The organism is Spirochaetae bacterium HGW-Spirochaetae-1, from assembly GCA_002839375.1.
In the GTDB taxonomy this organism is placed as follows: domain Bacteria; phylum Spirochaetota; class UBA4802; order UBA4802; family UBA5550; genus PGXY01.
The window spans coordinates 533,151-575,017 of the sequence record PGXY01000002.1 but is presented as its reverse complement, the minus strand read 5'-3'; the positions used below and the strand labels follow the sequence as shown (position 1 = coordinate 575,017).

Sequence of the window (41,867 nt, the reverse complement as noted above, 5' to 3'; positions counted from 1 at the left end):
AAAACGTTATCGTCTGCAACAGAGACACGAAGCCGGGATATTCCGGCGTGGAAAACTCCCTGTATTCACAAACCAATGTCACCATGCTTCTGGGTGATGCAAAAGATACGCTCGATACAATTATCAACGCTATTTAAAATTATCGATTACCAATCATCTCTTACGTGACAGGCCGTTTTTTTTACAAAGAACGGCCTTTTTTTATCTTGACGTCTGCATTTAAAAAGCCTGAAATATATTAAGGATAGAATGCAGATTATCACTATCACTTTGTTTCTTTCATCGATTATAATACCATGTTTATACAAAACCTCATAGACCACCTGAAAGCAAAAGACCATATATACATTCAGACACACAATTTCCCTGATCATGATGCCGTGGCATCAGCATATGGACTTCAGAAACTCCTTTCGGAGTTCGCCATAAGGACATCGATAATTTTTGAGGGAGAATTGCAGCGTGACTCCCTTAAAAAAATGATAAACGATTTCGGCATTGATATCCGCAATGCATCGGAATACGAACTCAGAGAGGATGACTGGATAGTAATCGTCGACGGGTGCAAGGGAAACAAAAACGTTACGGACCTCATAGGCGATGAAATTGCCGTTATTGACCACCACAACGTTATTTCGCCGGAAGACGTGCCGCTTATCGACATCAGGCCGGGATACGGTGCATGTTCAACAATTATTTATTCATATTTTCGTGATTGTAATGTTGTGATAAATCGCGACACGGCAACGGTGCTGCTTATAGGTATCAACATGGACACTGCGCTTCTCACCCGCGGTGTGAGTGAGGATGATATCGACGCTTACGCCAACCTCTACAGCGCAGCTAACGTGTCGCAGGTGAACTCCCTTCTGCGCAACTACATACAGACAAAGGATCTGAACTTTTACCGATACGCAATAGACAATCTTAAAATTGAACAAAGTGTTGCCTTTTGTTATTTTCCCCAGGGGTGCAATCAGAACCTGCTGGGAATATTGGGGGATTTCATCCTGGCTCTCGAAGAGGTTGATTTCGTTATTCTTTGTGCAGACAATGAAGACAAGATCAACATCTCTGTACGGAGCGAGCGACAGGATTGGAATGCGTCTAAAATTATCCAGGACGTACTCAGGGGGATCGGTTTTGGCGGAGGTCATGCCGACATGGCCGGGGGCATTATCAAAGAAAAATCGGATTTCAACAGTGAAGGTTTTTTAAAATCATTCATGACTCATATGCCTGGTCTGGAATAATTTTTTTCTTGACTTTATCTTACTGTCTTACTATAAGATATTATATATTTGCATTTCACTTTTAAAATGCGCCGATCTTTCATTCAGAAAACTTCTTTATCGAGAAATTCTGGATTACCAACCACACTTCAGCCCGTTATACACAAATATCAACAGCGGCTTTTCCCCTTAAAGAAGTTACAAAATCATATTTTTATGAGGTACTTGTATGTCAGTAAATCTCTATGCGGGAAACCTGTCCTATGACATGAAAGAGGATTCGCTGAAAAATCTCTTCGAATCACATGGAGAGGTAAAATCTGCCAAGATCATCATAGACAAGTATACCGGCAGATCCAAGGGGTTCGGCTTTATTGAGATGGCCAGTGAAAATGATGCAAACACAGCCATTGCACAGCTTGACGGCAATGAAATCATGGGAAGGAATATCCGTGTAAATTTTGCGAAACCCCGTTTTCCCAAAAAAGATCAGCAGCCATCGGCACAAGCATGATGTAATTTTAATGCCATCAGCAGATCAAAATGCATAGGATGGCATTATTTGTTCTTTTTTTTATGTCCGGGCATACTACTCAGATGTCAGATATCCGAATAGCGCTCTCTCTCCCCCGCAATTTTCATCGCAGATTCTTCTGCCCCTCAAATAATTCAGGTATGACATGACCGTCAACGATGTGGTCTTTATCATCGTCTGACAAAATAATTGATCATTACAGTCTATAAATATCTTGATGTGGAACCCATAATACGCAAGCATGACTTGTCATGAACCAGATAATACTTTTCGAAAATGATTTTATCTCCGAAACCAGGGTGCGGCTCAAAGACCGGCGGTTTCGTCATCTCGTTGATATTCATGGCGCCGGGCTTTATGATACATTGAAAGTGGGAAAACTAAACGGCCTCCGTGGAACAGGGCACATCATTGAACTGCAAGACAAGTACGCGCTCATGGAAGTAACGCTTGATACTCCGCCTCCCGAAGCCCTTCCCGTTACGTTGGTTCTGGCCCTTCCCAGGCCCAAGACGCTGAAGAAAGTACTTCACTGCGCCTCCACCATGGGCATAAAAAATATATACCTAATCAGGTCATGGCGCGTTGAAAAAAGCTATTGGCAGAGCCCCCTTCTCTCTCCCGATACCATCGCAGAAGAGCTTATACTGGGACTGGAGCAGGCCAGGGACACCATTCTTCCAATGGTCAATCTTCGACCTCTCTTCAAGCCCTTCGTGGAAGATGAACTTCCCTCAATAGCAGCAGGAACTCTTGCGCTGGTTGCCCATCCCTATGAGAGCCATTCCTGTCCCCGTAATGTCACAACGCCTGTTACGCTGGCTATCGGACCCGAAGGCGGATTCATCCCCTATGAGATAGACCTCCTGAAGCAGACAGGATTTGTGCCCGTTGAACTGGGAGAGAGAATAATGCGTGTTGAATATGCCCTGCCCGTGATTCTTGGACGTCTCTTTTAGCCCCGGCCTAAAATACATTGACAAAACCGGCCCCGGGGATTATCAATAACTGCATTGCCAGGATGTTATTACCCGGAGGCATATATGAGCGTGGAAACAAGATTAATTTATCATTCCCGTTATGCGACCCATTATTCAACGGCGTCCTGTGAAAAACCCGACAGGGTAACCTCGATATTCCAGACTCTCATGGATCATTTTCCCGTTATCGAACCAGGTCCCTGCAGTGAAGACGATATCCTGCTCTGCCATTCCCGCGGCCTTTTGGAATCGGAAAAACAGGATTCCGGCAGATATGAAGTGGCCTGTCTTTCTGCCGGGGGTGCCATACTCTGCAGCGAACTTGCCATGGAAGGTATCAACGCCTTCGGCATCATTCGTCCGCCGGGCCATCATGCCAGTCCTGATCAGAACTGGGGATTCTGCTTTTTTAACAATATGGCAATCGCCATATCCAGGCTTATCAATACGGGAAAAATCGGCAAAGCGGTAATACTCGATATAGACCTGCATTTCGGCGACGGCACGGATAATATTTTTAAATACGACAACAATGTATCGGTCATCAATATTCAGTCATCCACTCCCCGGGAATTCATTGATGAGACCAGAAATGAACTGAAAAAAATAGCCGAAGCTGACATCATCGGCATCAGCGCAGGTTTCGACCAGTACGAAAAGGACTGGGGCAGCAATCTTTCTACGGAAGATTACAGGACGATCGGTATTATCGCGGGAGAATTCGCCGGAAGGATCTGCCGGGGACGGGTTTTCAGCATTCTCGAGGGAGGATATTTTGTGCCGGACCTGGGACTAAATGCACTGGCCCTCATTGAAGGCATAAACGGCGGTCTTGCGATGTAATTATGGGAATCAACTTAATTTTTAGAAGTCCCCTCAGATTTTTCGCCCCACTCCGATATACAATTTCACATCATAGGCATAATCGGGAATGACGCGGACAGCTGCCCCATCGCTCTCGCGTTTTCCCGTGGACCACTGACTGAAGGTGATGACCGTATCATAATTGAATTCTGCGTTTACCACAATCCCCTTTATGAGCTCATATGAATATCCCAGGATAAACCTGCCCCATAGATCGGTGTGCCGGTCATAATTTATGGGCCCCAGTTGCACCTTGTTTACCGGAACCCTGGCTGCCAGTCCTGCGCCGAAATAGAAGTCAATGTTCTTGATCAGGAACAGTTTCACGGAAACATCGGGAATGAAATAGTGTATCCGGATGCCGCTGTTTTCATTAAGCCCCAGAAGAACATCCCACTCGAGACCGGTGCTGAGACAGAATCTTCCGTACCTCCGGTTGTATTCCACCTTGAAACCGAAACCATTGAAATCGAAGGATTTTTCCGGGAGAGTATCGGTACTGCCGGCAACCCGGTACTCACGGTTGAGTTCCAGGTGGCTGAGGGGGATATATGCGGTCCTGCCCATGATAATCTGCTCCATGGCCATACCGCTCCGCTGCAGAGGCACCAGAATAAATAATACTGCAATGCTGCAGTGGAGTAAATATGCTGACGGTTTTTTCATTGTCATTCCGGCATTCATAAGGTATAATGATATATTAAACAGTCCTCAGCGGCTTTTATGTCAAGTATATTCAGGAACGACTTTTCTTCAGTAAAGAAATATATGCATGTATTCGATGATAAATACATACATGAGCGGGAGAAATAAATACATGAAACTAAAACAGGTCCTTTCCATAATTCTTTTACTGGCCATGCCTCTTATGCTTCATTCCGAAACAATTTTTGAAGCTCAGCGGAAAAAACAAAAAGATATGGTGAATAAACAATATACACAGGATATGAAAAGAAAACAGGATCTGTTGAAAAAAATGAAAGCATTCATGAATGATATTAACGGACGTCTGGGCGAGGACAGTCATACCCAGATTGATAATCCCGTGGATCTCGACAAGATTACCGATATCACGGATACGGATCATATCCACTCGAAAAAAAAGGTCCCTGAGCCGGTCTATGCCTATGTGAATACCGATTCCGTACGCCTGCGATCATGGCAGACCACGTCCAGTGAAGTTGTGGGTAATCTGACATTCAGAGAAAAAGTTCAACTATTGGCTCAATCCGAAGAGAATGAAACGATAAACGGTGTGGCAGCACGATGGTTCCTGGTAAAAAGAGAGAACAATGACGAGGGTTGGGCATTCGGCGCCTTTATCCAGAAGGATATACCAGCTGATAAAAAAGACCTCGCAAAGCCCGACGATTCGGAAAAAAAAGAATCAACAGGAAAACAAAGTACCCTCCTGTTGCCCATTGAAGGAAAAAGAAGCAGCAATTTCGGATATCGAGTTCATCCCGTCACAAAGAAACGGCAATCCTTTCACAAGGGTATTGATATTGCCGCCCCTATCGGCACACCGGTAAAGGCCGCGGCCGACGGCATCATCCGTAAGGCTGAGTTCAACCGCAATGGCTACGGCAATCTTATCGTAGTAGAGCACGAAAAAGACCTTACCACGTATTATGGCCATCTCTCGGAAATTCTCATAAAACCCGGCATCAGGGTGAGAAAAGGGGATCTCATCGGTAAGGTGGGAACAACGGGACTCTCGTCGGGGGCCCATCTTCATTTCGAGGTACGCCGCAGCAACAAGGCCCTTAACCCCGATGAATTTATTGTCATGATGGAATTACAGTCCCCGCATGGATTCATCTCTCAGTATGGCCCGATCACCCTCTCTGAGCACCTTGTCGACAGTCTCAATCATTTTTTTCTTATCCCGCTGAAGAGTGCCGTTTACGGGAAGGTAGTTCGACGCATGGACTCCAACGAATTTAAGATTATCGATGGTTATATTTTCAAACATCATTTTCATTTCCTTCAATGTTTCCAGAGGTTCCAGAACATGGAAAGTGCCGTTTCTGACCCGGTTGTATAGAATTGTTCCGGGAACGGGAGTCACGGTGAGAGCCGCAAGATAGTTTGGCCTCATGGCATTGCAGATTTCCGCCGTATCAATTGCATGATCCACGCTTGCTTTGTCCTCACCTGAAATCCCCAGCAGCACCATGGCCGAAAGATTGATTCCCGCCTCCACAAGGTTCTGACCCGCTTTTAACATATCGGCACGATTTACACCCTTATGAATCTCTTCCAGAAGTTTATCATTACCCGTTTCAACGCCCAGGTACGCCTTGGTAAGTCCCTGCTCTCTCAGGGCTTTTAATTCGGGTAGTGACTTTTTAAGCGTGCTCAGGGGACCTACATAAGTCCCCACGTGCCGGAGCAGCGGAAATACAGCCTTTAATTCATGGAGAATGGCCATCAAGGCATCAGTTTCCATTTCAATGGCATCCCCGTCTATGAGGAAGACCTTCTCGGTATCGGGATAATGTCTGCCTGCAGCATGAATATCATCAATTATTTCATCCAGGGCTCTGACCCTGTATTTTTTATCTTTATACATGCCGCAAAATGTACATTTATTATGCGAACATCCTATCGTGCACTGTAAAAGGTAGCTGCTTGCTTCGCTAAACGGCCGAAAAATAGCTCCTTCATATCTCATAAAAAAACCTCATCTTGTCTGATCCTGCAAATATACATTAGTCCCATGGTCAGGTAATTGATACACTATTTTTTTAAGACATAAAAACGCAACCTTTTTTAAACATACGGGAACCTTCATAAATCATTATTTGGCAGGGCCCTTATGGCTTATCCTGAACGATTTCGACAGAGGTGCCCATAGAAGAATGATCGAAAAAAAATGACTCCATATTATTCCCCCTCCCTCTTGACAAATCATCAAAATTGACGCATACTTACATAAATAGAGAAAAGCCTATTTTACATCTTTAATAATCATTATAGCAAAGTTAAAAATTTTGTACATGGAAACCACAGAGACCAAGCAACGAAAGCTGCAAATCCTTCTTGTTGAAGATGAAGAGGATCACGCCATTCTGGTGAAGAGAGCCTTCAGAGCCAAGTCTCGGGATATTGAGGTTTTGATTGCAGGAACCCTGGCCAAGGCCAGAGAAATAATTGCCGATGTAAAGCCCGATCTGGTCATTTCAGATTATTTGCTGCCCGACGGAATAGCCATGGACATCCTTCCCATGGATACCGAGGATATTTCTTTTCCCTTCATAGTTATTACTAGCCACGGAGATGAGCATATCGCCGTGGAAGCCATGAAGGCAGGAGCACTGGATTATGTGGTAAAATCTGAAAACTCCATGCTCGATATGCCCCATATCGCCGAACGGGCCCTCCGCGAATGGAATCATATAACAGAACGCAAATCTGCTGAGAAAAAAAGCAGTGAGAGCCTGATAAAGCTTCATAAGACCATGGATGGGATAATAAATGCCATGATGCTCACCATCGAGGCACGTGACCCTTATACAGCCGGGCATCAGAAAAAGGTTGCCATTATCGCCGAAGCCATCGCTGTTGAGATGGGACTCACGCAGGATCATCTCGATGCGATACGAATGGCCGGCCTCATCCATGACCTTGGGAAAATATATGTACCCTCGGAAATACTCAGCAAACCAGGCCGCATCAGCGAGGCCGAATTTGACATTATAAAAACCCATCCTACCGTTGGATATGATATACTGAAGACCATTGAATTCCCCTGGCCCATAGCCGATATTGTTTTACAGCATCATGAGAGAATAAACGGATCAGGCTATCCCGGCGGAATTACCGGTGACCGGATTCTCATAGAAGCTAAGATAATCAGCGTTGCCGATGTAGTGGAAGCCATGGCCACACATCGGCCTTACCGGGCAGCCCTGGGCATCGATATCGCCCTCGAAGAGATAAAACGCAATCGTAATAAACTGTATGACCCCGATGTAGCCGATGCCTGCATCAAACTCTTTGAAGAGCGCAATTTTACCTTCGAATTATAGAAAATACCTCCCAACTCCAGGCTGTATAATTCACTTTTTAATTGACAACAGGGAAAAATTATCTACATTCCTCTTTATACCGCCATGGAAAAGAATGCAGCATTTCACTGTTTTCAGGAAAATGCTGTGATAAAAGGACCCTTTAATTTATAAACATGAATAAACCCGGTTTCATTTCAAACAAACGAGCAATCCTTCTATCTGCTTCTGCCGTATTAATATTCTCCATGGCTGCCTCCTTTCTCGCTTATTACAGTGGGATTACGGCAACAGTTCGGGGACTTCATGAGTATGGCACGATCATATACGGGATTGAGCGCCTTTTCATAGAAAAGTATCCCATCTATTCCGATCATGTGACACCGGGAATGGAAATGGAGCTTCGCAAACATCTTCTCCCTGATCACCTTTGTGCAGTCAGGTCCGGGGATATTCAGCCTCTCTCTCAGGATAGTGATATCAACGAATTTGTAAAAAAAGGCCTTCTTGTCCCCCTTGATCCCGGTGTTGATGATTTTTATTTTTTTTATAATGTTCCGCAAAAATATCGTTATGCAACGGACGCCACCAAAAAAGGCCTGGAAACGGTGATGAACCGGTTCCAGGAGAAGCTCAGATTAAGGGCACCTGTTCCGCCGGTCAAAATAGCCGTATCCTCGGTTTTACGCCCGGGAGCCTATCAGAAAAACCTGAAAGGGAGTAATAAAAACGCCTCCGATGAATCAACACATTCATACGGCAGGAGCTTCGATGTTTTCTATGACGATTTTTATGTCATACTGCCTGTTTATGACAAAATACCCTGGCTCGCAGAACCCTTATTCGAACAGTTCCGGAAAAAATGCGGATTTATGCTGGGGGATTCATTGAGACGACAATTTCGCGCAGTATTGTCAGATACACTTATTGAGCTCCAGAATGAAGGGATTATCTATGCTATATTTGAAAAACGACAAAGCTGTTACCATATAACAATATTATAAAGCTGCCCTTGAAGGATGATGACAAGTCTTTTAAAACATACCAGAGGTCTATTATGAGCCAGACGCTTCGTCCCGACACCTATGCCCGGAATACTCTTGAACGCTATACTGGTTCAGGCATAAATGAATTCTGTTCCTCCATCCTCCTGGTAAACTTCCCCCGATACGTGGAGGATTTTGCCGCCATGACAGGAGCAGTACTGCATAAAGGATACTGGTCCGTTGCCCATGACAAAAAGTCCGATATTTCAATCATCAATTACGGGGTGGGATCACCCTCGGCGGGAATTATTGCCCACTGCCTTGCCTACCTTGATCAACTTCAGTGCGCAATAATGCTGGGCATGTGCGGCGGTATCGATGACGAACTGGAAATAGGAGAACTTCTTATCCCCACGGCCAGCGTCAGGGATGAAGGTACGAGTAAACACTATCTCCATCCTAATGTACCGGCTCAACCCACTTTCTGGATTAATCGTATTTGCGAAGAAACCATTAAAAAAGAATTGAATATAAACCCCAAGTCGGGAATTATGATGACAACCGATTACCGCATGTGGGAATTTGACCAAGAATTCATTGACTATATCATGCAGCATAGGATACTTGCCATTGATATGGAGATCGCCACGCTTTTCTCGGTCGCCTATGCCATGAACATTCCTATTGGAGCAATCATGCTCATTTCTGATATGCCACTTCAAAAAGGCGGTATCAAAAGCAAGGAAAGCGCGGAAAAGGTCTTTCAAAAGTATGCAGAACAGCATCTCCATATCGGATTAAAGGTTCTTGAAGAAATTAAGAAAAATTCCTTTAGCAAGAGCAAATTCGAATGGTAACGAGTTTTACAGATGCTGTAAAATTATGGGGGCTTTATGAGAATTATTTCCATTTCCAATAACAAGGGCGGAGTGGGCAAAACCACGAGCACTGTAAACATTGCCGCTGCCTTAAGCCTGTTACAAAAAAAAGTTATGATTATCGATATCGATCATCAGGCGCAGGCCACGTATCACCTGGGCATCAATCCCAAGGACCTTGAGCGAAGTATTTTTGAGGTTCTCAAAGGTGAACTTTCCTATACCGATATCCTGGTGAATCGCGACGGCATTGACGTTCTCCCGGCAAAGCATGACCTTAAGGATTTGGATTTTCTTCCTTTCCCCGCTAAGGAATTTCTTCTCAAAGAAGCCCTGGACGGGATCAAAGGTTATGATTTCATTCTCATAGACTGCCCCCCTTCTCTGGGCATTCTGACACTCAATGCTCTCTGTTTCTCAACGGAAATCTTTATTCCACTCCAGCTCCAGTTTCTCCCCTTTCACGGAATGTACAATCTTTTCGAGGGAGTCCAGATGGTAAAAAAAAGATTGAATAAGGACCTGGAGATAACGGGAATTATCGGCACCATGTACAATGCCAGCAAGGCTATCAACAGGGAGGTCCTTGAGGAGACGGAATTGCGTCTTCCCGGAAAGCTCTTTAAAACGATAATACGGGAAAATGTTTCTCTCCAGGAGGCTCCAAGCTGGGGCAAGACCATCTTTGAATATAAGCCTGACAGTAAAGGAGCAAAGGATTACATGGATCTTACAAAGGAAATTATTAAGCAGTTTGAGCCCTGATAGTCAAGGTTTCACCCTTCCATGGAACAGTTCTACCCCGGGAAAATAATGAAATTCTGTCCGCGTTGCGGATCGGACCGATTTACCCTCGAAGAGGATATGTCCTTCCTCTGCGGACAATGTGCGCTGCATTATTATATCAACGCCAGTGCGGCAGTCACTGCCATTATCGAAAATGAGAAAGATGAAATTCTTTTCACACGTCGTTCCCAAGAGCCGGCCAGGGGCATGCTTGATCTCCCCGGCGGATTTGTCGATGTTCTGGAAAGCGCGGAAGATGCGCTGAAACGGGAGATCAATGAGGAGCTTAATCTTGAAATCTCGGAATTAAGGTATATTAAATCCTTTCCCAACCGGTATCTTTTCAACGACCTTGTCTATTTTACTCTTGACCTGGTATACCGCTGTTCCATAAAAGACATGTCTGGGATCAGGGCTGCCGATGATGTCTCGGGTTTTTCTTTTATCCATCCCGGCTATATTAATATTGATGAAATTGGACTGGAATCCGTTAAGAATATTATCAATTATTTCAATGAACTGAAAAACGCGAATACATAACATGAAAGAAAGATTAAGAATACTCATAGCCGCCGATTCCATGGCCATGCCCAGATCGGTGACTTCGTACGAAGAAACATGGATACACATGCTGAAGACAAAGTTTCCCCTGTATGATATTATTGACAAATCGGAACGCGGCTTCAGCACGGAAAGACTGGTTACTGCCGGCGGCGGCGGCGTGGACCTTCTGGAAATGTACACACCGGACATAGTCATCCTGCAGGCCGGTATGATTGATGCCGCACCGCGGCTTTTCCGGAGGCAGGGTTTTGAATACTGGTTTCTCCAGAATGTCATTCCCCTGCGCTTTAAAAAGACTTATATTGATTATATTAAAAGACACAGGGGCCGCAGACCTGAAACGACCTATATCAGTCCTGAAAAATTCAGATCGAATATTATAAATTATTTTGACAGGGCCGTTAAAATAGATTGTCGTATAATTGCGATTCTTCTGGCCAAGCCCAATAGAAATCTCCTGGCCAAAAGTCCCTATGCGTATATCAACATAGAAAAATATAACGCCATTTACAGGGAAGTGGCTTCCTCGTATTCCAATGTTATGCTTATTCAGCCCTTCGATGATGATTATGACTATGACCGCATAGTGGTAGACGAGTATCATCATAATGGAGAAGGAGCGGAAATCATTTGCGCGAAACTCTCCAATGCCATCAAGCAGCTGACTAACCGGAATCCCCGCCTTCGCAGCAGCAAAGCCAGGGGGAAGACCTCTATTCCTTCTGTACTAAAGTAGCTGCTGCGATAATAAGTGCTCCACCCATAACCATTTCCATGGTCAGCTTCTCATTAAAAAAGATAATTCCCAGTGTAATGGCGCTGACCACTTCTATATAATTGAGAAAAGATACGGTGGAAGCCTTCAGGTCCTGCAACGATGAAAAAAATAGTCCAAAACCGGCAAGCCCGATAAGCATGCCGTATGCGGTAACAGCCAGGGCCTGATTTACCTGCATCTGGTAATCGACCAGGAAAAGGAATGGGAAATAAATGAAGGTACCAAGGAGATTCTGGAAGAAAACCGTTTCCCAGCTTGTAAATCTCACTGATTCCTTCTTGAAAAGAACCACTGTTATGGAATAAATCATGGCGGAAAATGTAATCGCCGCAAGTCCCAGGTATTCATCGCTTCTCATGCCGGCGCCATTCCCACTGTATATCAGAACAACCCCTGAAAAAGCCGTTACTATCAGAACCAGTTTTCTTGCATTGATTTTTTCTTTTAAAATAATCATCCCGAAAAGCATGGCAAAAATGGGCCAGGTATATAAAAGTATAACGGCCTTACCAATAGTGGTATACGTGTATCCCATAAAATAGAAATATAGGCGTAATGCGTTTAGCATTGAGGCCACAAGCATGACGGAACTTCCCCTCCAGGGGATGCGGTGCCGTGTTATGACAAAATACAGGTACAATAAAACAGCCGGGATGGCCATCCTGAAAAAAGTGATGACACCTACGGGAAGAGTAAGATATTTCACAAAGGAGCCCGATGACCCGAAGATAACAGCGGCTGCTATTATTTTAAAATAAGGAGATATCTTCATACATGATTGAAAAAGAATTGATTATATTCCCGCAACAATTTAATGGTATTGTGTACAAAAAATTCGATCAATAATACCTGTTTGTCTGTCTAAATGAATAAAGAAAAGAAAAAATCCGGAACCGATGATGAGGACTATGCCCTGATAAGGAAATTCGTTCAGGAGGGTGATATGTCAGCCTTTGATTCCCTGGTTCTAAAGTATCAGGATAATGTATTCAATCTTTGTTTCCGCATGATGGGTGATTATGATGACGCCAGGGATTGCGCCCAGGACACTTTCTATAAAGCATACAGAAGCCTCAAAGGCTTCAGGTTCCAGTCCGGATTCATGACGTGGATTTACCGAATAGCTGTCAATACATGCAAGAACAATCTTTCTCTGTCGCACCGTCGCATGATCAATAAATCCCTGGATGTTGAAGGGATGGTGACAGAAATTAAGTCCTCCGGAGACGCGAGAAGGAATTCGACTCGTCCCGACAAACTGTATGAGAGGAAGGAAATGGAAACCCTTATCCAGAAAGCCGTCAGCAGTCTCCCCGATGAGCTCAGGTCCCTGGTAATTCTGAAGGATATGGATGACAGGACATATGAGGATATTGCCGAAATACTTGATATGAAATCAGGCACGGTCAAATCGAGGCTCGCCAGGGCCCGCCAGATTCTCAGGGAACAATTACGAGGTATTATTGGCAATGAACTGTAATGATATAAAAAATCTTCTGCCGGAATATATCGCCGATGAAATTAACGGTGAGGTTAAACAATCGATTGACCGGCACCTAAAATCATGTGCCTCATGCAGAAAAGAACATGAATCATTGCGTACCTATTTTTCCCTCACATCATCCCTGGAAAAGAAAAAAGCGCCTGCAAATTTCCTGACGGAACTCCATACCGTCATCAAAAAAAAGGAAAAAAAATCATTAAAACATCTGGCAGCCCTGCTGTTTCTTCCCATTAAAATAAAACTTCCCCTGGAAGCTGCAGGCGTTCTGGCCGTCTCTCTTATAATCGTGTTTTTTTTCAAACCCTTTCATTTCATTCAGAAAGAGACCTTCCTTGTGTCGGAAAATGAAAAGAGTCTCGCGGAAGAATCCATTATCACGGAAACATTAAATTCCGGGAAAATAAATGATGCCGTACCTGCCGCAGAAGGGAAGGACAGGAAGGTCTCTGCAAAAAGGCAGGTACGTTCCCTTCGGTTCAAGGAGCCGCCCTCACCTCCCATCATCTATGAACTTGCCATGGAGATTCATGCTGAAAGATCTGCATTTACAACTGAACGGGAAAGCAGTGAAAACCTGAGCGGAGCAACTATAAACCGCATGGAAAAGAAGAAAGAGAGCTATGATGTACAGGCTCCTTCAAAATCCCTGAAATCAGAACCTGCTGATGAGATTGCCGGCAAGGACTCTGATGATGCACCAGACAAGCCTTATTCCGGAAATATTTCCTCGGTAAGAAACCTTATATCGATTCTTGATGGAACCATTGCTGAAGAGCGCGATGAAACAGGCAGGAAAGGAATGTATTATATTATTTTCAGCCTGCCTTCAAAAAATTACCTGAACATGGTTTCCCAGCTGAAAACACTAGGACTGATCATTGACAGCAAACAGGTGGTACCCCCCAAAGAGGAAACAATAAAAGTCAGGCTCATTATCGATATAAAAAAATAAGCAGGCTTAACATCGCCCAATGAGGCTTCTTCGCCTATTTTCTGCTTTCCAGGTACTCGATGATTGCACGGATTCCCAGGATATATGAATTATATCCGAAACCGCTGATCTGCCCTACACATACCGGTGCGATAAAAGAATGTTTCCTGAATTCCTCGCGGGCATGAATATTTGAGAGGTGTATTTCAACTGCCGGAATATTGACTGCTGCTATGGCGTCCCTTATAGCCACTGACGTGTGCGTATAGGCGGCAGGATTGATAACCATGCCATGGGCATGGCGATTGCTCTGAATGAAAGAGACAATATCGCCCTCGCTATTGGACTGGAAAAAAATTACCTTGATGTTATTCTCCCTTGCATAGCTTTCAACCATGCTACTGATTTCATCGAGCGCGAGTGTTCCATATATGTCTTTTTCTCTCGTGCCGAGCATATTCAGATTCGGGCCATTGATCACTATAAGTGTATAGGGTTCTTTCATTTTTCCATCCTGCCATTGATCAATTTATAACATCTTTTAAAAGTGCCTTATCAAAACCAAGATATTCATAAATATTCATGGCCTGTATATTATATGTTTTCTTTCGCGGGCTCTTTAATATTTCAAGGAGAATGTCTCTGGTCCTCTCCTGCTGGCCGTCCTCATTGTAAAGGAGAGAAAGTTTCAGCCTGGCCCTGTAGCCGAATTCACTATCTTTATTTACATCGATTATCTTTTCAAAATACTTGAGAGCCTGCGATTTGTTTTTATAAATATAAAGGCTTATTTCTCCCAGAATAAAAAGTGTTTCATCCATGTAGTCATTTTCATTGAGGCTGATTTTGTAAAGATAATAATAGGCATTCTTGTAAGACTTGATATCATAGTATATTTTCCCGTACATATAATTCAGGTAAACTTCATTCCCGGGGAATTTTGACAGATAGCCGGCAAAGCGCTGGAATTGTGCAACATTTTTAATCATGTAAAAATATTTAAGATTAGCCCTTATAATGGATTCACCATAGGGGCTTCCCAGCAACCGTTGTATCTCTTTATTCGTAATGTTAACGGCATTGCTCCACTCTTCCATGCTGAAATAGCAAAGAATAAGAAGCGCGTTCTTCCTGTTCCTCAATTCATTGTTTTTTATTTCCTGCAGCGTACTGATCACTTCCGCATACTTGTTTCTTGAAAGATAAATCTCGGCATAACCGATTTTGGCAAAATCAACATATTTGGTATCGGGGTATTCCCGAATAATCAGGGAATACCGGCTCATTGCCTCTTCTATATCTCCATTCTTTGCGTAGTAGTCTCCAATATCGTAGTTAGCTTCAGCGGTATATTCCTTCTCATTACTGAAAAGCTCCATGGCCTTCAGGGCTGTCTGAATATCCCCGGAATGAACCGCGCTTTTAAAGAAAATATATTTGATATCAACGGGCAGCACTTCCAGGTTCTCCGTAATAAGCTGGTTATATACTTTTTCATATTCACCGAGTTTATAATTGCTACGACTCAGCAAGAGCGGGATTTCCTTCCATTGCTGCTCGTCCATGGGAGGGATATCACCCTTTTTAATGATCGTTATTACTTCGTTATATTTTTCCATATTATACAAAGAGAGAAGTAGATTATAATATGAAAGTCCTCTTTCCTGAGCCAGATTGCCTTCCAGATATTTTTGGTAAAATTCAGCGCTCTTTTTAAAATTTTTACCGGCAAAATATTCATTCGCCATGATGAAATATATGCGCAGGGTCGATGCGGATTCAGGAAATCGGGAGATGAGGATATTTATATATGCTGCATTATTTTTCCCATTTTCCCGTAGCGCCATTATGAAGGCTAAAAGAATATCGGCGACCTCATTTTTATCTGAATAAATACGTAAAAGATTTTTCAAAATAGCATCTCCACGCTTGAGATCCTTGAGTTCAATATGGCACCTGACCAGATAGACCATGGCATCATAGCGGTTCTCTATATCGCCGATCTTCAGATAGCTGTTAAAAAAAGAGACGGCCTTCTGAAAATCATTTTTCCTGAAATTAACAATACCAAGATAATAATTCGATTCATTCAGATATTTAGAGAAGGGATTTTCTCTTTTCAATTCTTGCAGGAGTTCCATGGCGCGATTTATTTCATTTTTTTCGAGATATATCCTCGCACGGAGAAAATTTACCTGGTCCATCTCCGAATCATAAGGATATTTTTTCGCATAACTGTTAAGAGTTTTTTCCGCCTCATCGAACCTGTTGGCTGAGACATATGCTTTCCCCAATAAAATCATCGATTCCCTGTCGTCATCACCGGTACTGGAAGCAATGGAATCCTCCAGGTAGGGTATGGCCCTGGCAGGGTCTTTCTTCAAGTAATAACGGCTAAGAAATCTGGCCGCCTCCTTTTTCAATTCAGGTTTTCCCATGGCCTGGCGTACTTCCTCCAGCAGAGGAAGGCCTTTTTCCTCCTCGTTTTGTTCGACCTGTATTTTGCCCAGCTCAAACAGGGCATTCAGATACCATTCAGAATCCTTTCCAATCAGGGAAAACATTTCCAGCAAAGATTTTGCCGAATTAACATCTCCCTTTTTTAAAAGCGATAAGGCTTGAAAGTATTGAACCTCGCTATAGGGGGTTATTTTCAAAAGGTCTCTGGGGACGCCGCTGAAAAGTAAAATTGCACGGTTGTGATTTTCATTCTGCTGGTAAATTCTTCCCGATATTATTCTTGCACGGGCAATAATTTTGGGATCTGCCTTGGATGTGAGCAGGGGACTCAGACGTTGTAGGGATTCTTCCGGCTTGTTGTTTTTAAACAGGGCTTCTCCTATATTGTAGACCCTCAGGGCATTCATATTTTTATCGTCACAGGCCTGAATGGATTTTTCCCATTCAAGGATCGCTTCGTCATATCTGTTTTGCGAGTAATATATTGAACCGATGCGATCATGCGCAAAGGCAACCAGGCCACCTTCTTTAGTTTTGTCAATATAACGCTTATATTCCTCGATAGCCTTGTTATATTCTTTTTGAGAATAATAGATTTCGCCTATCCAGTAACGAGCCTCATTGCATAATGCCGTTGTACGGCATTTATTCAGGTAGCTGTTAAATTCATACAGTGCTGATTTATAATTTTTCTGATAATATATGGACCTTGCAAGGAAAAACCATGCCTGTTCCTTCAATTCTTCGTCATCGGAGTCCATAATTCTTTTAAATATCAATTCAGCCGAGGCGTAATTCCCAGAGTGGAATGCTTCAACACCCTGCTTGAACTGAGATTCGGTGTTCAGGGCACTATGGAGGATGGTCATGGAAAAAAAGGTCATCATCAACAGAATGGCCAGGATGCTCTTCTTCATATTAAATTGTCTGTCTCCTGCACGAATTCCTGCAATATAAGGGAACCTCTAAAAATTGAGTTTTGGATGTTCCCTTGTTGGCACAAACATGGGAAAAATCAGGTTCTTTCAATTTATTAATAATGAAAAACCTGGTTTTTTTAGGTGCCCATAAGTCAAAACCCTAAAAAACGTCTTTTTTTAGAGTCCTTAAATATCTTCTTATTCTTTCAAGGCCATAATGCGAAGAAAACAGTCTCACTCTTTCCCGGTCTCCAGGATAAATTTTTGTCTCAGTCTGCAGGTCTCCGCAAAAGTAAAAGCCGAAACAAACTGTCCCAACGGGTTTTTCCTCAGTCCCTCCATCGGGGCCTGCTATTCCTGAAACCGATACACCGATATCGGCATTCAGGTGTTCAGTGATCATCCTGACCATGCTTCCGGCAACGGGCTGACTTACCGCTCCGAAATCCTGAAGCAGTTTATCCGGGACATGAAGTATCCTGGATTTTATATCATTGTTGTAAGCCACGACAGATCCCTTGAAAACGCGTGAAGATCCGGGAATATCGGTAATGCGTGCAGCAATCATTCCTCCGGTGCAGGATTCCGCCGTGGCCAGAGTCAGATTATATCTTTGCAGCAAATAAACGATCTCTTCTTCAGGTTTTGTGAACCCCTCAAGGAGCAAATTCTCTTTAAAAATATCACCAAACTCCCCGTATATCGTGTTATCACCAGCCGCTCCATCGATTTTTTCGACAAGGGTAATCGAGACAAGACCCGATCGTGCGGTCATGCCCCACTGAAAGGAGCCATTAATTGATTTAATTATTTTAATTTTATCATTGATCTCACTCTCTTTCAATCCGGCAATAGTCATGGAAATAAATTTTTTTTCTTTCATCCCGTATCGCTTATACAGGTAAGGCACTACTCCCTGGACGAACATCCCTTCAATTTCCCGCGGCACTCCAGGCAGAGCGATAATGCTTTTATCTCCAACCTCCAGGATAAAGCCGGGTGCCAGTCCGAAATCATTTTTTATTACGATGGAATTCCCGGGTATCGAGACCATTTTTATATCGGCTTCATCAACAGTCCTGCCCATATTCCCGAACACATCCCGCATTTTATTCAACGCACTTTCATCGATTACAATATTAAAATTATATAATTCATGCAGGGCTTCAATCGTTAGATCATCCTCGGTTGGTCCCAGCCCTCCCGAAATAATGACAACCTTGGAATTTTCAAGGCAGGATGCAATGGCGTCGGCCAGATCTACACTGCTATCTGCCACGGTCAGATGCCGACTTATGATAAAATCCGTGGGGAAAAGGGCCCGGCTTATATAGGCACTGTTGGTATCAACGACTGCTCCATACAGCAGCTCGTTCCCGGTTGATATAATCGAGACGGTCTTCATAACGCTTACATCTGTTCCGGCGCCGAAACTCCCAGAAGATTCAGCCCGTTTCTCAGGACGGTTCTCACGGCATCGGCAAGAGTCAGATAGGTATTAGTCATCTCTGCCTCTTCGGAAAGTACGCGATGCTCGGTGTAAAACCGGTGAAAGGCCTGGGCAAGCCGGAGAAGATATGTGGGTATCTTGTGGGGCTCAATGGTTTCTGCCGCGTCAATAACCTCTTCAGGATACTTCATCATGTGTTTCATCAGCGCTGACGATTCGTCATTATTAAGTAATTCCTTGTTTATAATACCGGGTTTGTAGGATATGCCCCTCTTCTCCGCTTCGCGGAAAATGGAACAGATCCTGGCATGGGCATACTGCAGATAAAAAACCGGGTTCTCAGAACTCTGCTTTTTGGCCAGCACCAGATCAAAATCAAGATGACTGTCCATGGAACGCATGAGGAAAAAGTAACGGGCCACATCCACGCCAATCTCATCTACCAGTTCTCTCATGGTGGAAAATCTTCCCAGTCTCTTGGACATCTTGACGGCCTCGCCTTCCATGACAAGGTTCACCTGCTGTGAAATGAGAATTTTAAATCTGTCCTGTGGGAATCCCAATGCCTGCATGGCTCCAGCAAGACGGGCAATGTAGCCGTGATGATCGGGACCCCAGATATCGATGATACGGTCATAATTACGGTTTATTTTATTCCTGTGATATGCTATGTCAGCCAGAAGATACGTTGGCCGGCCGTCATCCCGTATCACGACCCTGTCCTTGTCGTCATTATAATCGGTGGATCGGAAAAATTTCTTGTTCTCCCTCTCATAAATGACATCATTCTTCTCGAGATCATTGAATGTCGCCTCAACTGCGCCTTCCTCATGGAGGGTTCGCTCATGAAACCAGCGGCTGAAATTTACATTAAAATCCTGTAGATCTTTTTTCTGTCCTCCTACATTATACTCCACGGCCTTTTCAGAACAGAAGGTTATCAGGTCCTCTTCTCCGGAAATGGCTTCAAACTCAGTTGAGAAGGAATCTATAATATGACGGGCTATATCTTTAATATATTCTCCGTGATATCCGTCTTCCGGAAAGGAAAAGTCTCTGCCGAGGTGCTCTCTCACTCTAGCCAGAACTGACTGGCCCAGCAGATTGACCTGGTTGCCGAAATCATTCACGTAAAATTCCCTTTCCACCACATCGCCGCAGGCCTCAAAAAGATTACCTATAGTATCCCCCAATGCCGCGGCCCGGGCGGAGACAACATTCATGGGTCCCGTGGGATTTGCTGAAACAAATTCAATATTTATTCTCTGGGGATTTTCTTTTTTCCTTTTTCCATAGTTTTTATCTTCATTAAGTATCTCCTGCAGGTTGCTGCAAAGATAATCATGGGAGATAAAAATATTTATGAATCCAGGTTTAACGACATCAACACGATCTATGATACCGGTATTATTTTCCAGATATGGTTTTAGTGCATTACCCGTGTCCATGGGGGAACGGCGCAAGACCCGCGCCGATTCCATGGCAAAAGGCGTGGCATAGTCACCGAATTTTGTATCTTTGGGATATTCAATTTTGATTGCCGGATACCCCGTATCGGTGAATACACCCTCTTTAATTGCCTGTCCGAGAGCTTCTTCAAGAATTGCATATATTTTTTCTTTAACAGTCAAAATGTTCGCTCCTTTTTATAGTAAATAATGGGTAAGCCGGTCTTAATTCTTTAAATGAACAAATTAACAATATCTGTTACGGATTTTTTTTTTGTCAACTATATAAAAGGCTTAAAAAATAGGGTACCTCTGATTACGGAATTACTCCAACATGGTTCCCGATAATTTAAATGAATAATTCCACGGCTCGCAATTAATAGCTTGAAAATTATTTTAATCCTGAATAGTATATGCCCATACTTATGAGTTCATCGAGAGGTATTTATGGAATTTTTAAAATTTGACCGCAACAGAACCATCAGTTTCATCATAACCTTTGTAATATTCCTTATTATCATGGCACTTTATACGCAGACAACTTTGTTTGATATAGTTGAAAGGGGGGCCATCGACTTTCGCTTCTTTCTGCGTGATCCATCGGAAAAATCCGTTAAACTCGATGACGGCGTCCGCATGGGCAGAATAAATCCCCGCGCCCGAAAGGATATCATCATTCTCGGTATTGATGAAGCCACTATCAGGGATTTCTCGGACCGCCAGGTGCAGTGGCCCTTCCCCTGGGATATACATGCCCTTTTTACAGATTTCATATCAACCGGCAATCCATTGTCAATTTTCTTTGATATAACATTTCTTGACCATAAAGAGGGCGAGAAGGAACTTGCCAAGGCAATAAAAAAGGCCGGCAATGTTTTCCTTGACTATCCTTTTGAAACGGAAGAAATCGATGTACAATATAATGATCAGAAAGAACGCATAAATATCCTCAACCGTATGAGATTCCCCGTTGATCCGGCTGATGCGTCTCCTCAACTCGTTGAAGAAATGGTTCCGCCCACACCCGATCTTCTCAAGGCCTCACGCGGCGTCGGTTTTGCCAATGTTTTCCCCGATCCAATCGACCAAATAAACAGGCAGATGCCCCTGGTGATAAAATTCAACGGCTGGTATTATCCCAATGTTGATCTTATCCTGGCCATGGATTACTATGGCATTGGAAAGGATGATGTTGAGATCAAGATGGGTCAGTATTTAAAGCTGAAAAATATCCCCTTGAACAAAATGGCGAAACCCAACAAAAACGGGGAAATAATCATACCTGTCGATGAACTGGGATTTATGGATATAAACTTCATCGGGGGTTCCGGCAGTTTTCAGCACTATCCCTATTTTCTCTTTGCCCGGGAAGGCACTATGGAAGGAAATACTTCCCTTACGGATAAAATTGTTCTTATTGCCGCCTATGCATCAACAGGCATAGCGACGGATCAGCATAAATCACCGTATGGAACGACTTTCGGAATAGAGCACCATGCCAATGCCCTCAATACGATATTGAATCAGGACTTTCTTTATAAAATGTCGCCCATGCAGAACCTGATAATAATGCTGGTAATTGCCATACTCCTGGGTTTTTTCCTTCCCCGGTTATCAATTATCATGTCTACAATCTTTGTATTTTTTATATCAATTATTTACCTTGTAGCTTCGTATGTTATTTTTGATTCATCAAGTATTATCAATGCCATGCTGACCCCCATAATACAGACCGGTCTCAGTTTTACGTTGATAATTACTTACCGGGTTCTCACTGAGCAACAGGAAAAGAAATATATACGACAGACATTTTCAAAATTCGTATCAAAATCAGTCGTTGATGAATTGCTGAAAAGTCCAGACAAGCTGAAGCTGGGCGGTGAAAAGAAAATTCTTACGGTATTGTTCTCCGATATCCGCGGGTTCACCTCCATTTCCGAAAAGCTGACACCGGAAAAGCTGGTTGAACATCTTAATCATTATCTCCAGGCCATGACCGATATGGTATTCAAATATGACGGCACACTGGATAAATATGTCGGTGATGAAATTATGGCCTTCTGGGGAGCTCCTATTGAGATGGAAAATCATGCACTCATGGCATGTAAATGCGCCCTCGAGCAGATGGAAGTCCTTCACAAAATGAACGAAAACTGGAGGAATGAAGGCAAACCCGAGCTTAACATAGGTATCGGTATCAACACGGGTGATATGGTTGTGGGCAACATGGGGTCTTCGTCACGAATGGATTACACCCTCATGGGTGATAATGTTAACCTCGGGGCACGTCTCGAAGGGACGAACAAGGTATACGGCACCTATATAATTATCAGCGAATTCACTTATGAACATGTAAAAGATAATGTGGTTGTCCGTGAACTGGACCTTATCAAAGTCAAAGGAAAAGAACTCCCGGTAAAAATATACGAATTACTGGATGTCCGGGAATAAACTCAACGGCTCTTTGCTGATTGATTTTAGCAGCATATCAGGTTTCTCCAGGCGTCCCGAAATTTCCATCGGGACGCTTATTGTTTTCCCTGTAGTATCTTTCAGCGATACATATGAAGGTATTCTGAGACCCGTATCATAGCCATATGTTCCATATGCAGAAAAGTTGACAAAATTGGAATTGAGTGTAAAATTCCTGACATAGAAATTCTCGCCCGATTGAGATAATGCAAAAGAAAAATTGCTGATCTCAAGATCATTAAGATCATTTGCTTCAAGCCCGTTCTTTTTCAAAAATGATGTTATTCTTTTTTGAGTTTCCGTGTTTTTAATCCTACCAGCACCAACATTGATGGAAACATTACCTTTTGAATTCTGCAGTATTTGAAACAGCCGGTACGCGGTAAGCTCATAGTCAAAATCAATATTGAGCTTCCCCTCCATGGAAAAATCACTCTTTAAATCTCTGGACATTTTCCCCAGGTCAAGCTGTCCCACATTCCCTTTTATGGTCAAGAAAGGGTAATCCCTGTTGAAATATCCCTGGAGTTCCAGACGGTATTGCGCATCGTATCCTTCGAGATTAAAGTCTTCCATGGTAAGTGTGCCATTTTCCAACTTGATGGCACAATTCATTTTTTTTAACTCTGCATTCCCTGTCAGAAACAGGGAATCGGCGTTCCATTCGAGCGAAAAATTATTAGTGTTAACGAGAGATCCCAGAGGTTTCTGTAGAAAAAATATTTCGTCATATCCCTTCTGCTGATCCTTATAGGCGTTTAAGAAAATTTTATCCAGCCCAAGGGAGATGACATCGTAGAGCAGTTCAGTACTCAGTTTTTTTGAGGAAACACCCACAGTCGTCGAGGAAACAGGAGGATAAAAATCTTTTACAGCTGTCTTACTTTTAATGCTGAAATCGGAGTTATTAATTTTAAATTCCGAATTAATATCCATGGTATTTTGGTTAAGCGCTAAATTCATTGAGCCGTTCGACAATAATTCACGGGTTTTGCCCTTCTCGCTTTTGATGATGGAAAAACCTTCCAGGAGAGACGTTATATTGACTTCCCTGGCCTGTTTTTTTGCGAGATCATAATCGACACTGGCCTTGATATTGAAGGAGCCTTTATAACTGACATCCATATATGGAGAGAAGCATCGTGATAAATCATCTAAATCGATAGTATTGGTTTCTACTTTGAATTTCAGATTTCTGTCCTCTTTGAAATCTGAATATTTGCCTGAAAAATCAATATCCAGAACATCATCATAGAGATGTAATTCCCTGAAATTGATAAAATTTTTTACCCGTGAGAACCGCATATCTACTTCAGCATTGAAATTTTCATTGGATACAAGAGAATACTGCTGTGCTCCACTTGATGTTATGGACAGATTATTGGTTTCCACATCGCCTTTTACACCATACTCATCTGCCCGCATAAGAATTACTATATCAGTGGACAATCCGCCGGTAAAGAGCATCTTGCTCAGCTGGTTTTCTATGATGTATTCGCTGAAAACTGACATATCAAAATTATCGATGACAATATTTGTCTTTGATTCCTTTGCACGGTCATAGTAGAATTTTCCCGAAATGGAAATATCCCCTTCCTTTATTTCTTCTGTTTTGTAAGGCAGAAGTATCCCTTCTACAAAGTAGGTAAATTTTTTCTCATCACTTCTTAATTTTATTATGGCATTCCGGCATGCAAGGGTCAGCTTATGCTCTTTAAAGAACTCATGATAAAACAGGTCGCTTTTTTTAAAAGTAACATAGAAATTATCAAGGTTTATATAACCTGGTTTTTGTAATGTATCAATAAAAGAAAAAATGCTTTTAAAGTTTTCTACATAATCTTTTCCGAATGTTTTCTGAATGGAAATGGTGCTTTTCCCAAAGTGAACACCTTCAACCTTAACTATATTCCTGAATAAATTTAGAAAATTGATGTCCAGTTCGGCCTCCTCTGATTGTATAAAGCTTATATTATCATTGAAGTCACTGCTGATAGACAGATTGAATTTTTTTACAATTATATTTCCTGAGTATTTGATGGAGACTCCTTCAAATTTAACAGCCTTTCCAAGGTTCTCCTTGCAAAAATTGGACACAAAATCTCTCAACCTATTCTCAGGATAGGTGACATTAAAATATATAGTCAGCGAAACAAGGCTGAGCAGTATGAGAATAAGAACGGAGGTGAGCGCTATGAGAATAATTTTACTTCTTAATTTAATCATTTCTATTTTCTTTATTTTTGAAATAATGCCTTACAGGATGATGAATTCTTTCAATTGATATAATGTTTATTTATAGCGTCAAGTACATTAAAAAACACAGGTCGACTTAAATTATTAAATTCATTTTACTATCCTCCGTTATCCTGATTATTTTGCTGAAAACTATCTTTTCTGCCGCTTGCCTTCACAATCGAACATTAAAAATTCAATTTTAATGGGTCGCGTATATTATTTTATTGCAAATATTGTGCTTGATAATAAGGGAATCCCGATAGATTATTACAAGGGTGTTCTTTTATAAAGATTTTTCTGTGAAGTGATTAAAATATTCTGTTACAAATAATTGCTTAAATTTCCAGATAATTGTTCTTTGTGTCATCTTTCTTTAATACTTTTACGATATGCATGCAGTAGTCATAGTTCAATAATTATTATTAATTAGAATGGTAAAAAAAATGGAAGACCGTAAGTATGTCCAGAAACTCCTTGCCATGTCGGGAAAATATGATCTTGACAGAAAAAGAGAATTAAACATTCATGAGACTCACTCCTCTTTTGAGGGAATACCTAAAAAGCATCCCACAAATAAAAATGTTTTAATTCTTCTGACCGATTCGTTCAATCATGTACAGAAATTCTATGAATTTTCCATTGAAACTATCGGCAACATAGAGGATCTGGGAACTATCACAAACAATGAAGGCAAAAGCGTTACAAAAATCCGGGTATGGGTGAAGAAAGGCATGCCCGCCATTTGTTCCGAGTCTTTCATCGTAAAATGATCGATAATACTATATTCATATTACTTATTTTTTGGAAAATTCTATGGAATTATTAGCTACTATACTTACCAACGCGGCACCGTATGTGCATTTTATTTCCTTTGCCCTTCTCGTCCTGGCTGGATTCAGTTTCCCCATATCAGAGGATCTTGTATTTATTATTTCAGCCTCTATAGCAGCCACGATCATTCCTGAAAACACTTATTATATTTTTGCCGGATGCTTCCTGGGAGCCTATTCCAGTGACATTGTAGCATATGCCATTGGACGGTATGCCGGCGGAAGAATTCTTGCCAGCAGCAGACTATACAAAATCAAATTCTTTAATAAGAATTTTTCAAAAGAACGACTTGGGAAGCTGGAGATGTATTTTGATAAGTATGGCAGCAAAACCTTATTCTTCGGACGCTTTGTGCCATTTGGTGTAAGAAACATGCTTTTCATGACAGCGGGACTTATCAAAATGAAATTTAAGAAATTTCTCTTGATAGATTTCATAGCCCTGGTCTGCACTTCTTCTATTCTATTCTATCTGGGTTATTCTTTCGGGGAAAACTATCGGATCATCTTCCCCTATCTTAATCGATATAAAATTCTCATATTTATACTTTTTATTTTTATTGCAATACTATTCAACAGGAAACGTATTTTCTACTTCTGGAATAAGCTTTTTAAAAAAACATTTTATTCACAGTTGTAAGGTTTCGATTAATTGCTTGACGTGATTGGTTTTAAGATAAGGGATATGAGCAGTCGGTTATCCAGGGGTAATGGTGATGCAGAATTTTAAATATCATATGATGAATATAGCCTCAGTGATTATATTCTCTTATATCACCGCTTCAACTATCAATCATGTAATCAAATATAACATGACTCCATCCTATTCCCCTGTTATAAAAAAGGAACTGAAAACAACCCGGAAAAAAACGGTAAAATCCCTGGAAGATTATAATCCCATCATCGAATCGGGTTTTTTCAAGGTTTCTGACTCATCGGGTGCGTCAACAGTGGAATCTTCAGCTCCTTCAGCAGGTTCGCTGGACAGTCTCACGCTCCTGGGAACCATAACTGGACCATCCAGTATTGCCCGGGCCCTTGTCAGGAAAGCAGGCGAAAAGGAACCACAGATTTTTGCCCTTTACAAAATAAACAGTGAAATAAACAATGATGTATACGGATATAAATTAATTAGGATTGGCACTGATAGAGTCCACCTGGACCTCAATGGGCAGAGAAGTGTTCTCGAACTCTATGGAAAAAAGGAAACACCTCAACAGCACCAATCCACGGCACAGCCTGACACGAGCGGAAATCTTGTAAAAAAGAATATTAGCAGGGCCGAGATCAAGCAAAAAGTCATGAATGACCTCGATAATGCCATGAAGGGACTGCTGGCCGGTCCCTACAGGGAAAATGGTGCAATTGTTGGATATCAGCTGAAAAAGGTCCGGCCATACAATATCCTCTACAAGCTTGGGGCAAGAAGCGGTGATATAGTCAAACGTGTTAATGGAAAAACGATCGACAGCACGGATAAATTATATAAAATGTGGCAGTCTCTTCAAAATGAAAATAAAATTACGGTTGATATAGAGCGGGGCGGCCGCCTGGTTACCTTCGATCTCAATGTTACAGAATAAACATCACAAGGAACTATTCATGGGTAAAAGAAAAGCATATCCTATTGCAATAATAACACTGTTTGCGGTCCTCACCCTATTTTTTTTACCTCTTATCTCTCGTGATCTCCTTCATTGTGATTCATCCATTCTGCGCTCATATTTCATTGCCGATGCCCAGGAAAAACAGGCAAGTAAAGGGAAAAAAGCAGAAAGAAAATTTGCTCTCAATTTTAAAGATGTGGAAATTTCAGAATTCCTAAACATCATGAGCCAGCTGATCGGTAAAAACATCATTATGGATGACAAGGTCAAGGGCAAGATATCCATCAGCTCCGCAAAGAAAGTTCCCGTATCTCAGGCTTATGATGTAATGAAATCAATTCTGGAAGTAAAAGGCCTTGCCGTTGTAGAAACAGGCAACCTGATTAAAGTTCTCCCCATTCAGGAGGCTATAAAGAAAAATGTTGAAATAATCGTCGATGGCGAAAAGAAAAACATCTCACCTGACAAAGAGAATTCAGTCACCTTTCTTCTCGAAATTAAAAATGCCGATGCAACGGAAATAGCCAACACCCTGAAACCCCTGAAATCGAAAATGACCGACATCGTCGTATATATGCCGTTGAACACCATCATTGTGAGCGGCACATCTTCGGAAATAGACGGTCTCATCAAGATTGCCTCGGCACTGGACAAACAGGCCGAGGACCTTCCCGAGGGGGCTACACCCAAGGGGTTTATCAATGTTGTCAACCTTGAGAATGCCGACGCTGTTCAGCTGGCCGAAGTATTATCGCGAATTCCTTTTTCCGAGTCTGCAAAAATAGACACTACTCCCTTATCAACGAATAATCCGCAGAAAGTTAAATCATCCAGCAAATCAAGAAGGGTCACTAAAACCGAACCTGTCAGTCAGCAGCAGAAAACAAAACTTTCCATCATTGCCAACAAGGAAACCAATTCACTCATCATCACGGCAAAGCCTGAAGAATTCAAAGAAATAAACAGGATAATCAAGGAATTGGACATCGTGAGAGAGCAGGTGCTTATTGAGGCGCTCATCATTGAAGTCAATGCTGAAAATGGATGGGGTTTCGGAATCGACTGGATGCTGGGACAACAGTCCGGCACAAATATGTTCGGTGGATCGTCCATCATGGGGTCGCCTCCCGATTATTCCACTTCATCGGTGAATGGTAAAAAACTTGTGGTCCCCCTTGCATCGGGTCTACAGCTTGGATATCTATCCGATACCTCCATGCTGGGGTTTGTCCTTCTCAATGCCAGCGGTACCGATAATAATTTTAATATCCTGTCCACACCGCAGCTTCTTACCATCGACAACCAGGAAGCTGAACTCAATGTGGGCGAGGAAATTCCCGTAGCATCCAATAACCGTATCAGCGAATCTGGTACGCAGTTCTATACCTATGAATATAAATCAGTGGGTATTAAACTCAAAATTACGCCGCATATTACCAACAGCAATCGGATAACCCTGGACCTTTACCAGGAAATAAATTCCGTACTCGGCACTACAACAGACACTTCTTCCACCGTGCCTCCAAAACTTGGCAAGCGTGACATTAAAACCAAGGTATCCGTTCTCGATGGTAAAACCATAGTTGTGGGCGGTCTTATAACCAACAATAAATCCGTACAGGAAACAAAAGTTCCTCTTCTTGGTGACATCCCCGTTCTTGGATGGCTCTTCAAGCATAAAACCACGGAGTATAAAAAGACGAATCTTCTTGTATTTATTACTCCTCATATCGTCACCAAGCAGGACAGGATTGACGCCATAACCAAACAGAAACGTGACAGTCAGAGCAGATTGAGAATCCGGTGAAAAATTAAGACAAACATGGCAAAGACAAAACATTTTGGGAAAATACTGGTAGAGCAGAACATAATTACGCCTGAACAGCTGCAGGAGGCGCTGCTTCTTCAGAAAAATTCTTCGCTCAGGCTTGGTGAACTCCTTATAAAAAAAGGCGTCTGCAGCCAGGAACAGATTTTGAAAGCACTCGGTGATCACTATGGGATCGATACGCAACTTCATATCGAATTCGACGATCCTGACAATCTTTTCGGAAATATACCCACGCACTTTTTAAATAAAAACAGAATTGTTCCTTTCAAGAAAAAGGGACAATATATTCACGTCGCTCTCGTTGATGCCCTGAATGTCCAGCCCCTGGACGATCTTAAAATGCTTTTCCCTAAATTTGAATTCAGAACAGTACTTACCATAGGGGATGAGATTCAGCGGCTCATCCATACACACTATGACGTCCTGAAGGATGAAACAACCCACGATGTGATCGAAGACCTGGAAGAGTCCGATTTCGAAATACTTTCCAGCCAGATATCAGAGACAGAAGACATCTCTGACATGGCGAATGATGCGCCCATAATCAGGCTTGTAAATACAATTATAAAACAGGCAGTGAATGAACGGGCCAGTGATATCCACATAGAACCCTTTGAAAAAGACCTTATCGTTAGGTTCCGTATAGACGGTATACTCTATCAGCAGTTTACTCCGCCGAAAAAATATCAGGGAGCTGTCATTTCCCGGATAAAAATAATGGCCAACCTGAACATAGCGGAAAACCGTCTGCCGCAGGACGGACGCATACAGCTCAAGATCAGCGGCAAGGATATTGATATCAGGGTTTCCATTTTCCCCACCCACTATGGGGAACGGGTCGTGCTCAGGCTTCTCAATAAAACAGATATGAAGTTTGATCTTGACTCTCTGGGATTCTCAAAAAGGGATCTTGATGTATTCAATGAACTCATTAAAAAATCACATGGAGTCATCCTGGTAACAGGACCGACAGGAAGCGGCAAGAGCACAACTCTTTACAGCGTGCTCGTGCGTCTCAATACGCACGATGTTAATATTCTTACCGTTGAAGATCCCATCGAATATCAGCTGCACGGTATCGGACAGATGCAGGTCAAACCAAAGATAGAGCTCACCTTCTCAACGGGTCTGAGATCCATACTTCGCCAGGACCCTGACATTATAATGATCGGTGAGATTCGCGACCTGGAAACAGCTGAAATAGCGGTTCAGTCGGCACTGACGGGACACCAGGTTTTTTCAACACTTCACACCAACGATGCTGCCAGTGGAATAACCCGTCTCCTTGATATGGGCATTGAGCCTTTTCTCATAGCCTCATCGGTCAATGCGTTTCTTGCCCAGCGTCTTATACGTCGGATATGCCCACACTGCAAGGAGTCTTATAAACCGACACCCAAAGTACTTTCCGAGCTCAATCTAAAGCCGTCACAATTGAAACAAGGGAAATTTTATGCCGGGAAAGGTTGTGATAAATGTCTCAATACGGGATATTCCGGCCGTACCGGTATTTATGAACTATTACCGGTGACAACTGAAATAAGAAGACTGATTATTAAGCAGACCGACTCTGAAGAGATAAAAAATCTTGCCATAAGCCAGGGCATGCAGACCCTGCGTGAAGACGGACTTAATAAGGTTATCGAAGGAATTACATCGGTGGAAGAAGTTCTGAGGGTTACCTGACAATGATTTTTCATTACCAGGCACTGAACCAGAAGGGAGACAGCGTTTCCGACTATATTGATGCTTCGTCTGAATCTACGGCGCGGACAAAAATCAGGGCGCAGGGCCTATATCTGGTTAAAATCTCCCGGCATGATGTGGTCCGTGAAGAATCTTCCCATCAGGAAATGGGGAAAATAAAGATCCTCATGGAACGGTTAAGTGACGAGATAAGCATTCGTTTTATTTCAAAGCAAATTGGGCTGTTTTCGCGTCAACTGGCTACGCTTCTTAAGGCCGGGATGTCCCTGCCCCATGCCATTACCGATATCATCGACCAGATCGATAATAAACACTTCCGTAATGTTGTGGCCGATATTAAAGAAAAAATCGAGGAGGGTTCTTCTTTTTCAAACGCTCTGTTGCGTCATCGTCCCATTTTCTCGGACATGTATGTCAACATGGTCAGAGTAGGCGAAAACCTGGGTTCCCTGGATCATGTCATTGAACGCCTTGCAGAGATGGAGGAAAAAAAGAATATCCTGAAGAGCAAGGTTCAAGCCGCACTCTATTATCCTCTCTTCATGTTTACCTTTGCGTCCATCGTCGTCATCTTTCTCATGGTCAGCATCATTCCGGCCATTTCGGAAATGTTCAAAGACCAGAACAAGGACCTTCCCTTTTCCACGGAAATTGTCATGTTTATCAGCGATATACTGAAACACTTCTGGTTTATGATTCCCGTTATTATAATTACAGCGTATTACCTTTTCAGAAGATATATACAGACTCCTGAAGGACGGCTGAAAATCGATGAGTTGAAACTGAAACTTCCCCTGATTAAAAACCTGTATCGCAAACTGCTGGTCCTGCGTTTCACCCAGAACCTGGGCATACTTATGAATAATAAGGTTGATATTATAAAATCCTTTGAGATAGTTCAAAAAATTGTGGGAAACCAGGTGATTGAGGCAAAAATCGCCGAATCATCAAAAAAAATACGCGAAGGCTCTTCTATCTCCAATGCTCTTCAGAAAAGCGATTTTCTTCCCCGCATGGTCCTGGGAATGATAGCAGCCGGTGAAGCCAGCGATAATCTTGATACCATGCTTCTGAACATCGGGAAGGTCTATGAAACAGAAATTGATTTAACCATTACCAGTCTTACGAGCCTTATTGAGCCGCTGATTATCATCGTCATGGGTATTATTATCGGTGTAATTGTCCTTTCGGTTATGCTGCCTATTATGGAGATGAGCCTCCTGGTGCAATAATGCAATAACCGGTGTGTGAATATAATCTGAAACAGATTATCATTATAATTGTCCAATAAATGACATTTAATTTTTTCAAAAACAGAAATTATTTCAACAAACAAGGAGTATGACATGCTAAAACTAATATTTCGCCGATTTAAACAGTTCGGGAAGACAATGTCCGGCCAAGAAGGTATGACCTTGATTGAAATCCTGATTGTTGTAACCATCATCGCTATCCTGGGAGCCCTGGTTGTACCGAGGTTCCTGGACATGCCGCAAAAAGCGAAAGTTACCGCTGCGAAACAACAGATGAAGAACTTTGAAATGGGACTGCAAAAATACGCCTTCGAAAAAGGAAACTTCCCTACTACCGAAGAGGGCCTGCAGGTTCTGGTTTCAGAAAAAATCATGAAGAAGATCCCGCAGGATCCCTGGGGAAATGAATACCAGTATCGTTCTCCCGGGGAGAATGACCCTGATTTCGAGATCGTGAGCCTGGGCGCTGACGGAAAGGAAGGGGGAGAAGGATTCAATGCCGATTTGAAGAGCTGGGAATAAAACCCTGCATTATCAAGGCATGCACAATAACCATGTCCCGGGCAACAACGATGCGTCATACTAGAAACTATTTTTTTGACAACCGGGGATTCACGCTGATTGAGACAATCATTGTTGTCGTAGTATTATCAATAATGGCCCTGGCTGTAACACCCAGGCTCACAACCTTTTTCAGCAGTGAGCGTGAAAACATGGCTATATTGACAGGAATTATTGCTAAAACCTTTGACGACAGTTTTCTCAACAGCCATACCAACTTTCTTGCCATACATCTTCACGGCACCGGCGATGAATTTTCCGATTCCGACGATCCCGTAATGAAAGAAATTTATAGCAGAACCAATGGGCTTTCCGTTCTCAACCTTAAGGACGGAAAATTTATTGAGAACGATAAGAAAATGCTGCAACACCGTGGCTTCCCCGACTCCTTCATGATTGAAGAGGTTCTTTTCTCCAATGGAGAAATATCAAGAAACGGGACTATACTGGTTCCTTTCTATCAGCAGGGTTATTCCGACAATATCATCATCCACGTCCTTGTAAATAATGAAGACAGATGGTCCGTAATTCTTCACAAGTACCTGAAGGAACCGGTGGTTACAAAGGAATACAAATCATTTGAAGATGAGGGGGCTCAGTAACCCATGCCCCGGTGGAACAAAAAAAGCAGTCGCAGCGGTTTTGCCCTCATAGAGGTCCTGATTGCCGTAACGATTCTTTCCATAATTCTATTAAGCATTTATTCAGGTATATCAACCAGCATAAATGTAATGAGCGGAGCTAAAAATTATACCCGGGCAATGATAATTGCGAAGAGTAAAATGAATGAATTCATAGACAGCAAAATGAGGGGGACCGATCTGAATCACGAACCAGTGGAGGAATATGAAAATTTTTTCATTAACAGGGTGACACAGCGTTTTGAACATCCGCTCCTGGGTCCCCTGCCGGCCAAGGAAACAGAGATAACGGTGACATGGAGAGAAAATGATCGGGAAAAAGAATATTCCATATCATACATTTATCCAACGAATTAAGAGGCTGTCCCGTATTAGCCATAATCATGACGGATTCACTCTTATCGAGATATTAGTGGCCTCAACCATTGCTTCCATAATTCTCGTGATGGTCTACACATCATATCATTCAATAATAAAAACAATCCAGGATATAACCGGCTATTCCGAATACTATGAAAATATCAATCTTGCCATGACAAAAATTGATTCAGACATTTCTAACGCTTTTTTCAATAAGGATAATCCAAAAATCGCCTTTATCGGCAGCGTTTCCGGAGACAATAGTACGGTTAATTTTGTAACGGTAAACCATCGTAGTTTTAATGTTATGGGCAGTATAAAAAAACCAGTCCATGTCAGTGATGTCAATGAGATCGGGTATTTTCTCAAAGAAGACCCGCAAATACATGAATTATTCTACCTGGTAAGGCGTGAACAGCCCCACTATGATGATGATCCGGAAAGCGGCGGTTCCGAATCAAAAATCCTTGAAAATGTCATGGGCTTTAAAATTGAATTCAAGATGCGCAACGACTGGACTGACACCTGGGACTCGCGGGAAACAAAGCGTTTCCCGGAAACCATGAGAACAAAAATTCGCGTAAAAACCTATACCGGCAGGGAGGAAGAATTCATCTTCCTGTCCCGCGTCGATATGAGCAGCTAGGGGAATCGGGCATTCAGATGAAAAGCCTTAGAGACATGGCAGCCGCCTTTACTGAAGATTATTTTGAAAGAAAGGACAAACTGTACCGGAAGGGAATATTCGGGTATTTTACCAATTCCCGAGGATACGTTATCATACTGGTTCTTATTATCACCACCGTCCTTATTTCAATAACAGCTGATTTTATCGTAACATCCCAGACAAGTATCAATTATATGCGCAAATTCGACCACAGGCTGAAGGCCGGCATGCTGGCTAAATCGGGTGTCAAGCTTGGCGAATATATGCTCCAGGCCGATAAAAAGGGACTTGCCGCCCAGATGATAACAGGTAAGGAAACCGATAAAAATATTGATTCCTACGATGATCTCTGGGCAGTTGATTATCCCGCGATCCCCATAGATGACGGCACACTGAAAATTAAAATCTCCGATGAAAATTCCAAAATTAATATAAGCGCCTTTGCCAATGAATTTACGGAAAAAACAAAATATTATTACATGGCCCAGATATTTTTTCTCAACATGGGTCTTCCCATGGATTTTGCCGACATCATGCATGACTGGGTCGATATTGATGATACACCGATGCCATACGGAGCCGAAACCTCCGATTATTATCTTTCATTAAATCCCTCGTATTCGGCAAAAAACGGGGCAATGGACAGTATTGATGAAGTGCTTATGCTCAAGGATATGACTCCAGAGATTTATTATGGTCTCGGCGGAGGCAACTCCGGGCTCGAGCAAAATCTAGTCGATAGCAACACGGGTGATGTGTCTCTTGACATGGACAAGATACAGTCGTTGACTGAAAGTAATACCTCTCCTGACAACCGGAAAGCTGACACCGAAATGAAGGACAAGGAAATCGGAAGAGAGAAAAGTCGTGCATTGCCTGATTATTTCAGGGTTAACGGAAAGCGTGACGACTTCCTTCATGAATACAATAAAATTAATATAAATACGGCTCCATACCGGATAATATCAGCATTGACAGAAAATATGACCGATGATAAAGTGTCTGAAGTAATAAGAAGAAGATTGATTCAGCCATTCCGTTCAATAAACGAAATTAAAGAAATTATTGATGACGATGATGCATTTGACATACTCCAGAAGTATATCACAGTAAAATCCTATATTTTCAAGATACAGGCAACTGCTGCTGTGGGCAGAACGAAGGTTATTATTACGGCAATTTATAACCGTGATACTAAAAAAATATTATACTGGTGTGAAGAATAATCGCGCAGGAGTCTTCCCTTGTTTGAGAATATCGCGGCAATAGACATCGGAACAACAACCGTAAAAATGATCAAGGCACGGACCGGTTTCAGTGATTTTCAAATAAAGTCCCTGTCCTGTGAAGACATAGATCTTGACAATCCCAACAGGGATGAAGCCATTTCCAATGCAATCCTGAAAATGCTTGGAGAAGACCCGATCAAGGGATTCAAGGTGCTGACAAACCTTCCCATGGAAAAGGCCATAATTAGGAACATTTCCTTCCCATTCAGCGATGTTCAAAAAATTGCCGAAGCCATTCCCTTCGAAGCAGAGGAAAATATTCCTTTTAAAATCGACGACCTTGTCATGGACTTCCAGTCTCTGAAAAGTGAAAGTCGTGAAGAGGGAAAGATTCTTTTAGCAGCGGCTCACAAGGAAACGGTTCACGATTTTATACGCTCTCTAAAGGATAACACTGTTACCCCCTTCATGATGGGGCTTGAAGCAAATTCGCTTTTCGAGTGTTACAACTACTTCAATACCGTTGAAGATGAAACAATCATTCAGCTCGATATTGGTAATAATAAAAGCATCATTAATATAATTAAGAATAAACGTCTCCAATATACACGCTCTATTTCGACTTCTCTGAACGACATCCATAAGTCCATAGCCGAATATCTTAAAGTAGCGGAAAATGAAGCGGCTGTTCTTTTTAAAAATCTTAATACTGATATACTTTCATACGAAAATATTCTGGACAGAGACTATTACAAAAACCTGAATTTTAAAAAACCTCAATTAAAAAAGATATCTTCCATCACCGAAGAGGTCATAAACGACCTTAACGAACAACTGATGCTCACCATCAGGGCATACCGAATCGACAATCCCGCAGCAGAATTCAGCCGGATACTGATTTCCGGAGGAGGATCCAATATCAATGGGCTCTCATCTCAGATCTCCAGGGAACTGGAAATCACCGTTGTGCCCATGCCCTTCCTGGAGGATTATAAAGATCAAAAAATAAGAAGCCAGTTTCCCATCGTCTTCGGCCTTCTCCTGGCATATATAAATAAAAAGAATTCATATATAAATTTTTTAAAAGGTGAGTTCATCCCTGACCTGGCGCGCTCTTCAAAAAAAATATATTACCTCTCGGGTATGTTTCTGGGCCTGTCCGCATTAGTCTTGTTGATTAATATTATTATATCCTTCTTCATGACATCACAATCTAACAGGTATTACGATTCGCTTCTTATGAATAATTACAGAAAATATTTCAACGACCGCAGCACACCGGATGACCCGCTTGATGCGGCCAGAAAAAAATTAAAAAAAGAAAAATCGGAACTGGAAAATTTGACCATACTGGTACCCGATAATTCCTCAATTCTGGACCTCATGAACGATTCACTTTCTCTTTTTTCAAAGGATGAGAGTTTCAGCCTTAAAAACATGGTAATAAATGAAAGCATCATACGCATAGACGGTACCATAAATTCTTCACAGAATATCGATGATTTTAAATCAAAGCTTTCTCAGAGTGGAAAATTTGAAAAGGTCGATCTGGATATCAAATCCTCAAGAAAAAATGAAGTACGTTTTTCCATGACGATAAAGAAAAAAAAGAATGAAGAAGTAAAAGGTAACCTTAAATGATTAAGCTGACTCCACGGGAAAAAAGACTTATTCAGATAATGGGAGTTTTCTTCGCCATACTGGTCCTGTTCTATGGAATAATTAATCCCATAATAAACCTAAAGCAGTCCATAGATGAAAAATATGAAACCAATATTCAGCGCCTGAATGAGATGGATTCTGTCTATAAACAGTTCCGTGATATTAAGGAAAAGCGCGATAAAATGGACCAGCTTTTGCGCGACACCCGCTCTGTTTCCACTCTCGTGGAGGACAACGCCCGGAAGGCCAATATCATAGACAACAAGGCCTATAACCGTGACAATGAGAGCAACATCCAGAATAAATTTAAAAAAATCACTACTGATGTTAAATTTGAAGGCGTCAATATAAAGGGTGTTATGGATTTTCTCTATTACATGGAAAATTCCAACAAGCTTATTAAAGTGAGTTATTTCAGGATTAATGAAGCCTTAAAAGAACGCAATAATTATGATGTCACCATTAAATTTGAAAGCTATAAAATCGACTGAGAAATAGAAAAACGAAATGAACATCACTGAGATAAAGAATAGTATTATAGTAACGGTGAAATCCGTACTGGGGAAAATAAAGGATATTTACAAGCTTCCTTTTTTCAAGACATATCTAATGCTGTCTGTAGTTGTGACATTTATTTTTTTCATATTTACTTTTCCCTATGACATGATTATTCGTCAGCACCTGCAGAAACTTGAAAAAAAAGCCTTCCAGAATATTTTTATTCAGGATATGGACATCAGTTTTATCGGTGACTCCTTTTTTGAGAATATTTATATTACTTTTAAAAACGGCAGTGAATTGTCGATTAAGCAGATCCTTGCCAATCTCTCATTGAACCCCTATTCCCTTCTCTTCAGCAATACCTTCAAAGGCGACCTTCAGATCAGCAGTATTAAGTATTCCTCTCTACAGATGAGCATTGACGGAAATATTAACGGGAATATTGATGTATCCTTTAACCCCAAATCCGGTTCTATCTCGGACGGCACTATCAAATTAATGACGGAAAACGTCCTTTGCAAGTTTGAAAATATGACTCTCCCCGACAGCATGGGAGGAATATCCCTGCCTCCTATTATCAAAATATCTTCTATTCAGATCGATACTGAAATTGCCAACAACAAGATGATAATAAAACAGTTTCTTATATCGGGAACAGACATCCGCGGGACCATTTCCGGTAATATAATTATGGCCCCAATTTTTCCAAATTCGAAACTGGACCTCTCCATATCACTTGATCCCGAGTCAACAGTGTTCGCCGAATTCAAGCCTCTGCTTTCATCCTTTATAGACAATAAAGGTAAAATCACCATACCACTCAAAGGGACCTTTTCCAGGCCCAGGGCGAGCATGAAGGGGGAATCAGCGGATATGAGGGGCGAATCCCCCATGGATAAAAGGGATCCGCTGAATTTAAAATTCGGACAGCCTGATGAGCCGGAAGACCAGGAAGATGTTCTTAATATGAAAATGAATTAACCCGCCATGAAAATACAATTGGCTCAACATTCGGGATTCTGTTTCGGTGTTCGAAATGCCATCCTCAGGATCGTCAATGAACTCAACAATAACGACGAAACGATTTTTGTATACGGCCCTCTCATACATAATCCACAGACAGTGAATATTCTTCACCGTCGGGGATTGCAGACAATCCATGATCTCTCGGGAATAAAGGGGAAGCAAGTTGCCGTAAGAACTCATGGAATACCCATTGAAGATAACCGTTATCTAAAAAGTGAGGCCACACGGTGCATTAACCTGACGTGTCCGCGCGTGGCCAATGTACAATCCCTGATAAAAAAATATTCCCGACAGGGACATTATACCATCATACTGGGTGACAGCGATCACGCCGAGGTTATCGGACTTAAAAGCTATGCATCGGCAGGTGTGACTATTATAGCATCAGCAACTGAGGCAGCTGAAATTCCACCTGCAGAGAAATATTTGCTGGTCTCACAGACCACTTTCGACCGGGACCTTTTTGAAAAAATCATTCCGATACTCCAAAAATCCTTGAAAAATCTCACGGTGATGGACACCATCTGCGATTCGACACGGCATCGGCAGGATGACGTGCGAAAAGCCATAGAGGAAAAATTTGATACACTTATTGTCGTAGGCGGGAAAAACTCGGCCAATACATCAAGACTGGCCGGCATAGGCAGGGAAAACGGGCTCCTGACATTCCATGTGGAGACTGAAAAGGAACTTCAGTGGAAGGATTTTACCGATTCAAAATCAGTTCTTGTTACAGCAGGGGCATCGACGCCGGGATGGATTATCAACAACGTTCTTGAGAAGCTCTATGATATTAAGTTCAGGAACAGCAATTTCTTCATCAAGCACATAAAAAATGTAATAGAACTTATAACAAGGACAAATATTATTTCATCTCTGTTCGCTTTTATGCTGACACTGTTTATTCAATCGGCAATCACGGCAAAGCATGGGTTAACTTACCCCGTGGTCTCCATGCTGTATATATTTTCCATGTATTCTTTCAATAATTATTTTGACAGGGCCTTCCTGCGGGAAAGCAACTCATATAAATATGGAATTTATAAGAAATATGGGAAAGCCCTCATCTTTTTTTCCCTGGTTTCGATTCCCATGTCGTTCTACTTGATGAGAAGTTCCGGTTTAGATCAAATTATTCTATTACTGTTTTCTTACATCTTCGGATTCAGTTATTTTACATCTCCTGTGAAAAGAATAATGAACTCGCTTAGCTTTCCCCTGGCTCGCAAAGTCTACAATTCCAAAATAATTACAGGTTTAGGGTGGCTCATTGTCACGACACTGCTTCCTCTCATTAATACACATGTTCCATGGACATCGATTCTATTTATTTCTCTTTTCACAATCACTATGATTACGGTTCGGCACATCCTCATCGACATCATAGCCTTTCAGGGTGATTTCATCATGGGTAGAGACACTATCCCCATCTGGCTCGGAATTGATGCGGCCAAATATATTACACATACTCTTACCGCACTCACAAGTCTGATGTGCATAATCCATGTAGTCCTGGAAGGACAATTTCTCTTTTTGCTGATGATACTCCCCCTTCTCTATTATTCAGTACTTATCAACAGACTGGTTAAAATAAGATATCTGATAACGCTGAGATATGAATTTATAATCGATGCCAATTTCTTTTTATCCATAGCCATTTTCCTTGCAACGATTATCATCTCCTGATGCTGCTGTCATGAGGAGTGGGCATTATACCGATACAAGGTTAACCTGCGGCCCCAGCACAACCTCCAATTCTCCCGGTGATTCATAAATATCTCCATCCATGGTATACTGAAAAGGGCCGGGACATTTGATAAGCAATCGGTTCAGCAAAATATCGTAATTCAGCGGGTGACATATCGCTTTACCCTTTTTTATCTTATAAAGGTTTTTCAGAAATGTGGTGGGAGGAATACCGCTGATAATGGCGTGATAAGAATTTTGATTTTCCAAGGCACGCGACAGGGGCGAAAACCCCATACCGATGTGTTCAACGGTACCACTCAGGATAGCTGATGAATAGGTAATATCCAGTTTTTCCCCATCGACAATGAATTCACCGTATATCCCGTCAAATATGGATGCTCCAGCCGGTTTGCTCACTATTTCCTTCACGGCACGAAATATAACCTGGAGATTCCTGACCAGGCCTTTTTCCCGGCCACCGTATACCTCGTTCAGAAAATTAGTGACCAATCCAGTTCCGAAAAGAAAACAGTAACTATCATTAATTTTCATTGTACTTCGTGTCTGCAGTGAAATAGCCTCTTTCCTCTTCAACCGGCTTATAAGACGTTTCAATATTTCCGGACCTTTTCCTTTGAGAAAAATGGACCTGGAAACATTGTCCATGGTCCCTCCCTTCAGAATCAGCAGAGGCGGCACATTTCCTTCTCCATAAATTTCCATGGCGCGCGTCATGGCATGATGCAGTGATCCATCGCCGCCGGCCACTCCCAGGTAGGATACACCTTTCTTTTTAAAATCACGGATTACAGCACTAAGCTGATCAAGGCTGCTCGTAAGCTGTACATCGACATATTGGCCGCCGATTTCCCTGTATAATGATTCCAGGTCCTTTTTCATCTTCCTGTTTTTTTTAGCATTAGCGTTTATAATTATCCCAACTGTGTCCATTCAAGGAACCATCCTTTTCTTAACCATGATTTATAGATTTCTCCATAATTCATATAGGAAATATTGAAACATATGTAAATATTTTATTGGATTTGATTAAAATTTTTTAGCATTAATTACGCGCACATAAATATCAAAGATAGGAAAACTTGTGCAATATTCCATTGACAAAATTCTGTATCCAGATTTTATATTAAAAGCGTGATGACATTGAATATTTCAGGGTGAAAGAATGAACATAACATCCAAAACTAAAATGTATTGCATCTTCGGCAATCCGGCAAAACACTCACTATCACCCAGCATGCATAAC

The 41,867-nt window shown here is 42.0% G+C and carries 40 protein-coding genes (1 of these 40 only partly in view); 31 read left to right on the top strand and 9 right to left on the bottom strand.

Annotated features, from left to right (window positions below; genetic code table 11):
* The 5 genes from CVV44_04660 to CVV44_04640 form a co-directional block, all read left to right on the top strand.
* The coding region (locus CVV44_04660) for a hypothetical protein (GenBank protein PKL40903.1) at positions 1-137 on the top strand (137 nt) is incomplete at its 5' end.
* 159 nt (positions 138-296) lie between these two features.
* Complete coding sequence (locus CVV44_04655) at positions 297-1,253, top strand: recombinase RecJ (protein PKL40902.1); 957 nt, start codon at positions 297-299, stop codon at positions 1,251-1,253.
* A 208-nt stretch (positions 1,254-1,461) separates the two neighbouring features.
* Positions 1,462-1,746, top strand: a complete 285-nt coding sequence (locus CVV44_04650; GenBank protein ID PKL40901.1) for an RNA-binding protein — start codon at positions 1,462-1,464, stop codon at positions 1,744-1,746.
* Positions 1,747-2,018: 272 nt separating this feature from the next.
* Positions 2,019-2,726, top strand: coding sequence for a 16S rRNA (uracil(1498)-N(3))-methyltransferase (locus CVV44_04645; GenBank protein ID PKL40900.1), 708 nt, complete (start codon positions 2,019-2,021; stop codon positions 2,724-2,726).
* An 84-nt stretch (positions 2,727-2,810) separates the two neighbouring features.
* Complete coding sequence (locus CVV44_04640; GenBank protein ID PKL40899.1) at positions 2,811-3,590, top strand: acetylpolyamine aminohydrolase; 780 nt, start codon at positions 2,811-2,813, stop codon at positions 3,588-3,590.
* Positions 3,591-3,623: 33 nt separating this feature from the next.
* Here CVV44_04640 and CVV44_04635 read toward each other — a convergent pair whose 3' ends face one another.
* Positions 3,624-4,277 (bottom strand): hypothetical protein, encoded by a 654-nt coding sequence (locus CVV44_04635; protein PKL40898.1) that lies wholly within the window; start codon positions 4,275-4,277, stop codon positions 3,624-3,626.
* 106 nt (positions 4,278-4,383) lie between these two features.
* Between CVV44_04635 and CVV44_04630 the strand changes: the two genes are divergently transcribed.
* A complete protein-coding gene (locus CVV44_04630) occupies positions 4,384-5,658 on the top strand; it encodes a hypothetical protein (protein PKL40897.1) in 1,275 nt (424 codons plus the stop codon).
* Here CVV44_04630 and CVV44_04625 read toward each other — a convergent pair.
* A complete protein-coding gene (locus tag CVV44_04625; GenBank protein ID PKL40896.1) occupies positions 5,410-6,288 on the bottom strand; it encodes a radical SAM protein in 879 nt (292 codons plus the stop codon). The genes CVV44_04630 and CVV44_04625 overlap by 249 nt on opposite strands.
* A gap of 553 nt (positions 6,289-6,841) precedes the next feature.
* Between CVV44_04625 and CVV44_04620 the strand changes: the two genes are divergently transcribed.
* The 6 genes from CVV44_04620 to CVV44_04595 all read left to right on the top strand — a co-directional run bounded on the left by CVV44_04620 (position 6,842) and on the right by CVV44_04595 (position 11,574).
* Complete coding sequence (locus tag CVV44_04620) at positions 6,842-7,645, top strand: hypothetical protein (GenBank protein PKL40921.1); 804 nt, start codon at positions 6,842-6,844, stop codon at positions 7,643-7,645.
* Positions 7,646-7,800: 155 nt separating this feature from the next.
* On the top strand, positions 7,801-8,628 hold the full coding sequence (locus CVV44_04615; protein ID PKL40895.1) for a hypothetical protein: 828 nt from the start codon (positions 7,801-7,803) through the stop codon (positions 8,626-8,628).
* 53 nt (positions 8,629-8,681) lie between these two features.
* Positions 8,682-9,467: an AMP nucleosidase gene (locus tag CVV44_04610; protein ID PKL40894.1), complete on the top strand. Its 786-nt coding sequence runs from the start codon at positions 8,682-8,684 to the stop codon at positions 9,465-9,467.
* A gap of 36 nt (positions 9,468-9,503) precedes the next feature.
* Positions 9,504-10,253 (top strand): chromosome partitioning protein ParA, encoded by a 750-nt coding sequence (locus tag CVV44_04605; protein ID PKL40893.1) that lies wholly within the window; start codon positions 9,504-9,506, stop codon positions 10,251-10,253.
* Positions 10,254-10,274: 21 nt separating this feature from the next.
* Positions 10,275-10,814 (top strand): DNA mismatch repair protein MutT, encoded by a 540-nt coding sequence (locus tag CVV44_04600; protein PKL40892.1) that lies wholly within the window; start codon positions 10,275-10,277, stop codon positions 10,812-10,814.
* Position 10,815: 1 nt separating this feature from the next.
* A complete protein-coding gene (locus CVV44_04595; GenBank protein ID PKL40891.1) occupies positions 10,816-11,574 on the top strand; it encodes a hypothetical protein in 759 nt (252 codons plus the stop codon).
* Here the strand turns inward: CVV44_04595 and CVV44_04590 are convergent.
* Entirely contained in the window at positions 11,552-12,388 is an 837-nt protein-coding gene (locus CVV44_04590) for a hypothetical protein (protein ID PKL40890.1), read from the bottom strand. The genes CVV44_04595 and CVV44_04590 overlap by 23 nt on opposite strands.
* A gap of 93 nt (positions 12,389-12,481) precedes the next feature.
* On the opposite strand from CVV44_04590, the gene CVV44_04585 reads away from it, so the two are divergent.
* Together CVV44_04585 and CVV44_04580 are read left to right on the top strand one after the other, a co-directional pair.
* Entirely contained in the window at positions 12,482-13,096 is a 615-nt protein-coding gene (locus tag CVV44_04585; GenBank protein ID PKL40889.1) for an RNA polymerase sigma factor RpoE, read from the top strand.
* Entirely contained in the window at positions 13,086-14,072 is a 987-nt protein-coding gene (locus CVV44_04580; GenBank protein ID PKL40888.1) for a hypothetical protein, read from the top strand. Before CVV44_04585 ends, CVV44_04580 begins: the two co-directional genes overlap by 11 nt.
* Positions 14,073-14,106: 34 nt before the next feature.
* Here CVV44_04580 and aroQ read toward each other — a convergent pair whose 3' ends face one another.
* From aroQ to CVV44_04560, 4 genes are all read right to left on the bottom strand, one after another.
* Positions 14,107-14,556, bottom strand: coding sequence for a type II 3-dehydroquinate dehydratase (gene aroQ, locus CVV44_04575; protein ID PKL40887.1), 450 nt, complete (start codon positions 14,554-14,556; stop codon positions 14,107-14,109).
* A 19-nt stretch (positions 14,557-14,575) separates the two neighbouring features.
* The gene (locus tag CVV44_04570) at positions 14,576-17,428 is read right to left on the bottom strand and encodes a hypothetical protein (protein PKL40886.1); all 2,853 of its coding nucleotides are present in this window, start codon (positions 17,426-17,428) and stop codon (positions 14,576-14,578) included.
* A gap of 163 nt (positions 17,429-17,591) precedes the next feature.
* Entirely contained in the window at positions 17,592-18,836 is a 1,245-nt protein-coding gene (locus CVV44_04565; protein ID PKL40885.1) for a hypothetical protein, read from the bottom strand.
* 5 nt (positions 18,837-18,841) lie between these two features.
* Positions 18,842-20,512, bottom strand: a complete 1,671-nt coding sequence (locus tag CVV44_04560; GenBank protein ID PKL40884.1) for an arginine--tRNA ligase — start codon at positions 20,510-20,512, stop codon at positions 18,842-18,844.
* Between the two features lie 264 nt (positions 20,513-20,776).
* On the opposite strand from CVV44_04560, the gene CVV44_04555 reads away from it, so the two are divergent.
* Positions 20,777-22,780, top strand: a complete 2,004-nt coding sequence (locus CVV44_04555; GenBank protein PKL40883.1) for an adenylate/guanylate cyclase domain-containing protein — start codon at positions 20,777-20,779, stop codon at positions 22,778-22,780.
* Here CVV44_04555 and CVV44_04550 read toward each other — a convergent pair.
* Positions 22,760-25,027: a hypothetical protein gene (locus CVV44_04550; GenBank protein ID PKL40882.1), complete on the bottom strand. Its 2,268-nt coding sequence runs from the start codon at positions 25,025-25,027 to the stop codon at positions 22,760-22,762. The two genes, CVV44_04555 and CVV44_04550, sit on opposite strands and share 21 nt — an antisense overlap.
* Before the next feature lie 443 nt (positions 25,028-25,470).
* Here CVV44_04550 and CVV44_04545 point away from each other — a divergent pair, with 443 nt between their 5' ends.
* The 15 genes from CVV44_04545 (at position 25,471) to ispH (ending at position 40,600) form a co-directional block, all read left to right on the top strand.
* Positions 25,471-25,809, top strand: a complete 339-nt coding sequence (locus CVV44_04545; protein PKL40881.1) for an inorganic pyrophosphatase Ppa — start codon at positions 25,471-25,473, stop codon at positions 25,807-25,809.
* A gap of 43 nt (positions 25,810-25,852) precedes the next feature.
* On the top strand, positions 25,853-26,509 hold the full coding sequence (locus tag CVV44_04540) for a DedA family protein (protein PKL40880.1): 657 nt from the start codon (positions 25,853-25,855) through the stop codon (positions 26,507-26,509).
* Between the two features lie 76 nt (positions 26,510-26,585).
* Positions 26,586-27,452, top strand: coding sequence for a hypothetical protein (locus CVV44_04535; protein PKL40879.1), 867 nt, complete (start codon positions 26,586-26,588; stop codon positions 27,450-27,452).
* Positions 27,439-29,283: a hypothetical protein gene (locus CVV44_04530; protein PKL40878.1), complete on the top strand. Its 1,845-nt coding sequence runs from the start codon at positions 27,439-27,441 to the stop codon at positions 29,281-29,283. The genes CVV44_04535 and CVV44_04530 overlap by 14 nt, the downstream gene beginning before the upstream one ends.
* A 15-nt stretch (positions 29,284-29,298) precedes the next feature.
* Positions 29,299-30,993: a type II secretion system protein GspE gene (gspE, locus tag CVV44_04525; protein PKL40877.1), complete on the top strand. Its 1,695-nt coding sequence runs from the start codon at positions 29,299-29,301 to the stop codon at positions 30,991-30,993.
* A 2-nt stretch (positions 30,994-30,995) separates the two neighbouring features.
* On the top strand, positions 30,996-32,246 hold the full coding sequence (locus tag CVV44_04520) for a type II secretion system F family protein (GenBank protein ID PKL40876.1): 1,251 nt from the start codon (positions 30,996-30,998) through the stop codon (positions 32,244-32,246).
* A gap of 159 nt (positions 32,247-32,405) precedes the next feature.
* Entirely contained in the window at positions 32,406-32,789 is a 384-nt protein-coding gene (gene gspG, locus CVV44_04515; protein ID PKL40920.1) for a type II secretion system protein GspG, read from the top strand.
* A 32-nt stretch (positions 32,790-32,821) separates the two neighbouring features.
* Complete coding sequence (locus CVV44_04510; GenBank protein PKL40875.1) at positions 32,822-33,430, top strand: hypothetical protein; 609 nt, start codon at positions 32,822-32,824, stop codon at positions 33,428-33,430.
* Positions 33,431-33,433: 3 nt separating this feature from the next.
* A complete protein-coding gene (locus CVV44_04505; protein ID PKL40874.1) occupies positions 33,434-33,826 on the top strand; it encodes a hypothetical protein in 393 nt (130 codons plus the stop codon).
* Entirely contained in the window at positions 33,777-34,475 is a 699-nt protein-coding gene (locus CVV44_04500; protein ID PKL40873.1) for a hypothetical protein, read from the top strand. Before CVV44_04505 ends, CVV44_04500 begins: the two co-directional genes overlap by 50 nt.
* Positions 34,476-34,492: 17 nt before the next feature.
* Entirely contained in the window at positions 34,493-35,722 is a 1,230-nt protein-coding gene (locus CVV44_04495; protein PKL40872.1) for a hypothetical protein, read from the top strand.
* A gap of 18 nt (positions 35,723-35,740) precedes the next feature.
* Entirely contained in the window at positions 35,741-37,366 is a 1,626-nt protein-coding gene (locus tag CVV44_04490; protein ID PKL40871.1) for a hypothetical protein, read from the top strand.
* A complete protein-coding gene (locus CVV44_04485; protein PKL40870.1) occupies positions 37,363-37,878 on the top strand; it encodes a hypothetical protein in 516 nt (171 codons plus the stop codon). The genes CVV44_04490 and CVV44_04485 overlap by 4 nt, the downstream gene beginning before the upstream one ends.
* 16 nt (positions 37,879-37,894) lie before the next feature.
* Positions 37,895-38,869: a type II secretion system protein GspN gene (gspN, locus tag CVV44_04480; protein ID PKL40869.1), complete on the top strand. Its 975-nt coding sequence runs from the start codon at positions 37,895-37,897 to the stop codon at positions 38,867-38,869.
* 6 nt (positions 38,870-38,875) lie between these two features.
* Positions 38,876-40,600, top strand: a complete 1,725-nt coding sequence (ispH, locus tag CVV44_04475; protein ID PKL40868.1) for a 4-hydroxy-3-methylbut-2-enyl diphosphate reductase — start codon at positions 38,876-38,878, stop codon at positions 40,598-40,600.
* Between the two features lie 24 nt (positions 40,601-40,624).
* Here the strand turns inward: ispH and CVV44_04470 are convergent, their stop codons facing one another.
* Positions 40,625-41,554 carry a hypothetical protein gene (locus tag CVV44_04470; GenBank protein ID PKL40867.1) on the bottom strand — a complete coding sequence of 310 codons (930 nt, stop codon included), beginning with the start codon at positions 41,552-41,554 and terminating at the stop codon, positions 40,625-40,627.
* Between the two features lie 232 nt (positions 41,555-41,786).
* On the opposite strand from CVV44_04470, the gene aroE reads away from it, so the two are divergent.
* Positions 41,787-41,867, top strand: the start of a protein-coding gene (gene aroE / locus CVV44_04465; GenBank protein ID PKL40866.1) for a shikimate dehydrogenase. Its footprint extends 795 nt past the window's final position; only the first 81 of its 876 coding nucleotides appear in the window; it begins with the start codon at positions 41,787-41,789; the stop codon falls past the right edge of the window.

Bases quoted from the DNA above. Each gene is read 5' to 3' on its own strand.
- CVV44_04630 (PKL40897.1), top strand. From the start codon at position 4,384: ATGTATTCGATGATAAATACATACATGAGCGGGAGAAATAAATACATG.
- CVV44_04535 (PKL40879.1), top strand. From the start codon at position 26,586: ATGCAGAATTTTAAATATCATATGATGAATATAGCCTCAGTGATTATA.
- ispH (PKL40868.1), top strand. From the start codon at position 38,876: ATGAAAATACAATTGGCTCAACATTCGGGATTCTGTTTCGGTGTTCGA.
- CVV44_04650 (PKL40901.1), top strand. From the start codon at position 1,462: ATGTCAGTAAATCTCTATGCGGGAAACCTGTCCTATGACATGAAAGAG.
- CVV44_04470 (PKL40867.1), bottom strand. From the start codon at position 41,554: ATGGACACAGTTGGGATAATTATAAACGCTAATGCTAAAAAAAACAGG.
- CVV44_04520 (PKL40876.1), top strand. From the start codon at position 30,996: ATGATTTTTCATTACCAGGCACTGAACCAGAAGGGAGACAGCGTTTCC.
- CVV44_04495 (PKL40872.1), top strand. From the start codon at position 34,493: ATGAAAAGCCTTAGAGACATGGCAGCCGCCTTTACTGAAGATTATTTT.
- CVV44_04585 (PKL40889.1), top strand. From the start codon at position 12,482: ATGAATAAAGAAAAGAAAAAATCCGGAACCGATGATGAGGACTATGCC.
- CVV44_04635 (PKL40898.1), bottom strand. From the start codon at position 4,277: ATGAAAAAACCGTCAGCATATTTACTCCACTGCAGCATTGCAGTATTA.
- CVV44_04590 (PKL40890.1), bottom strand. From the start codon at position 12,388: ATGAAGATATCTCCTTATTTTAAAATAATAGCAGCCGCTGTTATCTTC.
- CVV44_04605 (PKL40893.1), top strand. From the start codon at position 9,504: ATGAGAATTATTTCCATTTCCAATAACAAGGGCGGAGTGGGCAAAACC.
- CVV44_04510 (PKL40875.1), top strand. From the start codon at position 32,822: ATGTCCCGGGCAACAACGATGCGTCATACTAGAAACTATTTTTTTGAC.
- CVV44_04570 (PKL40886.1), bottom strand. From the start codon at position 17,428: ATGAAGAAGAGCATCCTGGCCATTCTGTTGATGATGACCTTTTTTTCC.
- CVV44_04610 (PKL40894.1), top strand. From the start codon at position 8,682: ATGAGCCAGACGCTTCGTCCCGACACCTATGCCCGGAATACTCTTGAA.
- CVV44_04500 (PKL40873.1), top strand. From the start codon at position 33,777: ATGATCGGGAAAAAGAATATTCCATATCATACATTTATCCAACGAATT.
- CVV44_04625 (PKL40896.1), bottom strand. From the start codon at position 6,288: ATGAGATATGAAGGAGCTATTTTTCGGCCGTTTAGCGAAGCAAGCAGC.
- CVV44_04485 (PKL40870.1), top strand. From the start codon at position 37,363: ATGATTAAGCTGACTCCACGGGAAAAAAGACTTATTCAGATAATGGGA.
- CVV44_04600 (PKL40892.1), top strand. From the start codon at position 10,275: ATGGAACAGTTCTACCCCGGGAAAATAATGAAATTCTGTCCGCGTTGC.
- CVV44_04530 (PKL40878.1), top strand. From the start codon at position 27,439: ATGTTACAGAATAAACATCACAAGGAACTATTCATGGGTAAAAGAAAA.
- CVV44_04505 (PKL40874.1), top strand. From the start codon at position 33,434: ATGCCCCGGTGGAACAAAAAAAGCAGTCGCAGCGGTTTTGCCCTCATA.
- CVV44_04645 (PKL40900.1), top strand. From the start codon at position 2,019: ATGAACCAGATAATACTTTTCGAAAATGATTTTATCTCCGAAACCAGG.
- CVV44_04565 (PKL40885.1), bottom strand. From the start codon at position 18,836: ATGAAGACCGTCTCGATTATATCAACCGGGAACGAGCTGCTGTATGGA.
- gspN (PKL40869.1), top strand. From the start codon at position 37,895: ATGAACATCACTGAGATAAAGAATAGTATTATAGTAACGGTGAAATCC.
- CVV44_04615 (PKL40895.1), top strand. From the start codon at position 7,801: ATGAATAAACCCGGTTTCATTTCAAACAAACGAGCAATCCTTCTATCT.
- CVV44_04555 (PKL40883.1), top strand. From the start codon at position 20,777: ATGGAATTTTTAAAATTTGACCGCAACAGAACCATCAGTTTCATCATA.
- aroQ (PKL40887.1), bottom strand. From the start codon at position 14,556: ATGAAAGAACCCTATACACTTATAGTGATCAATGGCCCGAATCTGAAT.
- CVV44_04620 (PKL40921.1), top strand. From the start codon at position 6,842: ATGGATACCGAGGATATTTCTTTTCCCTTCATAGTTATTACTAGCCAC.
- CVV44_04580 (PKL40888.1), top strand. From the start codon at position 13,086: ATGAACTGTAATGATATAAAAAATCTTCTGCCGGAATATATCGCCGAT.
- CVV44_04595 (PKL40891.1), top strand. From the start codon at position 10,816: ATGAAAGAAAGATTAAGAATACTCATAGCCGCCGATTCCATGGCCATG.
- CVV44_04655 (PKL40902.1), top strand. From the start codon at position 297: ATGTTTATACAAAACCTCATAGACCACCTGAAAGCAAAAGACCATATA.
- CVV44_04640 (PKL40899.1), top strand. From the start codon at position 2,811: ATGAGCGTGGAAACAAGATTAATTTATCATTCCCGTTATGCGACCCAT.
- gspE (PKL40877.1), top strand. From the start codon at position 29,299: ATGGCAAAGACAAAACATTTTGGGAAAATACTGGTAGAGCAGAACATA.
- CVV44_04545 (PKL40881.1), top strand. From the start codon at position 25,471: ATGGTAAAAAAAATGGAAGACCGTAAGTATGTCCAGAAACTCCTTGCC.
- gspG (PKL40920.1), top strand. From the start codon at position 32,406: ATGTCCGGCCAAGAAGGTATGACCTTGATTGAAATCCTGATTGTTGTA.
- CVV44_04540 (PKL40880.1), top strand. From the start codon at position 25,853: ATGGAATTATTAGCTACTATACTTACCAACGCGGCACCGTATGTGCAT.
- CVV44_04550 (PKL40882.1), bottom strand. From the start codon at position 25,027: ATGATTAAATTAAGAAGTAAAATTATTCTCATAGCGCTCACCTCCGTT.